This window comes from Luteirhabdus pelagi (assembly GCF_016827595.1).
In the GTDB taxonomy this organism is placed as follows: Bacteria; Bacteroidota; Bacteroidia; order Flavobacteriales; family Flavobacteriaceae; genus Luteirhabdus; species Luteirhabdus pelagi.
In genome coordinates this window covers 576,716-634,386 of the sequence record NZ_JAECMS010000001.1, presented here as the reverse complement: position 1 = coordinate 634,386, position 57,671 = coordinate 576,716, and the positions used below count along the sequence as shown (strand labels likewise).

The following is a 57,671-nucleotide window of genomic DNA, read 5'->3' as shown; positions in this document are numbered from 1 at the left end:
TTGTGCCCCTACACCGAAATTTGGGTTAGGCAAAATATTCCAGGTTGAACCATTGCCTTACTTTGGTACTGAAGCTGTCCTTCCAAAAAACTTATCATGCCAGAACATGACATTAAACCTCCAAAGTGGTACACAATGGCTATATGAATACAATGAGTTTAATTTTCCTAAAACCATTGAAGTGCGATGGGACGGTGTAGAAACAGAAGAACCGACTCTTTGGCGAATTAGTTACAGAGAGATAGAATAATAAATAAAGCTTAATTTAAATTTTATTAATGCCCTTAGTAATTAAACCCACAACGACTTCCGAGCGAATACCTTCACTGGACTTTTTAAGGGGGGTAGCAGTTTTAGGTATTCTATTCATAAATATAGAATCTTTTATATATCCCAATCCATGGAGTTCTTGGCAGTACGGATATGAAAATGCCATAGATCACCATACGCGCTTTTGGGTGTACTTTTTGACACAGGGAAAATTTTACACCATGTTCGCCTTACTTTTTGGTGTAGGCTTTGTGATTTTTATGGACCGTATCCAACAAAAAGTTCATGGCTTAACAGCTATGGATATATATTCTAGACGGTTGTTGTGGTTGTTTGTTATAGGGGTCATTCACGCTTACTTTATTTGGGATGGTGATATATTATATCATTATGCTATTTGTGGCCTTTTTTTACTTCCATTCCGTTCAATGAGAAATAGAAGTCTAGTGCTGCTTGTTTTGTTTTTAGCTTTTTTCTTATTCATAAAATCTTACGAGGGTGTTTCAAAAAGACAGGAATCATATTCAAATTATACCGAGGTATTAAATAAAGAAGTTACGAAAAGAACAGATAAAGACAATAAGTTCATCACTTCTTGGGAAAACAGATATACTAAAAAGTCACCTAATCTTACAGAGGAAGTTGAGCCCCCAAAAACTACCTATTGGCAAGGAGTGATGGACTCTTATGAACATCTTAAAGTGCACAAGGGGGAATTTTATTATCAGTCCTTACTCTTTTCTTCCTTAATTGTTATGCTTATTGGAATGTTGCTATATAGAGCAGGAATATTTTCGGACTACACCACATGGAAATTCTATTGGTTGATAGCGTTTTCTTTGTTAGGCATTGGTTTGGGTGTTAACTACCTGCGCTATTATCACTGGACTTATGACGACCACATACCACAGTTAAGTACGATGCGAGCCCTGTTGTTCACCTTTCATAAAGAAATCCTAGGCACAGCATATATCCTATTATTGAATGGCATCTATCAGAAATACTTAACGAAGGGTAAGATTCAAATCTTTTCAAAGGTTGGTAGAACTGCTTTGTCAAATTATATTTTTCAAAGTATCGTCTTGGGTATCATATTTTATGGCTATGGTCTCGGAATGCACAACAGATTTTCAAGATTTGGACTGTTGGGAGTTGTCTTGGTACTATGGGTTGTACAAATCGTATGTACTCATCTCTGGTTGCAACACTACAAACAAGGGCCATTGGAATTTCTATGGAGAAAGCTGACCTATGGTGCGTTTAACAAAAATAAATAAGCTTTGAGAAGGAAGATGCATATTGATTACTCAAAGTGTGATAGTATGTTATAAAAAGCATCTTGTAAAATACGATACTCTATTAATTCTTTGAAATGACCAACAAATCGATCAAAACAATTATGCTCATTGCGGCATTAATACCTGGCGGGTACAATTGCGTTATTGCGCAGCAATCCAGAACCAGTGCAACACCCCAAACAGGTTCGTATACGGATCCCCGAGATGGAAAGGTGTATAAAACCGTAAATATAGGCACCCAGGTATGGTTTGCCGAAAACTTTGCTTACCTGCCAGAGGTGGATACTGTAAATATTTCGGTCTATGGTTACAAGGGCAATTCAGTTAAGAAGGCAAAAGAAACAAAATCATATAAAGAATATGGTGCATTGTATTCATGGGAAAAAGCAAAAGAGTTGGCACCAAAAGGTTGGCGATTGCCAACCGATGCCGATTGGATGCAGTTGGAAACAGCTGTTGGTATGCCCAAAGAGATAGCAGCCAAAAGTGGTTGGAGAGGAAGTGGAAAAAGTATTACTGCATTAAAAGAAAATGGCAGTTCTGGTTTCAGTATAAAGTTTGCGGGTTGGAGAACAGATTATGGTGACTTTAGATTTCAAAAGGATCATGCTAATTTTTGGGTTGCAGATTCACACGATCCAGCAAGAGCCCATGAAAGGTTGATGGGCGTAAATAACCAAAGCATTGGACGTGAGGTAGGAAATAAAGGTTGCGGATTCAGTGTAAGGTATGTAAGGGATACTCCTGCTGAAGAGTACATCACATATCCTGAAAAAGAATGGGAAATGATGGAAAATGTATCCGATTTTGGTTGGAGCCAAGATAAGATCAATCAGCTTTACAGGTATGCGATAGATAGTACAAATGCCACTGGGATAATCGTGGTTCAGAGTGGTGAGATGATTTATGATTACGGAGATACACATGAACTGAGTTACATAGCCTCCGTTAGAAAGAGCTTACTGGCAATGCTGTATGGTAAATATGAGGAAAATGGAACTATAGATTTAAACAAGACACTTAAAGAATTGAACATTGATGATGTGGGAGGTCTGTTGGATATTGAAAGGGAAGCCAAAATAATAGATGTTCTGCAATCTAAATCTGGAGTGTTTCATCCTGCAAGTAACCCCGGCGGTAATGAATGGTTGTTTCCGGAACGTGGCAGCAAAAAACCGGGAACTTATTTTATATACAATAATTGGGATTTTAATGTAGCAGGTTACATTTTTGAACAGGAAACAGGTCAGGATATTTACACAGCCTTCGAAAGGGATATCGCAAAAAAAATAGGCTTTCAACAATGGGATTTAACCAAACAGCAAAAATCAGGAGATACAAGCAAATCTAAATTCAAAGCCTACCATTTTGAATTATCTACCAGAGATATGGCTAGACTTGGTTATCTCATGTTGCGAAAGGGCAACTGGAAGAAGGAACAGGTGATACCGGAATCTTGGGTTGAAAAATTGACCACCATTACTACAAGTTATGCAGATATGTATAAAGTGGATCCAAGGCTAAAGGATTGGCCATGGTGGAAATGGGGACAGGGACTTATGTGGCGAATTTGGGACAGCCCGGATTTAAAACCGGAATTTAAAGGCGCTTACACCGCTACGGGAAATCAAGGACAATATATTACCGTAATTCCTTCAATGGACATTGTTGTCGCATTAAAAACCAAAGCAGTTTATGGAAGAAGGACAGATAAGGAAATGTATGAACGTTTTTTGAATAAATTGTTTGAGGCCAAGAAATAGACTGAAGTACATGATATCACGCAAATCAACTTATCCTTGTTTTGTAATAACTTTCTTCTTGTGTTTTTCAAGTTGTATTCATACTCTCGAAAATAGCGACCTAATAAAGGAAGGCAGCCCAAATTATGGATTGTCAGAAAGCTTACGGCTTTACGAAGAATCCCATGAAAATTTATTGGTTTTTACCCATGCTACCATGGTAGACGGAACTGGTAACCCTATTAAACAGAATCAGACAATAATCATAGAGAATGGAATTTTCAAAGAGGTTGGTAAGTATACGGATGTAAGAATTCCTCAAAATGCAAAAACTATTAATCTAAAAGGAAAAACCATCATTCCAGGTATCGTAGGAATGCACAACCACTTACATATTCCTAGGTTTCCTGATGTTGGTGACGTAGCTGCTAAGTTGTATTTGGCGGCGGGCGTAACAACCATTCAAACCTGTGGTGCAGCTGCACCCTATAAGGAACTGAAACTATCCAAACGAATAGAAGAGGGTGAATTTATTGGGCCGGAAATTATTTCCAGTGCACCCTTCATTACTGGAAAAGGAGGTAATCCCAATATGATTATTCCAAGAAATACGGAACATCTCAGAGACACAATGCAGCATTGGTTAGACCTAGGGGTAAAATGGTTTAAAGTATATCGTAATACAAATCCTGATGATTTAAAAACAATCATTGAGGTAGCCCATAAAAACAAGGCTAAAGTAAGGGGGCATTTATGTTCTGTTACCTTTGAGGAAGCTACCAGACTAGGAATTGACGGGATTGAGCACGGCCTAAATAGCACAAGCGATTTTAGAACCCACAAAGCCTACGGTCAATGCAATGGTGGCCGTGAGTATATAGATGAACTGATTATTAATCACCCAAATGTAAAACGACTGCAACAGATAATGATTGACAATAAGGTTTTTTTAACCTCTACTCTATCAATTTATGAGGCCAGTATACCTAACAGAGCCTATGCAGATGATAGATCACTGGATGTGATGTCGCCATTTTTAAGAAAACAATATAAAGATAGGAGAGCAAGTAATGACAAACAAATAGATGATGTTACTAGGGAAAAGCGCTTGAAAAGAATCATGCAATTCGAATATCAATATTATAAAATGGGTGGTCTGTTGTGTGCTGGTGTCGATGCAGGCAGGCACGTGCTTCCCGGTTTTGGTGACCAAAGAAATTACGAACTGCTTATTGAAGCTGGATTTACTACTGAAGAAGCAGTTAAGATTATGACAGGAAATGGGGCCAAAGCATTGGAGCGAACTGATATCGGAACCATTCAAGTAGGCAAAAGAGCTGATTTTGTTATTCTAAACGGAGATTTGAGAACCGATGCTACGACCATAGAAAAGGTGGAAACCGTATTCAAGGACGGTAAGAGTTATAACCCTGATTTAATCTTGAAAACAGTACAAGGACAATTCGGTAAAGAATAATGGATACAGAATTGACCACATTATCAATCAAAAATGAGTTCCAATGAAACCTTGTATAAGTCTTGAAGGCTGGGACGCTCAGCCCATTCCCCTTCATTCCGCTTAGAGCTTCATTTCGGGGAAAGCACTTCCCTTAAAAATCTTGGACCCATCCGTTGTTTATTTCTAACCGAAATAAAAACGAATACGTCCGCTTGCGCCACTATTCCCATACCCGCTAGATTCTGCCGCCCGTTACTTTTTGACGCTAATAAATGGGCCACCCCCACACGACCAGCATAAAACCGGTCACAGGCTCCCTATTTATATGGTCTTAGTGTTCGGTGACCTATACCCTCGATGCATCAAAAAGGTAACGCGACGGCACTATGGGAAGTAAGTGATTGAAATTGAATGGCGGAGGACAGAGTCATTTTGCTGAGATCCTAATTGGGTTGTAAAGATTTTCGAATTCAATGGGTTTTGAAAAGGAAAACGCTCTGGATATAATAAGTAAGTGGTTTGAAAAGTGATGGGTTTGGATTGTTGGTCAATTTGTTTGTATTTCGTAAAGTTCAATATCGAAAATAGATTTGGCTTTTAGTTAATTCCTTTAAAAACGTGAAATTTCTTCGTGTCCCACCGTTCGAAATTTTCACACGTGAGTGTGGAATTTGAGTAGCAAGAGGGTAACACGCGCTGCGGTGTTACATGCACTCAAATTATCGGCTTAAGACAAGTAAGCAAAGGGATTAAATAGTTTTACCATATTTAGCGATTTTAGCCCCATCCGTTCCTTTTTAACGTAAATGCGCTGCCAGCCCAGTAAAACCGTCCCATATTTGACGTAAAAATCAATTCCTGCCAGCCAGCCTAGCCGTTTTTATCTGTTTGTGCCTTTTTGGTTTTTTCTTCCCGTGCCGTTTCCAAGAGCTCCAAAACCTCGTCAATGAACCGGTGCTCTTCGATGGGAATGATCGATAGGGCATGCAACAGCACCTCCTGAACGTTGTGGACTGGGTCGGGAATATCCCTGCCGATGGGCCCCTCGGCCCGGTCAAGGGCACAGATGCAGACCTTTATCAGGTTGGTGACAAGGAACATCAGCCGTAGATGGCTGTCCACCGCAAAGGTTACCTCATAGTGCTTTCCGTTTTTGCCCACCTTTGGTGACAGGAAGGTCAGGTTGCGATCTCGGATGGTCTCCAGTAGCCGTAAAAGCCTATCGTTTTCCATTGCCCTTTGTTTTTGTAGTGGATAGGAGGGGAGCAAGGTATTCCAACAGGGACTGGCAGTATTGGTTCAGGACACCAATATCCTCCATGCTGTATAGGTCGGTACCACGGTAGCGCAGCTCACTGTGGCTGGCGCTGAGGATGGCACCATACCTTTGGTGGTCGAAGAGCAGTTTGGGGAACACTTCATTAGGTATTGCCACAGCGAAATTGGAGAGATGGTACAGGTACCGCAGGGGGAAATGGTCGGGACGGAAATGCAGCTTCCCATAAAGGAGGCCAAGGAACAGCTGTTCGAGTGCCAGGCGCAACAGATGTGAGGCAAACAGGGTACAGCTCTTTTCGCCAACCCGCGAGAGGCAGTCCCGAGTGACGTCCAGCCTAGCGCTCGTATAGCTGTCGATACTTTCCCCATCCACATCGGGAATCTCCACTAACCGAAGTTCCTCTAGGGACGGCGGCTTGCCGTCCACCAGCCAGCCCGATTCCAGTATCCCCTTGAAGAATTGCCGGTGGCCATCGTTGGTGCTGGTGACCTGTTTTACACTCTGTAGGATGGCGGTCACCGAATGTCTTCCATCGCTTTTCTTCTCGACCAGGTCCATGATATCGGCAAGGGCATTGTTCCGGTACCTTTCGGCCAATACCAATAGGTAGAAACGGCAGTGCGACCGGTGCCGGTCCCGACCGCTCTGGGTAAGGTCAAGGAAGGAAGTTGACTCGTGCACCACACCAAAGCAATGGATGCTGATGGCCTCTATATGTTCATTGATGGTAGAGGCGATGGAGGGGAGCGCCACCTCCATGTTACGTTTTGTGTGTTCGCTTGTTTCCATGGGCCTATTCTTTTGCTGCCATGAAGTTTGGAAAAGAAGGTGATGTACCCCACCAAAAAAAGTAGTAAATTACCACAGGCGGATTGTTTTTTACCCCAGAGGGTGAGCCGGCCGCCTAAATTGAAAAAAATACGTACTTTTGGGATATGAGCACAACAGCAAAGACCAACCATATCGGAAGAAAGATCAGCCGCATCCGCGAGCTGCGTGGTATGAAACAAGAGACCCTTGCCGAGGAACTGGGCATTAGCCAACAGGGTGTTTCGCAGTTGGAGAACAGCGAGACGGTGGAGGATGAGAAACTGGAACGAGTGGCGAAGGCGTTGGGTGTGACGAAAGAAGCGATTGAAAATTTTTCTGAAGAAGCTGTATTTAATTACTTCAGTAACTTCTACGATAACAGTACTGGTCAAGTATATAATAACAACTGTACTTTCAATCCATTGGAAAAACTAATGGAAAAAGTGGAAGAGAATAAAAAACTTTATGAGAGGTTACTGGAAGCCGAACGGGAGAAAGTAGCCTATTTGGAGAAACTGGTAGACAAGAAATAATCCAGCAACTCCCTAGTTGAATTTTGTAGCCCTATTCCCCAAATTCGGTGTGGATGGGGCTTTTTTAATTTGAGGGAAGCTGAGGTGTTATGAAGTGAAGGGAAATGAAGTTGGGGGATGGGTGATAAGGGTTTATTCAGTTAAACCGGATGGAGAATAATATTTTTATAACACATATAATTAGTTGTAAGCAATTTTAAAAACACATTTTATGAAACACCCAACTAAATTTACTTTTCTAGGATTTCTTTTTAACTCACTTGTTGATAGTGGGGAAGAAATTAAGGTTGAAATTGTTCATCAAAAGCTTAGGGATAAAAAGCTTTTTGAGTGGTTAAGTGAAAAATATGGAAATAGATTAGACTTGAGCTTATATACAAAATCTGAATTGGAATTAATCGAGAATTTTTTTCAAGGTCTATCCTTGAATATGAATGAAAGAAGAAAAGTTGGTGTTCAAAATAACGGACTTTGTTTACTGACAGCTTATTGTATCGAAGGTGCACAAAGAAAGGAAGAACATATTAGATAATTATATTAAATTTATGAGATGGAGTTTGGATTAAAAGATCTATTCTATATCATTGGAATTGTAGTATCAGCTGTGATTTCCTTTTTAGGAACACGTCATAGGTTAAAAGAATATATACGGGATAAAAATGATTTACTAAAAGATGAAATTAATTCGCTCAAATTAAAACTACAAGAACAGAAATCCAGAGATGATCTACAACAGCAGGTAATTGATCAAATAGGTAAACAAATGGATGAGTTGATTCCTAAATTGGTAGAAGAGGTTAAACATAAAAAAGAGAAAAAATGATGAGTTTAGATTATGACCGCCTCTTATATTTAAAACGGTTAATTGATAATAATCAAGCAACCAATTCAGATAAAAATGAATATATGAAAATTCTACTGCAAAATGGCAGTATAACTCATGACCAATATAATTCATTCATTAAAAATCAAAATTCTGAAGAAATTGTTAGAGCTGCTTTGACTATTGGAGGAGTGATTTTGGCTGCCTGGTTGATTTCAAAATTGGTTGAGGATTAAAAAACTGCTTACAACAACGTATAACGCGCATTTAGTGCGTGATGGCTATCCTGTTGAAAATTCCGATGATCGTTCAAAAAACAGCTTAACTGAAAATTCCGTAAATTGACCAGGCGCCAAACGCCGGGCGTTATACAAGACCGTTGTTGTAAGCAATTAAGAAATGACCGAGAAACCATTTATATTTATAGGTTCTTCAGCAGAAGGACTTGAGTCAGCTAAAGGAGTTCAAGCGAATCTTGAATATTCTTGTGAATGCCAAATTTGGTCGCAAGGACTATTTGGATTATCGACTGGAACAATGGAAACGCTCGTTAAATCTTTGGATAAATTTGATTTTGCAATTCTAATGCTTACTGAAGATGATATTACAATCAGTCGAAATAAAGAACAAGGAAGTCCTAGAGATAACGTGATATTTGAATTAGGCTTATTTATTGGTGGATTAGGACTTGAAAGAACTTTTATAGTTATCGACAGAAAAGCAAAATTAAAATTACCGAGTGATTTAGCTGGAATTACTCCTTCTACATTTGAACCACCGGTAAAAGGGACAATTCAATCTGCAATGGGAACTGCTTGTCTCGAAATTGAGCGAGCAGTTAAAAAACTCGGACCAAGACAAAAACAAGGAATTACTGCTCATTGGTGGACAGGTTGTAAAGAAGATGGAATTACTCAAAGACCTGACTACTATTTGACAGTATTTAATCGAACAGAGAAAGATTTGCCTTGGTTGAATGTTCACGTTTTTCCATCAAATTCATTTAAACTGGAACCAATAACAGAGAAAAAAGACAGATTAATGTCTGGTCAATATGCTATGTATCAGTTTAGAATGTATGACGATATTGAAAACGAACAACTGACTAAATGGGCTGAACGATTTTCAAATGAGGATTGTAGTGATTTATCAATTCGGATTTTTAAGGAAAACTCTGCTGATGACCCAGTTCTGATAAGTTACGAACTCGGAGAAAAATTATACGAAAGAATAATGGAGTATAAATAACTGTTGCCAACAACGTATAACGCTCAGAGCGTTGGTTGGTCAAGCGATTGAATAGGATTACAGAAATCAATTCTCCTACTCTAACTGAAAAATCCGTAAATTGACTATGTGCTAAATACATGGCCGTTTTACAAGATCCCTCGGTTTAAAATAAAAGTTTTATATTTAATGCCGAGTTACAAATAGACTTTCACAAAAACGGATGTTCCTAAGATAGTTTTGATAGCCCTCTCCCCAGTTTAGGCTAGGAGAGGGCTATTTTATTAAGGGAAACCGAAAGGGGAGGTGTGGCAGGGCGGCTAGATTTGGAGTATGAATGCTGCTTATTTGGCAGATAGGCAATTGGAAATTGTAACTCAACGGGATGCATTTTACAAAACTTTTACCGGCAAGCTTGAAAATCAATATAGGCTGTAAAAACTGAAAATTAATGGCAAATAGAAACTATCAAAATCAAAGCCTTCACGATAATGTGATAAAGAGTGCCCAGCGATTTTTAAATAATACCGATTTTGATATATACACAAACCCTGGAGGACAAAAAAATGCTGGGATTGGAAATCTATATCCAGACATAATTTTAACTGATAAAAATAAAAAAACAGTAAAATTCTTTATCGAAGTCGAAACGGCAGAGAGTATAAATCTAAACGAAGCAACTAGCCAATGGAAAAAGTATGCAAATGGAATTCAGGCCTCCTTTTATTTACTTGTTCCAAGAAATTATCGTGAATTAGCAAATAGACTATGTAAACAAGTTGGAATTAGTGTAAGATTTGGAACTTTCGACACCGACTATCATGGAAATGTGTCCAATATTAATTGGGAATGATATGGAAACATTTTTACAGTTAATTCTTCCTTTTCTTACAGGCGGTGCTTTTGGTTCTGTTATTACAATTGTATATAATAACCACAAAACCAAAATTCAAAAAATGTATTGTCATTGCATCGATGAGGATATTATGTCCAAAATTCCGATAACGAATGATGATGGAACGACTCATCAAAATATACATACAAAGGAATTTTTGCTAAAAAACACAACCAATACGGACCAAAAGGATTTTCAAATAATATTTGAGTTTGATACAACCGCCGTAATTTTAAAACATACAAATATTAGTAAAGTTGGAACTGACCATTATAAAAGTAGACTGGTTAAAGAAAATGAATATTTAGCAAGAATAAAAAACTTCAATCGAAATGATAAAGTCAAATTCATCTTTGAAATCGCGAACATTTCTGACAATCACATAAATGTAACTGAAGCCAAATGCACAGGTTTTAAAATAGTACATAAAGACAAAAGAAAATCGAAAAAAGCCTCTAAATTGACATTTGTCACTAAAGAACAGTTGTCGAATAATAATGAATAAAAGCAAGCAAGTAACAACGTATAACAAATATTTTACATAGTTTGTCAAACGAGAGCAAAGCTGACAATACTCAAATACGACTCTTTTTTTATTAAACGTCGTTTCAAAAACGTACCAAATGGAGGATCATATAGGGCCGTTGACAACAACCTTCAAACCGAAATGGAAAAACGAGAATACTACCAAATAAGTAAGGAGAATGATTTTCCACTAAGGTGTCCAATCCTTAATTATTGTTCAAGAAGAGCTTGGACAGTTTATCTATTTTCTGAGTATTCAAAATACGACCCAAGTTTGAATATGGTTCAAGCCCTGAAAAAAGCTGGAGAAATTCCATCCGACTTTGAGGAGAATGAAATACCTGTTCAGGGTGAATTACCATCCATAATTAGAGGAACTGAACATTACTTTTTTTCAGATGTCTGCCCAGAAGTAAATCTTTTTGACGGTATAAACGCAATGATTTCAGAAAAGGCTTGTTCTAAAGGTGATTATGATAAATACTATAGCCATCAAAAAAAGAGGGTTTTAAAATCTAAACATTTTTCGGAATGTGCTGAATTCAACAAATTTTTGTTCGACAATGACAAAATTGGGAATAGAAGGAAAAAGACTAAAAAAAGAAAAGCTATTCCATATAAAACAAAAGCCCTTTTACAGAAAGAAATAAATTCCAACTGTCCATTTTGTGAGAACAAGGATGTTGGACATTTTCAAGTTCATCACATTGACGAAAATCCAGAGAATAATTCGCATGATAATTTAATAATGCTATGTCCGAATTGTCATTCAAAAATAACAAAAGGAGATCTTAGCAAAGATTTAGTGGTTAATCGTAAAAAAGAATTGAAAAAATAAGTAACGGTTGTAAAAAACATATAACACGCATGCTACAAGACCATTTTGCTTCATTTGAGGAAAAGCATTTTACAAACAATGTCCTAATATTAATTGAAGTAAATTTGTAATATGAATTTTGAAACTCAAAATGATATTAATCTTTTACGCGACTTCTCATCTATTTTTACTAGAAGTGAAGCTCAATTAATTCTTAAAGGCAATTTAGATACTGTTGATTTTAAGATTAAAAGGTATTATAATAGAATACCTCAATCAGCACTAACCTCATATTCAAAATTTCTTAAACACTGCTATAATGTTTTAGAGCAACACTATCAAAATGAGTATGTCATAAAAAATTCATTTCTTACAAATTGGTTGATTAAGGAGTTAGGAAAATCGTCATCTGTAGTCTTTAATGAATTTAGAATAGGTAAATCTGTTTCAGATTTAGCAATGTTTAACGGGGTGTCAAGGGCTTTTGAGATTAAAACAGAATATGATTCAGAGCAAAGATTAAAAGACCAAATTAAGAACTATAAGGAAGCATTCAACGAGATTTATTTGATTATTCCGAAATCTAAGTTAGAAACTTATAAAAAGTATGGAGATGGTGTTGGAATAATTTTGTTTGATAGTAGCAAAAACGAAAAGTTCGAATACTATAGAAAGGCGAGATATAGCGAAAACTTAAATCCGGCTATATTAATGCAGATATTGAATACGAATGAATACAAAATGGTTGTTCAAGAATATTTTGGGGTATTACCCTCTATGAATAGTTTCGACCAATATAAAAAATGTTTTGATCTAATTAAATCAATTCCTATCGTAGAATTAAATCAATTATTTTTAGAGCAAATTAAAAAGAGAAAATTAGACAATGTTCTCTCGACCTATAGATATAAAGAGTTAAATCAAATTTCATTAGCCCTTAAGCTAAGGAAGAAAGAAAAACGAACTCTCATAAAAAATTTAAAACAACCTATATTTAACTAACATGTATTATCCATTTCTAAGAGGTCGTCAGTTTGAATTAATAGCACTAAGAGAACTTAGTCAAGAAAACCAGCTTCAAGGCTATATCTCATCTATAATTGAGCCAGTGAAAAACAGTTTAAAAAGTTTAGAATTGGCTAATAGAGTTTTTTTAGAACATAGTCAAAACAATTTTCTAATTGTAAATCCTTCTGTTGGTGAAAGAAATGGTGATACTGATTTTTATGTAGATTTTATGAGTAATCTCCAGGAGAGTTCTTTTTATCCCGCATTTCATTATAGAGGTAACAGAGATTACATTGTAGAGAAAATCAGTGAGAATGATTTGCAAAACTGTTTAATTCTGGGAACTAATGAAATTCAATCATCTGACCAGGCCTTTAGAGATGTCCTAGAATTGGATGCTGTAAATAAAGTAGTAATAGAAGATCCAGACAGAAATAGAGACTTAAAACGATATATTCAAAGTACTGATATAGAATTCATCAGGCTAGACGATTTATTTGAGCCAGAACCTAGAAATAGTAATTTCTTACAGATAGAATCGCATAGATTTTCAGAAGAACACAAGTACTATTTAGATGACAACTACGACGGTTTCTCCGATTATACTACACTTCCCAGTAGATTTATAGAGGGGGGAAGCTCTCCACGAGCAGTAGTTATTCACTTAACTTACTTAAATAATCAAGATCAAATCTGGATTAGACATTTCACCTCAAATTCAAATGATACGATAGCAAACGTTCAAGGAAAGTTTGGAGAAGCCGCTGAAAAAGCAGTTGAATATTGTAGAAATAATGATCTTGACAATTCAGCAATAACTGAATTAAAACAATATTTTGACGAAGGCCATTATCCTGGATTAGGAATGGTAAAGAAAATTTCAATTAAAAATCATCTTATTGTTGTAGGTAATTATTTAAGGTCTCACAACTGATGAAGGTTTGTTCTAATTGTTTTTCAGACAAAGAGTTAATAGCATATATCGAATCTTTCGAAAAGTTAGGTGATTGTGAAGTATGCCAAAAAAATGAGGTATTTATTTTAGATATTGATGAACTTGAAGATTTTTTTCAAGAGTTAATTGATAACTATGAAGCTGATGATTCAGGAATATCAATTCGAGAAAAGATTCAAAGTAATTGGAGTTTATTTTCCAATCACAAGGCCGCAGCAGATATTTTAAATTATATTCTTCCGAAATTGAATACCGCTATCTTAAATTCAGAATATAGCGTCAACTATACCTCTGATATTTTAGACAATATTTCATATTGGAAAATTTTAAAAGAGGAACTAAAGTGGGGTAAAAGATTTCTAACAGATATTGTACATCTTACTGAGGATTTAGGCTGGGATGGATTTTTTAATACTCAATATCAACTTGGACAAGATACGACATTATTCCGTGCTAGAGTACATCATTATAGCGGAGGAAAAGCTTACACTACGGGTGAAATGGGAGCCCCTCCAAAAGAAAAAATTATTGGTGGAAGAGCTAACCCATTAGGAATTCCATCACTATATTTAAGTGATAATGAAGAAACCGTTTTGTATGAGGTACGAGCTTCTTATCTTGATGAACTGACGATTGGCGAATTCAAATTAAATTCCGCAACATCTATTAAGATTGTTGATTTCACAGAAGACACTTCTCTTTTTAAGCTTGATAGAATAAACGAGACAATTAAAGGGAAGCTGCTTAGAGAAAAGATTAGTCGAGATTTATCAAAACCTATGCGTCGATATGATAGCGAAATTGAATATATTCCCACTCAATTTATTTGTGAATTCATTAGAGTATTTACTGGAGCGGAAGGCATTAGGTTCCAAAGTTCGCTACATCCTTCTGGTAAGAATTTAGTAATATTTAATCAGAATTTAATGGAATGTATCTCTTCCAAATTGGTAAAAGTTAATAAGATTTCATTAAAGGGTATTGAGTTATAAATGCAATAGAACAACTTAAAATGTGTGATTTTCTAGAGATGGTTTTTTGAATTAAAGAAGACCTTCGAAAAAAGCCGTAGAAATAAAAAAACCCGCACGCCGGAAAAATAATCCTAGCCCAAAGGACGCTCAAATGAAGGAAAAAAATACAAATCCAGTTGAATCAACTTCTGACAAGAAGAAAGACATGTCCCTAAAAAAGGATTTTGAACCTTCGGACCATAGCCGATTTATGCCAAAATAAATAAAGCAGATGGTATAATATGACAATTCCGCAGTTTCGGCCTCCACTTGTTTTATGGTATATAACAATTGAAGTGGATGGCACAGTTGTTATTAGGGTTCTTTTTTCTGAAAAACTGTAAATTGACTACCATTGTATTCTAAAACAGTCTAATACTAAAGTATATGTGCAAATTTAAATTTTTGGCGATTCTGATAATAGTATCCAATAGCCTAATGGCCCAAGTGGCGGGTAATATAAACTATCAGACCCAAACAAGATACTCCGATAATAATATCACTGTGGGAATCAGCAATGACTCCGATTTAAATATTAGCGTCAAAGGCCTTGCGAATATTGAAGCTGATAACTATGTAGCCATTTTCAATATTACGCAACTAGGCGAGACTACGAAAGAGGTCAATGAACTTCTTGACAGTCGTGTAAACAGTGTCATTAATAAAATATCAAGTCGGGAAAATGTGGAGACCTATGTAGATATGGTCTCATTCGTTCCCGTGTATGAATTTGAGGTAGACAAAAAGATTTTCAGTAAAAACACTTACAATGAAATTCCGGTGGGGTTCGAACTAAAGAAGAACCTTCATGTCCGGTATAAAGATCCTAACTTCCTGAACGAGTTAATTTCAATCTGTACAGGTGCGGAAATATATGATCTTGTCCGTGTGGATTATTTCTCAGATCAATTGGAAAAGACCAAGTCGGAACTGATGAAAAAGGCAAAAACGATTCTAACGGAGAAAATAGCGAACTATCAGGGAATTTTGGGAGTTGATTTGAATACATTCGAAAAGCAGCTTTCGGATGGATATAAAGTAGTTTATCCAGTAGAGATGTATAAGTCGTATCAAGCTTACTCCTCATCGTCGTTAAATCTAAAGCGATCAGCGAATGTTAACCAGTCGCAAAAATCAACAACCCTCTACTACCAGCCCATTATAGATAAGGAATTCGATTTCGTGGTCAATCCTACCGTATTGGAACCTGTCATTCAAGTAATGTATGAGATTAGATTTCGGGTAAATCGAGAAAAAGAAGAAAAGGCCAGTAAGGAATATATCTTGGTAACTCCAAATGGTGATCTAAAAACTATAAACATTGGTAATTAAATACTAGGGGCATTAAAAATTAGCGATTCAATTGCAAAGAAGTTTTTATGCGAAAAAGTAGGTTATCAGAAAAAAGTATTATATTTAAGTACTAGTTGTTAATCCGGGAATTGCACGATTCACTTCTTCCCTGATTAGAATTAGTTTTAATGTCGTTGATCAAAAGCCCTCTCCCCAGTTTAGGCTAGGAGAGGGCTTTTTGAATGAGATTATGGAAAACCGTAAATGAAAACATGTTAACATTCTAAATTGCAATGGAGCTGGTATTTCAACTGAGAGAGTATAAAACGCTTCTGGAAATTATTTGTAGTATAAAGATACATTATGGGCATATTCGAATTAAAAAGCACTAAGAAACCGTCGTTAATTGGAAAGATTTTAAAAAGAACACCAAAGGAAAATGCTCTAATTGAAATCAATAATCTTTTTGTAGAGAATGAGAAGGATTTAACTAAAGTAACTTTAGAACAAATTCAGGAAATTACTGAAAGGCATAAATTGAAATTGAAAAGAAAATTCAAAGCATTACGTATTGAGCTTTTCAGAAATTATATTCATCATTGTCTTAAGGATCATGTTATAGATGATGAAGAAATCAATACCTTTTTACATTTAAAAAAATTACTTCATTTAACTGATGCAGAAATTAGACAGGTAATAAAATTTGAGACTAACAAGCTTTATGACCAAGAAGTGAAAAAGGCGGTCTCGGATGGAGTGTTAACGGAAGAAGAAAAGACCAATTTAGAATTATTGAAGAAGAACCTATTACTTCAAGACGAGATTGCTAGCGATATACTGAAAACGAATTCTGAAAAAATTTTAAAGAATTTCATTAATGATGCCATTTCTGACGAACGCTTAAGTGATGAGGAGTACCAAAAATTAGAGGAGATATCATTAAGCTTAGGTATCGAACCAAGCCTTAATTCCAAAACTAGAGAAAACCTTGAGCGCTACCATCTCTATTGGACAATAGAAAATGGAGAACTGCCAATATTACGTAATCCACCAATCAACATTCAGAAAAGTGAAAATCTATACTTTATGACAGATGTTATCTGGAAGGAACAACGGCGGGTTACGAAGCGAATAAATTATAGTGGTCCTACAGCTAGAATCAAAATCGCAAAAGGTGTTTATTATCGGATGGGAAGTATTTCAGCAAAGAGTGTATCTGAAGATGTCTGGCAGGTTATTGATAGCGGCAGTATTTACCTTACCAATAAGCGTCTTATTTTTATGGGGGCCCGAGGGAATAAAACGATTCGATTAAATAAGATATTAGATATAAAACCATATAAAAACGGTGTAGACATCCAAAAGGATACTGGGAAAAGTCCTTTTTTGGAATTTGGGGATAATGTGGATATTTTTTCCATGATAATAGTTAGGCTAATGAATGAGATCTAGCCAGGTATATATCCAAAATGATTGATTATATGCCTTAACTCAGTAGAACATGTATTTTAATACTTGGTACTTTTACCTTTTGAGTGGTTTCCCATTCCCAACTTATCCTGTAAGGCTTTCATATCCTCACTAACTTTCCTATCTACGATCTTTGCATAGTGCTGGGTGGTACGAAGGTTTTTATGCCCTAACATTTTACCTACGGTCTCTATCGGAACACCATTAGAGAGCGTCACGGTAGTGGCAAATGTATGACGGGCTAAATGGGTCGTTAATTTCTTTTTGATGCCGCAGAGGTCTGCAATTTCCTTTAGATAGGCATTAGACTTCTGGTTGCTAAGTACGGGCAACAAACATTCACCGTTTACCACCTTGGGATGGTCTTCATATTTTTCAATAATGGCTAGTGCTGGTGGGAGTAGGGGTATCCCAAGTTTCGTTTTTGTTTTGGTCCGCTTGGCCTGTATCCATAAACTCCCATCGATATGGGTTACTATGTTATCGTGATTCAGCTTTTGGATATCTACATAGGCCAAACCCGTATAGCAACAGAAAACAAACATATCCTTTACAATAGCCAGGCGTGGCAACGCGATATTGAAACTGGCAATTTTTTCTAGCTCTTCATTTGTAAGTATTTCCCGATCTACGGTTTTGAATTTTACCTTATAATTATAAAAAGGGTCCTTGGTTATCCATTCATTGGCAACCGCCATCCGGATAATCTTTTTGAAGTTGTTGATATACTTTAGGGACGAATTATGGTTACAGCTTTTACGCTCTTTTAGGAAGTACTCAAAACCTCTAATGAATTTAAGGTTCACATTCTTTATGGGGATGTCGCTTTTTCCATATTCGGACGTTATATAATCCTTTACATGATTTTTGGTGGTATGGTACCGCTTATAGGTTCCCAGGGCAAACTCGATACCCACCAATTTTTTCATCATTTGGTTATGTTCGTCGAACACTTCCAAGAGCATCTTTAATTTTTGACCCTTACCAGTATATTGGTTTTTTAGGTCCAAAGCCGTGAAGGGTTCGTTGTTCTCGATAAACTTTTCGTGAATCTTATTTACCTTGTTTCGAACCTTGTTCAGGTAAGCATTCAACTCCTTTGCCTCGGGTGTTGTTCCTCTCACTTTGTTCGTCCGAGCATCCCACTTGGAAGGCTCAATCTTTCGGGAAATGCTAAGTTCGCTCCGTTCCCCATTTACCGTTAATCGTAGGTAAATAGGGACTTTAACGCTACTTCCCCTCTTTCCCTTTTTTAAATAAAATAACTGTGTGAAGATTGTGTTCATTTTTGCTCACCTTTTTAACATAAATAAAGGTACAAAAAGGGCAAAAATTAATTTTCATATTTAACATATAATCAGTTAGTTACAGCGATATCGGTGAGTACATTTTGCAAAATAAATGTACTCACCGAATAGGTCACTTTTTAGATGCTATTTTTCCATATCAAATGATATCATAAAAAATAAAAAACCCTGTAAATCAATAGTTTACAGGGTTTTTGGTTTAACTTGATAGTCAAAAAGTGGAGCCGGAGGGATTCGAACCCTCGTCCAAACGCGCAATGTTATCGCTTTCTACATGCTTAGTTTTTGTTCAGGTTTTCGTCCGCTTGCCGGTCAAAAACAACCCACGTACGGCTTAGCTTCGCTTAAGTTTCACGATTGCATCAAAGCCCTGCAACCGCTATGTTTACTTTTACGGTGCCTCTTAGTGGAACGCCGTAAACCAAGGCCTTCCAGAGACATCTTGGTTCCGTGCCTTGCACGGAATTAAGGTAACCTTACTATAATTCGGGTTACGCAGCCAAGGCGTAGTTATTCTCGCCGTTTAAAAAGTCTGAAACATGATATTTACGAGCCACATTCCAATGCTCGGCATGCTTACAATACCACTGGGCACGCTGTCAAAACCAGTCGGCCCCGTAATGAGAAAGATATAAATACAACTGGTAGCCGCATTCCATCCCGAATTCATTTCGGGATCTCTTATATCTCATCTCTATACTTTCTTAGATATATTTTTCAAAGATCGATGTCACATCGAGTGCCCTGAATTCATTCAGGGTGTAGCGAGATGTGGGCGCTTACTCCTTCGCTGCGCATCGCAGCTCTAGAGTACCGGGCTTTCCGCTGTATCTCCTTGGTGGCTGAGGCTCTCGAAGCCATGACCAAGGAGGATGCCGCCTCAATCCCTAGCGCGACTCTTTCTTAGACCCGCCGGGTTCTCCTCCTTCGCTAAATAGCTCCGCCAAATTGAAAAAACCCAGCGGGCCTCGCCCTTGCAAAAGGGAAGCAAAGATACTATTAATTACGTATCTTTACGCACCTCAAAAAGAATTCAAAAAACATACCAAATGCCCATAACTTTTGCGCTCCTCAAAGAACGGAAGGATCCACCCGATAGACGCGTCGTTTTTTCACCCCAAAAGTGTCAGGAAGTCATGAAACAGTTTCCCGATGCGCGTATCATCGTAGAATCTTCCTATCTCCGTGTTTTTGAAGATCATGCCTACCACGAAGCGGGATTTCCCGTAGAAGAGGATATTACCCACGCAGATATTATGTTGGGCGTTAAGGAAGTCCCGGTAGAAGCTCTTATTCCTAATAAAAAGTATTTCTTCTTCTCTCATACCATTAAGAAACAACCCTATAACAGAAACCTACTACGCGCCATTTTAGCAAAGGGAATCGAGCTGTATGACCATGAGGTCATCGTAACCGAAAAAGGGTCACGCCTTATTGGCTTCGGACGCTATGCCGGATTGGTGGGTGCCTATAACGGATTCCGGGCACTCGGACTTCGGGATGGGTTATTCGAACTGACACGTGTGGATACCCTACCAGACCTGAAGGCGGTAAAGGCAGAATTAGACCAGATCACCATTCCGAACATAAAAATTGTACTCACGGGAACTGGAAAAGTAGCGCATGGTGCCAAGGAAATCTTAGACCACTTAAAAATTCCACAAGTATCGATTGAAGAATATCTCGCCGAAGACTTCAACCATGCCGTGTACTGTATGATCGACGTCATGGATTATAATAAACGAGTGGATGGTAGTCAAGGCGATAAATATGAGTTTTATAACGACCCTTCAGATTATAAAAGCGACTTCCTCCGTTTCGCACAGGTAAGCGATATGTTTATCGCAGGGCATTTTTATGGTGATGGCGCTCCGTATCTATTCACTCGTGAAGATGCCAAACGAGCCGATTTCAAGATTGATTTGGTAGCAGATGTTTCGTGCGATATCGACGGACCTGTAGCGAGTACGATTCGACCTTCAACCATTGCCGATCCATTCTATGGGTACGATCCCCATACCGAAACCGAAACAGACTTCGATGCCCCTGGGGTTATAACCGTTATGGCAGTGGATAACCTTCCGTGCGAACTACCAAAAGATGCCAGCGAAGGTTTTGGTGATATGTTTGCCGAACACGTCATACCAGCATTTTTCAACAATGATAAGGATGGCATTTTGCAACGGGCCCGAATGACCACGCCTGATGGCGAGCTAACCGAAAACTTTAAATACCTGCAAGATTTTGTGGATGGTTTAGAATAGCATTAATACATTCACCTCCAAAATCTGAGTTTTTGAAATTGCTTTGAACCTAGCAATAAGTTAGCTATTTGATGAAAATAGTGTGTTAGTCGCCAATTTCATTAGACGAATTTTTATTTAGGACAATAATGGCATCTTCCTGAAGCGTTATTGCTTCTTGAAAAAAGTTTCGTACGTATTCATATAGTTCTTCAGAATATTGGTATTCCTCTAGCCTAAACATTAAGCGGATTGATACTTTGTTCCCATTCTGTTGATAAAATACACCAACTTCTGCATTCTCTTCTAAACGAATAGTTCTGTTTTCAGGAAGGGTCTCGACCGTATAGGAATCTCCTAGTTCCATAGATACCAAATACATAATTCGGAATGGATGTCCGAAATCTATGGGAAATTGTCGCGTTTCATTAGAAAATGGATTCTTTCTCAAGTTACGTTGCAGTAAGAAAGGATTGAAGTAAATCTTATCGACGCTCTGCTCGCTTTCATAGAAAATATCATATTCCAATAGTAAAGGCTCTTCAATATTTGTTTCGTTCTGAAATTGTAGGTTCGATAGCTCAATTCCTGAAATTTCGCTTTCTATTCGTTCGCGATAGGAAGAACGTCCGCCCGAAAGTAATTTCGTACGCATTTCATAGGCTTCGTGTCCAGAATAGGTTTCCTTTGCTTTCCCCTCTAGATTACCCTCTGGGGTTATCGTGAAATTAGATTGAAGGAATACCATATTTTTAGAATTCGGCTTGATATCCTTCCAATAACTACCCTTATCAAAATCCATAACGCGCCCTTTAGAGTTCAAGGCTCTTTCAGGAAGCATTCCAAATGCCAGTAACTTGTCTGAAGCATCTAAAAGATATTCCGATTCGTCAATCCTTAAAAATGCAGTAACATAATTGAAATCGGTAATAACAGGATAAATATCTGTTGGTATTCTTCTATCTCTTGAAGCGGAGAGCATCATATGGGCATCCAAATCGGCAGCCTGAAGCGCGTTAACCAATGCTAAGTTTATTTCTGATACGCTTCCACGTCCCTCTGAAAAAGCCTGTTTTACACGACTATCACGAAATAAACTAGTTTTCCCGTCCCATGAAAAATAATTTTGAATGAAGGAATAGATGGCCTTTGCTTTTTCCAATGTATCTTTTATTTCAAAAATGGATTCAGGCATTTGATTCGCAACGAAAGAATTTTTTCGCAACTGACGGCCTACATCTTTGTCGGTCTTAATTTCATGTTCCATATCTTTCCAGCTTCGCGAAAATCGATCCTTTACTCCTGTGAAGTCGGTTAAATCACGAAGCTCATATCGAATAGTGCTGATATAGTTGTCTTCCGATAGCATGTATGGCTCCTCTTTATATGCAGGTAGATTCGCTATAGCATAATGTGCTGCTTCGCAATCGGCATTGGAATATCCACGTCCAACCGTAAGGCAATTTTTTTCGATTGTTGCTTCATTAATGTCGAGAGGATGATTTCCAACTAGCGATCTATTATACTTTAAATTGCCTAAAATCGAACTTTTGAACTCACTGTAGAGGGTAGGGTAGGGATTCTGGAAGCTCCATTCGAAAGCAAAATAAAAGGGACTTTCAATAGTATACGTATACTCTAAAACACTTCCATCTTGGATATCGGCTAAGGCAAAAACCGTTTCTGCATGATGGTTGTCCAACTCTTTCTCATAAACATCAGTTTCCTTCAAATACGATTTTTTAATTCCATTATGGGTAACCGCCTTAACATCCCTTACATATTCTTTTCTACCTGGAGATTCTTCATATGTAAAAACCTTAATAGTTCCCATATCAAATCTTTTGGCATCCAGTACCTTTATCTTCCGATAGATATCCTTCATGAGGCGCAACCGGTCGTTAGCCATCTCGAAATGGAAGTTAGCGCTTTCGTAGAGGATTACGGCAGCAGCGTCAGGATCTGACGGGAATTCTTTTGCGTTAAGTTCCTGTCCTGTGGGCCTACCAAATACAGAAGTAGGTGTTTGGGAAAAAATGTTCCCAGATACAGTGCAGAGAAGTGAAAAGATAATGAAGAAACGAAGGATGGGCATAGTAACGTAATAATCGACAAATATATCGTTTTTGGATAAATGTGCTAGGAAAGGTAAAAGCTTTTAGAATTGGGGTAAAACCCCCTTGTGTTAACTGCTGCTATTCAGCAACTTTGTTAGTGTGAATAAGCTTTATTAATTGAGGAGTTAGTAAGCGATTAGTAGAAAGGCTGCTTTGAGGAGGGCAGCCTTTCATTTTTTAATCATATTGAAGGCTCATTCCGCTTCATGATTGTTTCAATCAAGACGATTGAAAGTCCTCCGATACTATACGCCACTAAATCCCAATAATCGAATTGAGAACCCATCGCGATTTTTAAAACTAGCGGTAGATCCTTCAGAATATCCAACTTCAGCAATTGAAGGAATTCCAATCCAAATGCGATGCATAGGGCACATATAATCGAGTTTCGAATTGACCAGCCGAATAGGAAGCGTAGGCCGCAATACACGAACCATACCGCTAGAATATCGCCTACAAAACTGCGAATCCAATAATATGTCACATACACTGCGATACCTACTTCAACAAAAAATAGTAAAAAGGCCATGATTGCATAGACTTTTCGTTGCTGCCAATCGTTCCAAACACTACTTCCCATACCCTTGCCAATCGATATTTCGTGATACAAACATAATAGTGGCTAAAATTACGAATAGACCGATACTTCCAACCAATAGCGCATAGTTTTCTAATTGAATGATGACATATATGAAACCATATAAGGAAGCTAAGGAAGCCCCTATTAAAATTGGAAATTTAAACCCTTTCAGAATCGCTCGAGAATATGTCATAATTAATAGTAAAACCGCTACAGCAGAAATGGCATATGCTTTTAGGAATGAACTGTGTTCGGTGATGGCGATAAGCAGGGTGTAAAATAAAACCAAGGCCAAGCCAATCATCAGGTATTGAAAGGGATGAATGTTTATTTTCGACACCAATTGAATCAATAAGAATACCAATAACGTAATGCCAATGACCATAAAACCATATTTTGCGGCCCGTTCGCTTTTTTGATACTCATCCACCGGAACGACGAAATTTGTTCCAAAGGCAAACTCCGTCAGACTTGGTAACTTGTTAAAAAAGAGCTGTTCAAATTGTCTGTTAATCTGAAGCACTTTCCAGCGTGCCTTAAAACCATCTTCAGAAATTTCCCTAGAGCCGTTTTCAGGTAGGTATTTTCCATTGAAGCTAGGCGAATGCCAGTTCGATTCCATAGAAACCATTGTTTCTTTTCCGATAGGGATAAATTGTAAGCTTTCACTACCATTAATGTGAAAGGGAAAGGAAAAGGAAATAGGAGATGAGCCTTCGAAGAAATCTTCATCCAACGGATCGCTCTGAATGGTGTTAAGATAACCACCGCCATATTTTGGTGAAAGTGAAATCGATGAACCATTTACCGATACTGAAATAGTTTCCGTAATACCTTTTAGGTTGCTACTCTGAATAAGCAACGTAATCTTGTCCCACTGAATCGCTTCTTGCTTTATGTCGCGTTCGGAAAGATCTATAAGGGGGAAACTTCCCTGAACCTGCATGGCCGCATCATATACGACCGATTCATATATAGATCGGTTTAAAGGATGCGTCGTAACATTAGCATCAACATCCAATTCGTCGGGTAAGAGATAGGCATATTCGGTTTGTTCGGTGGTTTTGATCTCAAAACTTTTATTTTTTTCGATATACACCTTTTCCTCTAGCGTAACCGTGTAAGGAATTTTTAAAATCGGTCCCGAAAGAAGGACCGAGGTTCCCCATTTATCGTTTATTTCGGCTACTACGTCCTTCTGACGAAAGGAGCGCTCCCGAATCAGATCCTGTACATAGGACAGGGGAATTAGTAGAACCAAAAGTAGAAAGCCGACCACTAACATTTTAGCGGTAATCGAGTTTTAAGCCAGTGTGCAAATTTATGCTGCTTCATAATTAAATGATTTTAAAGTACTTTGAAATTCAAAGTAAAAGAATAAAAAAATTAGGTATTCAATAGTTTTTCCAATGCGTCTATATGTTTTTTGAAGGCTTCCTTGCCTTTTTTGGTAGCGCTATACTGTGTGTTTGGTTTTCTGCCGATAAATTGTTTTTCTACTGAAATGTAAGCTTCCTTTTCAAGCGTTTTTAAGTGGCTCGCCAGATTGCCGTCGGTTATCTCCAACAACTCCTTTAGTCGGTTGAAGTCGGCCGATTCATTTACCATCAAAATAGACATAATACCCAGTCGTATTCGATGGTCGAAAAGCTTATTAATGTTATCGATAATTCCCACAGGCGTTATTTCTTTTCAGCAACGTACATCAAACTTCCATAAATAATATGACATACTCCAAACCCGAGTACCCAAAACCAGAAGCCGTAGCCTGGAAAGGCAGCGCAAATAAGACCAAGCACCACTTCCACATAACCCAAGTATTTGATGTTCCCAATGGTATATTTTGAAGCGTTTATCAGTGCCAGTCCGTAAAACAAGAGCATGAGCGAACCGGTCAATCCATAATGTTGGCTGTTCAACTTAATGAGAATATAGATCCCACCCGCCACCAAGGGTATCAAGAAGTGAAGTAATAAGCGTTGGGTCGTGGCATCCCATATTTTTTCGTCATTCCGCTTGGCCTTCGAAGTGGTTAGTAGATAAGCTGTAAGAACACTTAGCAATGCTACCGCACCCAAATCGATTAATAGCCAACGGAATTGCCAACTATCCAATATCAAGTAATCGCCTGGTTCGGGAAAAAGAAAGAAATAGACGATAAGGGCGCCGACGATTGCATAGATACCTGCAAAAATCCCCGATAGTCCGCTTAAAGAAATGAATCTAGATGAGCGATTCATCAATTGCTTGATCTCGGAAATGTCCTTTAAATAATCTTCATTACTCATATTATAAAGTACTTTGAAAAGCAAAGTAAAGTAATTTTTAAATAGTACTCTTCAATTTTAGGATATTTTTTGAAAAGTTTTTATGAAGATGCTCTGTGAATGCACTGATAATCACTGTCTTTTATTTAAAGGGGGAAAAACCCCTTTTTAAAAGGGGGCATTTTCCTCTTGCTGAAACAACTGCTATCCTTAATCTTTGTATCTGCTTAATTAATTGGGGAGTTAATAATAGCGATTGTAAAAAAGGCCACCGATTCGGTGGCCTTTTTGTTTTTATAACTATGTGAATGCTTATTATCCGTTCATAGAAACCAAGAATTCTTCGTTATTTCGAGTATTCTTAATCTTATCCTGAATGAACTCCATCGCCTCTACAGGATTCATATCGGCTAAATATTTACGCATAATCCACATACGCTGGATAACGTTTTCATCCAACAATAGATCGTCTCTACGCGTGCTGGAAGAGGTAAGGTCGATAGCAGGGAAGATCCTTCTGTTTGAAATCTTACGATCCAACTGAAGCTCCATATTTCCGGTTCCTTTAAATTCTTCAAAAATCACTTCATCCATTTTCGAACCGGTTTCTGTAAGAGCGGTTGCGATTATACTGAGTGAACCGCCGTTTTCGATATTTCGAGCCGCTCCGAAGAAACGTTTTGGTTTATGAAGCGCATTGGCATCCACACCACCACTTAAGATTTTACCACTTGCAGGTTGTACCGTGTTATAGGCACGAGCCAAACGCGTAATGGAGTCCAAGAGGATCACCACATCATGTCCGCATTCTACCAGTCGCTTTGCTTTTTCGATTACGATATTGGCCACGCGCACATGTTCAGTTGCTTCCTTATCGAACGTGGAAGCTACTACTTCACCGTGTACATTACGTTGCATATCGGTAACCTCCTCTGGACGTTCATCGATAAGCAAGATGATTTGGTATACTTCGGGATGGTTGGCCGCAATAGCATTGGCCACATCCTTCAACAACATTGTTTTACCTGTTTTCGGTTGGGAAACGATCATACCACGCTGTCCCTTTCCGATAGGTGCGAATAAATCGATGACACGGGTTGAAAGCGTACTCTGTTTATCAGCAATGTTGAATTTTTCCTGTGGGAATAAAGGTGTCAAATGTTCAAATGCCACACGGTCGCGAACGACGTTAGGGTTCAATCCGTTTATCTTGTTCACCTTAATTAAAGGGAAGTATTTCTCACCTTCCTTTGGAGGACGTACCTCACCTAAAACGGTATCTCCCGTCTTCAGTCCGAACAAACGGATCTGCGATTGCGATACATAGATATCATCAGGAGATGAAAGGTAATTATAGTCGCTTGAACGCAAGAATCCATAACCGTCTTGCATAATATCCAAAACTCCTTCACTTACGATAATACCATCGAATTCGTAGTCAGGCTCCTTGTAGCGATTGCGACTATCGCGGTTGCCATTGTTTCTGGAATCCTTTCCTTTTTGGCGGTTATTATTGCTTTTCGAATCGTTTTTTTGACTTCTAGAAGAAGATGATTTACGGTTACTTTTGTTATCGTGCGACTTCGATTTATTGTCGTTTGACTTCGATTTATTGTCGCTCGATTGTTGCTTTTTAGAATCGTTGCTTTGGTTCTGATTCTTGTTTCGATTGTCGTTATTGGAACGGCTGCCACTTTTTCCGCCTTTGTTGTCGTTTTTTTGTGACTTCTGCTGCCGTTGGTTCGATTGCTTTTGGTCCTTGTCCTTCTGATTGTTGGAAGTGTTGTTTTGAGAAGCGTTATCGTCCTCTTTGGCGATTTCCTTTACCGCTTTAGGATTGGCGGCTTGATAATCTAGGATTTGATAAACAAGGTCGAGTTTTTTGTAGCTACGGAATTTGGGTACTCCGAGTTCTTTAGCGAGATCCTGAAGCTCAGGAAGCTTTTTTGCTTTTAATTCTGAAATTTCAAACATGTAAATTAACTATGTGTTTAAATTAGTATCGTTATTCCGGATTTGGAAAAGGATATTTTTTGAAAAAAATGTTGAAGACTAAATAACCCGTATTGAATGGGTTACGTTGGGTACTGCAATAATACGATAAAAATTTAAAATAGCGGGGCAATTTTTTTTAAAAGAAACCTTATTTTTGCGATGCAAGACAATATTTTTGAATGCTACAACGGATACAAACCATCTATATGATACTTTCGGCCCTCATCATGGGCGCCTTGTATCTTTGGTTTCCGGTGGTGAACGATGCAGAGGGAGCCGTTGTAATTGAAAGAAGCGAACCGTTGGTCTTCGGACTTATTTTTGGTTCGATTGCATTGGCGGTGATTGCCATTTTAAGCTATAAGAAACGACAGCTTCAATTTGTGCTAAATCGCTTAAACATACTGTTGAATTTTGTATTACTGGGAGTTTTCGTTTACAGGTCGCTAACCATATCCGGAGAAACCTTGGTTTCAGAGAAGGGTATTGGGGTCTTACTTCCCATCATTTCTATCGTTTTTTTAGTGCTGGCCAATAAGGCCATCAAAAGGGATGAAGACCTTGTAAAATCTGTGGACCGTTTACGGTAAACCTTGAATCTTAGTATATTTAGTGCGAAACCCCTGAAGAATGCCATCTTCGGGGGTTTTTTGTTGTAATTCATGAATGGGTGTCGAAATTCTTGAATTTAATAGGTGATTGAGCCTCTTTGCCATCAGGCAAGGCTTGTCGAAGGGCAGTCGAAGCATCGAAAAGTCTATTTATCGCTCGTATTCAATCACTTCTAAATTATCAATTCTTCCTTTATCCACTTCAAACCGAAGCATGGTTCGAACTTTATGGAACCCATGTTTCCCGATGGCTCCGGGATTCATATGTAGCAATCCCAGTTTTTTGTCGGGCATAACTTTTAGTATATGCGAATGTCCGCAAATAAATAATTTGGGTGGGTTCTTTCGGATTTCATCCCGAATTCGTTTGTCGTATCTACCAGGATAGCCGCCGATATGAGTAATCCATACAGCAACTCCTTCACACGTAAAACGTTGGTGTAATGGGAATTCCTTTCTGATATCAGTACCATCAATATTTCCATATACCGCTCGTAATGGTGCAACCTTCTGCAACGCATCGGTAACCGAAGTTTCCCCGATATCGCCCGCATGCCAGACTTCATCGGCTGCCTTCGCATGCTTCAAAATAGTGTCGTCTACATAACTGTGGGTGTCGCTTAGAAGTAGAATTTTTTTCATTATCAAGTTATTCGATTCAAAGATAAGAAAGATTCAAAGCAGGTAGTAGGTAGTTGGAGGTAGGATGTAGGATGTAGGATATCTTAATTGTAAATCATTTAACTTAGCTCTTGGTTCTTGGTTCTTGGCTCTTGGCTCAATTCTCAATTCTGAATTCCCATTTCTAAATTCCTATCCGTATTTTTGTAGTCTTCTAAACGAAACAGGTGCGATATTTTATCGAAATAGCCTATAACGGCAAAAATTATTTTGGATGGCAAATTCAACCAGAACAGATTTCTGTTCAGGAAACGGTTGAAAAAGCCTTATCTACACTACTTCGCGATGATATCAAAATCATGGGAGCCGGGCGTACTGATGCTGGCGTACACGCCAAGCAGCTCTTTGCACACTTCGATGCGAATCCGATTCATAATCCGAGTGACTTGGTGTTTCGGCTAAATTCGTTTTTGCCCAGCGATATCGCCATCAGAAGTATTAAGAAGGTTTCAGAAGATGCACACGCGCGCTTCGATGCTACCAAACGCGAATACGAATACTATATCGTATTGCATAAAGATCCCTTTTGGGAGGGCTTAGCCTACCAGCTGTATCGCACGCCAGATATGCGCAAGATGAATGAAGCTGCGAAATCTCTATTGGACTATGAAGATTTTCAATGCTTTTCCCGAAGTAATACCGACGTAAAGACGTATACTTGTAAGGTCACAAAAGCGGAGTGGCGTAGGGAAGGGGAGCGACTAATTTTTCATATTGAAGCCGATCGCTTTCTACGCAATATGGTCCGCGCCATTGTTGGCACCCTTCTCGATGTAGGCTATGGTAAAACGACCATGCCGCAATTTCATGAAATATTGAAAAGCAAGGATAGGGGATTGGCGGGAGCTTCAGCACCCGCACATGGCTTATATTTAACACGGGTTCACTACCCAGAAGATTTGTTTCGCTAATGGCAAAGACAGGAAATGCATTCGATTTTACATTATTCCGACGGTTGTTGAGGTTTACCAATAATTATAGGTGGACTTTCTATTTCGTTGCTTTTGCTGCTATTGTTATGGCCGGTTTGGGCGTATTACGCCCTGAACTTATTCAGACGGCTATTGACGGACCAATGAATGAAGGTGACAAGAGCGGGTTGCAATACTACATTATGTTGATGGTCGCCGTATTGGTATTGGAGGTGCTATTTCAATTTGCATTTATCTTTTATGCCAACTGGCTCGGACAGAGTGTTATTCGCGATATGCGGGTAAAGCTTTTCAACCTGATGATGAGCTTCCGGATGAAATATTTCGATAAAAGTTCGGTAGGGCGACTCACCACACGTGCCGTAAATGATATCGAAACCATTTCGAGTATTTTCAGTCAGGGACTGTTTATGATTATTAGCGACCTATTGAAGATGTTCGTGATTGCTGGGTTTATGCTATATAAAAGTTGGCAATTGGCACTCATCACCTTTGCGATACTTCCCCTGATTATTTATGCCACACGCGTGTTTCAGCGTGCTATGAAATCGGCTTTTGAAGAAGTCCGTAACCAAGTAGCCAACTTAAACGGTTTCGTTCAGGAACGTATTTCAGGAATGAAAATCGTACAAATCTTCACACGTGAGGATACCGAATACAAGCGTTTCAAGGAAATCAATGAAAAGCATAAAAAGGCGTGGATCAAAACGGTGTGGTATAATTCCATTTTCTTTCCTATTGCTGAAATGGCTTCCTCTATTGCCATCGGACTAATCGTTTGGTATGGTGGGTTGAATGCTGCTGAAGGGGGTGTAATTACCTTAGGTATCATAACCGCTTTTATTCAATTGGCGCAGATGCTATTCCGACCCTTGCGTCAGATTGCTGATAAATTCAATACGCTGCAGATGGGAATGGTGGCAGCCAATCGCGTGTTCGGTATCCTCGATACCAAATCGCATATCGATGATAGTGGTACGGTAGAGATGCCACGTGCAAAGGGCTATATCGAATTCAAAAATGTTCATTTTGGGTATAATGAAGATGAAAAAGTAATCAAGGGTATTTCGTTTACGGTTCATCCTGGTGAAACAGTAGCGATAGTAGGAGCAACCGGTGCTGGAAAATCGACTATCATCAATTTGTTGAATCGCTTTTACGAAATCCAAGAAGGTGAAATCCTAATCGATCGGGTGAATGCCAAGGAATATACCTTGGAAAGTCTACGGAAGCAAATTGCCGTGGTCTTGCAGGACGTGTTTTTGTTTGCGGATAGTATTTTGAACAATATTACCTTAAACGATCCTAATATTTCCGAAGAGGAGGTGAAGGCAGCTGCGAAAGATATCGGGGTGCACAAATTCATTGAAACCTTACCAAATGACTATCATTATAATGTGAAGGAACGCGGAAGTATGTTGTCTTCCGGACAGCGACAGTTAATCGCCTTCCTAAGAGCCTATGTCAGTAAGCCTGGTATCTTGATTTTGGATGAAGCCACCTCGTCTGTCGACACCTATTCCGAAGAACTGATTCAGACAGCAACGGAACGTATTACGAAAAACAGAACGTCTATCGTAATCGCGCACCGTTTGGCGACGGTGAAAAAGGCCGATAAAATTATCGTGATGGACCAAGGAAAAATCGTTGAAACCGGTACCCACAAAGAGTTATTGAAAAAACAGGATGGCTACTATCGCAATCTATACGAAGTGCAGTTTATGGCCGAGGAAGCCATATAGCCATTGCCTGTCCTGCCTGCTGCATTTCACGTAATTGCTCCATATCTACTTGCCCCGAAAATATCAGGAAAGCCCACATTACAATAACGGCTACGATAAATAATGGGATCAATAATGCTAAGAACAATAGGGTTCGCAGTAGAATTCCCCCGATAGATATTCCATGTAATTTCTTAAATACAAAGGCGAAATAAAGGATGTTTAAGGGTGTTATAATTAACGCCACTATCTTGAAAATATCTTGAAACCAAACAGTACTTGCGTATAAAATCGTTGAAAAAATAGATACCTGCGCTTGGCTATACATATTTATAACCAAGTGTTCCGCATAGTTATATTTTTTCAGGGTATAAAAGGTAAGTAGGGATAGAATGCTTAAGAAAGGAATAGAGAGAAAAAATATAATCGATTGGTATTTCAGCACAAACTCATTGATGCTTCTATTTAACTCTGACTGAAAGTCCTGTTGGGCGGTCATTCCCGATACGGCTTCCATACCTTGCGAATAGTTATCCTTAAAAAAGAAAAGAAAAAGACCAAATAGTGTAATGGAGATGGTCAAATACCCAAACGGATTGATATATTTCTTACGAACTCCCGAAATATAACCTCCGATTACATCTTCTGGATGGGTAAACAGACAAACGAAGGTCTTGATGGGCTTGTTGGTGTCCAAGCTAAAAAAAGCATGGGTGGTTTCAGTTGCAAATCCACGTACGCTCAGTCGCTCCTCAATAACCTTGGCGCCGCAGTCGCTACAATAGGCATGGTTCGTTGCCATTGCGGCATTACAATTCCGACAATTCATGAAATACGTTAAATGGTTAGCTTAAGTCTTCTTCAATTTGGGATTTAAGGTCGTCTAAATCTTCGAATAAAACAAATTCGCCATCCTTTACATACGAAATTTGACCATTTTCCTCCGAAACTACCAAGGAAATCGCATCTGTCTTTTCCGTAATACCAACCGCTGCCCGGTGTCGAAGTCCGAAGCGTAACGGAATGTTTCTGTCATTGCTGACAGGCAAAATAACCCGCGTTGCCGTAATCGTATTTTCTTCAATAATCAGCGCCCCGTCATGAAGCGTACTGTTTTTAAAGAAGATACTTTCGATAATCGGACGGTTGATGGTAATGTTCATTTCATCTCCCGTATTCTTCACAAAATCTAAACTATTGTTTCGCTGAATAACAATCAACGCACCATTTTGCTTCTTTCCCATCCGTTCACAAGCATCAACAATGGCTTTCACGTTAGTCGTGATTCCCGCTTCTTTTGAAAGCAGCCTGAATTGCCTGAAAAAACGCTTTCGTGCATTTAGGTTGGTACTTCCCAACATTAATAGAAATTTTCTGATTTCCTGTTGAAATACCACGATCAAAGCAAACATACCTACGCCTAAAAATCCTCCAAGAATTTTACTCAACAGCTCCATTTGAAGCAGTTTCGTAAGTTCGGAAATCACGACAATGATCACGATCCCGATAAAGATGTTAATTGCGACCGTTCCTTTGATAAGGCGATAGAGGTAGTATAGCAATACAGCTACCAATACGATGTCGATGATATCAATAATACGTAGGTCGAGAAATTCCAATCGGTGGCGGTTTTGTTGCGTAGGTTAAAAGTACTAAAATTCCTGATTGTGCCGAACGGCTTGCGTTAATTGTATGCATTCCATCGCTTCCCGAACATCGTGAACCCTTAAGATATTCGCTCCTTTTTGTAATGCAACAGTGTGGAGCACAGTACTTCCGTTCAAGGCTTCCTTAGCAGAAACATCCAAGGTTTTATAGATGGTCGATTTTCGTGAAATTCCGACCAAAAGCGGTAGGTCGAAAAGGTCAAATAGTTCCAGTTGGTTCAGCAACTGAAAGTTTTGCACAATGTTTTTTGCAAACCCAAAGCCAGGATCCAAAATAATGTCGTTTATACCCTGTTCTCGAGCTGCAGCAATTCGTTCTGAAAAGTAATACGTCACTTCCTTCAGCAAATCGGAATAATCAACGTGCTGTTTCATGGTCTGTGGCGTGCCTTTCATATGCATAGCGATATACGGAACCTGAAGCGAACCTACCGTTTTTAGCATGTTTTCATCCAACTTCCCAGCAGAAATGTCGTTTACAATAGAGACGCCGGCTTCAACCGCCTGACGCGCTATTTCACTCCTAAAAGTGTCAACGGAAAGGAAAGCGTCGGGAAACTGTTTCAAAATTGCTTCAATAGCGGGAAGCACTCTTTCTAATTCTTCACTTATAGAAATGTCATTTGCCCCTGGGCGCGAGCTATAACCACCAATATCCAGAAAAGTAGCGCCTTCCTTCAACATGGTTTCAGCTTGTTCTAGGATAGTAGCGATATTTTGGGTGCTACCACCATCGTAAAAGGAGTCTGGCGTAACATTGATAATGCCCATTACCTTTGGGGTGGAAAGATCGAGTAGCGTACCGCGACAGTTAAGGGATTTCAAATTTTCTAGTTTGATATATTTAAGCGAAATTTACGCAAAATCTTACAGTTGGCATGGCCGATACTTCCCAACAATACGACGAAATTATAGCACAGTGTAGAGAACTGTTCATCAATAAAATGAAGGATTATGGCAGTGCGTGGCGCATTCTTCGCCTTCCTTCGCTAACCGATCAAATTTTTATAAAAGCCCAACGCATACGCGGACTTCAACAGAATGTCGAACGCAAAGTGGACGAGGATGAAAGCAGTGAATTTATCGGAATCATCAACTATTCCGCTATGGCACTCATTCAATTGGAAAAAGGGGTGGTAGAACAGCCCGATCTTTCGCTGGATGATGCGGTAGAGTTGTATGATGAAAAGATTGCACTGACCAAAAAACTGATGTTGGACAAGAATCATGATTATGGTGAAGCATGGCGCGATATGCGCGTGAGTTCGCTAACGGATTTGATTCTACAGAAACTGCTTCGAGTGAAGCAAATCGAAAACAATAAGGGTAAAACACTAGTCAGTGAAGGTATTGATGCGAACTATCAGGATATGATCAATTACGCTGTGTTTGCGCTTATTCTGCTTACCGCAAAATAAGCAAGCACCAATATCAAAGCACCAAGCACCAATATAAAAGTATCAAGCACCAATATCAAAGTACCAAGCACCAATATTAAAATTCCAAATACCCATGGAAAGCGATGAGTTCTTTAAGAGGAAAAGGATTTTTGACTTGGAAGAGCGAACGTTTCAATTTGCGCTTGCATGTAGAAACTGTGTGGATTCACTGGATAAGAACACTTCAAATTTTGAAGATGGAAAGCAACTCATTAGAGCATCAGGTTCCGTTGGAAGTAATTATATTGAGGCAAATGAAAGGGTAGGTGATAAGGATTTTGTTTTCAGATTAAGAATTGCTCGTAAAGAAGCCAAGGAGGCGCAATTTTGGTTACGTTTGCTGGAAGCAAGAAATGAAGGGGTTAAAGAGTTAACACAATTAAAAAAGGAAGCAATGGAACTGAGAAAAATACTTTCGATCATCATAACGAAAGTCACATAATTGTTTTCTTTGGAATTTGAGATTTGGAATTTTGGACTTGGAATTTGGGACTTGGAATTTGGAATTTGACTTTTTGTAATTTAATTTGAACACATGAGAATACTCGTTGGTTTTCTAAGAATATTTGTCGGTATCTTTTTTATCATCAGTGGCATGATAAAGCTGAACGATCCGGTCGGTTTTTCATTTAAGTTGAAGGATTACTTCGCCCCTGAAGTATTGAACTTAGAGTTTCTCGTGCCGTTTGCGTTGGGAATCGCAATGTTCGTGGTCATTTTTGAAGTGATGCTAGGGCTCATGCTCATCATCGGCTACGCCAAGAAGTTTACGCTGTGGAGCTTGCTGTTGATGATTGTCTTCTTCACTTTTTTGACGTTTTATTCGGCCTACTTCAACAAAGTGACCGACTGTGGCTGTTTTGGCGATGCGTTGAAGTTGACGCCATGGCAATCCTTCTACAAGGATGTGGTGCTGTTGGTCATGATTCTCATTCTTTTCTATGGAAGAAGCTATATCGAACCTTTCTTTACCAAAGCTGTAAGAACCCTTGTCACCTTCCTCGGATTTATCGGCTGTATGGGCTTTGGCTATTATGTGTTGCAGCACCTGCCGGTAGTCGATTTTAGACCCTATCATGTGGGTGCCAATATTCAGGAAGGAATGAGTATTCCCGAAAGTGCACCAGAGCCTATTTATGAGTATAACTGGCGTTTTAAGGTGAATGGTGAAGAAAAAATTATTACCACCAATGGCGAATATCCACAATCGGATGGCGAATTCATCGATGTGGAGACGGAGGAAATTCAGGCCGGTTATGAACCACCGATCCATGATTTCAGTATCGAGCGCGATGGCGAGAACTATACGGAAGAAATGCTAAATGAGGAAAAACTGATCGTCGTCGTTGCCTACAGCCTTTCAAATTCCGAAATGAAAGGGTTTCCTAAATTGAAGTCTGCCCTAACTCGAGCACGGGAGGCAGGATATAAAATTATTGGGATGTCGGCTTCCAGTCGTGAAAAAACCGAAGCTTTGACAAAGGAATATGGTTTCGACTTCGATTTTTATTTCTGCGATGAAACAACCTTAAAGACAATCGTACGAAGCAATCCTGGTTTGTTGAAAGTTAGCAAAGGAACCATTCTTCAAAAACTGCATTACAACGATGCCGATGAACTAACAGTAGAGTAGGTGTGGGGCAGTATCTTCTTCAGAAAATAGGGTATGCACTGTTAACACTGTTCGGGGTGGTGACGGTCATCTTTTTGTTGTTTACCATCCTTCCGGGCGATCCTGCTAAAATGATGCTGGGCCAAAATCAGACGGAGGAACAAGTACAGCTAGTAAAGAAGAAGTACGGTTTCGACAAACCCGTTTGGCAGCAGTACTTGTATTATTTAAATGATTTATCACCGCTTTCGTTTCACAGTGAAGATGAAGACAACTACACCTATTTGGACGAAGATAAATATCAAGGAGTATCCTTATTCTCGATCTCTAATACTGAAGTGGCCCTGAAATGGCCGTATTTACGTGAATCGTTTCAGAAAAGCGGGAAGGATGTAACGGCGGTCATTGCCGAAACGCTTCCCAATACGATGGTGTTAGCGGTTTCAGCAATCCTTATCGCAATGGCGTTGGGATTGATATTGGGAATTATTTCGGTGCTGACTAAAGACAGCTGGATCGATAAACTCATTCAGTTAGTCAGTACATTAGGCATGAGTGTTCCTTCCTTTTTTAGTGCGATTCTATTTGCCTGGATTTTCGGCTTTGTCTTGCACGAATACACCAATCTGAATATGACCGGAAGTCTGTATGCGGTCGATGATTTTGGTGAAGGCATCTATATTCAATGGAAAAATCTGATTCTTCCTGCAGTAGTACTGGGAATTCGTCCTTTGGCGGTAGTAACACAATTGGTTCGAAATTCTATGTTGGAAGTGTTGGGGCAGGATTACATCCGAACGGCGAAGGCAAAAGGCTTAAGCTTTGCCAGAATCATTCGGAAGCATGCATTGAAGAATTCGTTAAATCCTGTAGTGACTGCAATTTCAGGGTGGTTTGCCTCGATGTTGGCCGGAGCTGTGTTTGTGGAATATATTTTCGGTTGGAACGGTCTTGGAAAGGAGATTGTCGATGCTTTGAACACCTTAGACTTACCCGTCATTATGGGCGCCGTGATTGTAATTGCAACCCTCTTCATTATCATTAATATCTTGGTAGATGTTGTGTATGGTTGGCTGGATCCGAAGATTAGTCGGTAGGTTTTAGTCTGTAGTCTGTAGTCTGTAGTTGAGAGTAGGGAGTAGGAAGTAGGAAGTAGGGAGTAGTGAGCCTGCCTGTCGGCAGACAGGTAGTGAGTAGGGAGAGTATCTTTTAAACGCCCAACACCCCTAGCCCGCCGAAGGAGGGAAGACCCAACACCTAGCATCCATCATCCATCATCCATCATCCATCATCCAGCACCAAGCACTAAATTCCAAATCTCAAATTCCAAATCTCAAAATAGTTAGTAGTCATTGGACAGTAGGATCCAGATATTTCCAAGATGATTGTTAGCTGCTAAAAAATCTGCATTCTTAATTCTGCATTCGTAATTCTGCATTTATAATTCTGAATTCTCCTCCTCTTTGCTCCTTTGTATCTCTGTCCCTTTGTCTCTTTGATCCTACGCCATAAATATTCCGTATTTTTGCAGTTCACTTTGAATTGATAAAATAGTCACTATATGAGAAAGAAAATAGTTGCGGGAAACTGGAAAATGAACCACGACCTTGCGGAAACAGAAACGTTTTTTAACGAACTGAAGAAACAGATGTTTCCAGAGGACGTTGAAGTCATGATTGCACCGGCCTTTACCAATTTAAACCATGCGTTCACTTCTACACGCGAGCATCCTATTGAAATTGTAGCCCAAAACATGCACCAATCGGATAAGGGTGCTTTTACAGGTGAAATCTCAGCAGCAATGCTGAAAAGCGTAGGGGTGAAAACCGTAATTCTTGGTCATAGTGAACGTCGTGCTGAATTTGGTGAAACTGATGACCTACTATCAGAAAAAGTGAATACGGCTATCGAAAACGAAATGACCATTATTTTCTGTGTGGGCGAGTCGCTTGAAGAGCGAAAAGCTGGAACCCACGAACAAGTGGTCTCAAAGCAATTGGAAGAAGGATTGTTTCATTTATCGGATGTTGGTTTCAAGAATATTGTCGTAGCCTACGAACCGGTTTGGGCCATTGGTACAGGCGAAACTGCATCGCCAGAACAAGCGCAGGAAATGCATGCCAGTATTCGTTCCAGCATTGCCAAGCATTATTCCGATGGCATCGCAAAGGAAACGGCTATTCTCTATGGCGGAAGTGTTAAGCCCGACAATGCAGCCGAGATCTTCGGACAGGAAGATGTGGACGGCGGATTAATAGGCGGTGCTTCGTTGAAAGTTGATTCCTTCATGAAAATTGTCAACGCATTTCAGAAATAGTTCAGCACAATTCTATGGCAAATAGTTATATCGAATACGACTTTACCGTTACACCGCTTCAACCCGCGGTTGAAATATTAATCGCACAGCTTGCCGAGGTAGGTTTTGAAAGCTTTGTGGAAACGGAAACTGGGCTTCAGGCGTATATCCAAAAGGAAGAATGGACAGATAGCGTGCTAAAGGATGTTTCAATATTGAATTCTGAAGAATTCACCTTTCAACATTCGCATTCAGAAATAAAACAAATTAACTGGAACGAGGCTTGGGAGCAGAATTTTAGTCCAATTACGGTTGACGATACTTGCGCCGTTCGTGCCCCATTTCATAAATCGTTCGATGTTCCTTACGAGATTATTATTTCACCCAAAATGTCGTTCGGAACGGGTCACCATGAAACCACTTTTATGATGTTGCAGTATATTTTGGAAGACGATTTCACCAAAAAGAAAGTACTCGATATGGGCTGTGGGACCACGGTGTTGGGCATTATGGCAGAACGGAAAGGCGCCGCTGAGGTAATGGCCGTCGATATTGACGATTGGTGCGTAGAGAATTCAGAAGAAAACATTCAACTAAATAATTGTAAAAACATTACGGTCAAGCAGGGTGATGCTGGAGTATTACCAACGAATCCGAAATATGACATCATCCTCGCAAACATCAATAAAAATATATTGCTGCAGGATATTCCAGTTTACGCGAGATGTTTAAACGATACCGGTGTCATCTATTTTAGTGGTTTTTACAAAGATGACCTAGAAGATATCAAAGAGGTTTGCAATAAGGTCGGACTTCAATACGTTGGAAATAAGCAACGAAACGATTGGATTGCAGCAAAATTTGTAACTTTAGCAGTATGAGTACGAAAGAGAGAATACAGGAAGAATCATCGGTCGCCGAACTAGAGCAGAAGGAGAATCAGATTGTATTGTTTAATGATGAAGTGAATACCTTCGATCATGTTATCAATACATTGATTCACGTATGCGACCACACTCCCGAACAGGCCGAGCAATGTTCAATAATTGTCCATTATAAGGGAAAATGCACCGTAAAAACGGGTTCCTATGACGATTTAAAACCGAGATGTAGTTTATTGCTCGATGCTGGCTTAAGCGCTGAGTTAGTTTAAGTTACATTTTTAACATTTCACTATTATTTAAAGCATTTGTTGTTATATTGGCAATTAATGCTTTATTTTTTTGAATAGTTCATATTTTTTTCGTTATTTTTATCTCAGGTTAACCTAACAAACTATTTACTAATACAAACCTAATAACTATGAGAACCATTAAGTATGGGCTCATGGGCATGCTTGCCTGTAGCCTAACCTTCTTGTCCTGTTCCAAGGACGAAGAATCCCCAGAATCTGAAGAGCAAAACCTTACCCAAGAAATCCCCGAAGCGGTAATGGATGCTGTCAGAACTCTCGAACTCAACGATAACTTTGTGCGCTATGGTACATTTCATTTTCCAGATGGAACTACCGAGCAGCGTGTTTTTATTGAAGAGGACATCGTAATGACCGAAGAACAACTTCTTCAGATGGCCGAAGCGGCACAAAATGCCGATGGCGACCGTCAATACAGTACGAATTATTTAGTAAGCCAAGGTAGAAATATTTCTATCATCGGATATACCGGTGGAAGCCAGGCGTTGTCCAGTAAAGGGCAAACTGCCTTACAATGGGCGGTTAACAATTATAATCGATTAAGCGGAGTATCCATCAGCTTTACCTTAACCTTTGGTACAAACTACCAAAGTAAGGATATGGTGGTATACGATAATACGGTTAATAACCCTAGTGGTGCCGGTGGAAGTGCTGGATTTCCAACCTACAACGGACTACCGCACAAATTTGTTCAGATCTACGGTCTGAATGGATATGATACGAATGTGAACGAACATGTTATCACACATGAAATTGGTCACTCCGTAGGATTCCGTCATACCGACTGGTTCAGCCGTCAGAGCTGTGGCCAGAATGTAAATGAAGGAGCTGGAAGTGTTGGCGCCAATCATGTAAGTGGAACGCCCACGGGATACGATCCAACTTCTATCATGCTAGCTTGTTTTAGTGCAAGTGAAGATGGTGAGTTCAACAACAACGATATCACTGCTTTACAGAATATGTACTAGTCAAGATATAGTTTATTGGAACGCAAAAACCCGGTCGAAGCCGGGTTTTTGTATGTATAAAATGGTTGAATTAGTTAGTTATACGAGTGCTGTTTCTTTTTCTTCTGAAAGTTTTGTTGAAGGGGAATATTGAAATAAGGCTGAATAATCCAAAGCATCAGATATGCCTTCAAGTCTGCTCAAATATGTAACACAGGAGCAAAGTCCTTCGAATAGCATATCCTGCGAAATTTTTATGTTTTGAGATTGATTCTTATGGTGATACGGGAGTTTATAACCACACCCTTTAAGAAACTCAGCTTCCAGTTGAAGTAATTCGCTTGGAAGATACCCATTAAATCGCCTTCCCAAACGTTCGTGAACGGTACCAACATAGCTCAATTGAAGTCCGCCATGCTGTTGCGTAAGGTGTTTCCAGCTATCCGTATTGTCCATAATATTTCCGACAGCACATTGCTTACAGCATTCCGGTTGTAAAGTACCACAATGGAAAGCAGTGTAGAGTTTATTTATGGCATTGTCAAAACGTTCTGGCATTTTCATAAAATCCTTTTTATTAAAAATAAGAAAATTAGACAAGTTTATCAAGGTACCATTAAGGTATGTTTTGCCTTAAATTAAATAATGTTAGCAACATAATCCAAAAACTCAGTAACTTTGAAAAGAGGCGGCTACAGAATTAGTTTTCAAATGGAAAATCTTTTGAAACCGAGAAGAAGCATATGTATACTTTTGCAAGTTGATAGTAGGAGAAATAAAATATCACCTACGTTGGAGGCGATCATCGCAAAAATTCTTTAGATAAATAGGAATAGATCAGAAAACTAACAAAACTCAGAATACGATGAAAAATCAAACCTTTCAAATTGAAATTGAAGCGAAAAGGGAAAGTGTCTGGGCTGTTCTTTGGAATGACAAGACCTACCGGGAATGGACGTCAGCATTTACAGAGGGCTCGCATGCCAAAAGCGATTGGCAGGAAGGGAGTAAAATTCACTTTTTGGACCCAAAGGGTTCTGGGATGGTTGCGATTATTGAAAAGAAAGAAATTCCAGCCAAAATGTTTTTTAAACATATTGGTATTGTTGAGGATGGGGTAGAAGATACCACCAGTGAAAAGGTGAAGGAATGGGCACCTTCCGAAGAAAAGTACTACCTATCGGAAGAAGATGGCACCACACTTCTTCAAGTTCAGATGGAAATGGACGATAAGCATGTTGAAACCTTTAAAGACCTTTGGAGCAAAGCCCTACAAAAGGTTAAGGAGCTTTCAGAGAATTAATGGTTTGAAAAGCATATTTATGCCTTTCAAACCAAATTCAATATGTATTTTTTCAGCTTTATGAACTCAACCGAAGCTTAAGATAGTCCAAGCAATCATATATGGTTGCAAAAATATCTTCTTCAGGAACCAAATCGGGAACGACATCAACCGCTTCCAGCATATCCCTAGGCTGGTCTTGAAGACCGACAAACATCACTTCAATATCCCTAGAACGTAGATCAAAGATGATGTCTTCTAGCGTATAAATTCCTGATTGATCGATATAAGGTACCCTATCCATTCTAAAAATAACAGCATCGACATCGATGGCATGTTTCTTCACCTGATCCTTAAAATAAGAGGTAAAGCCAAAAAACAGCGGGCCATATAGGCGTTTGATAAGTACCTTGTCCTTGTATGTTTTGTAGAATTCACCTTCGTCTTCCCAGGGTGTTTCATCCAAATCGGAAACATTCCCAACTTCAAGTCCGCGTTCACTCATATCGCCCGACTTTTTCATAAACAACAGACATGCTAAGGCGACACCAATTCCTACTGCTTGGATTAAACTACCAAAGGTGGTCATCAAGAGTACGATAACCATAACCACGGCATCCGATTTCGGTACTTTCAATAAATGCTTTAAACCTTTCACATCGATAATCTTAAATCCGATAGGAATCAGTAATCCTGCCAATACACAGAGTGGAATATGCGAAGCCAATGACCCTAGTCCCAATAGCACAGCTAATAAGAAGGTACCGTGAAGCATACCAGAACGACGGGTTCTTCCTCCGGCATTAATATTTACAACCGTACCTTTTGTTGCTCCAGCGCCGGGAATACCTCCGATTAAGGCTCCAATCGTATTACCGATTCCCTGGCCGATTAATTCCCGATTTGAATTATGCTTTGTCTTGGTCATATTATCGGCAATAACAGCTGTAAGCAAGGAATCGATACTACCTAGAATTGCTAGAACGAAAGCATACTCTATGATCAATGTATAGGAAGAGCTTTCGATGCTCATAATCGTGCCAATCTGAAGCGCTGGCAATCCGCTAGGTATATCTCCGATAACCGGAATGTCCATGTTGAAGAAATACCCGATAAGTGTGGCAACGATAAGTGCGACCAAAGCACTTGGAATAGCCTTTGTTACTTTTGGCCAAATGAAATACACAACAACAGTTATAGCACCGAGCAGCATGGCTTGAAGGTTATATTCTTCCAACAACCTGGGCATATCTTTTATAACTTTTACGGTTGATTTTGGTGAATCCAATCCAGCGAAAGGAAAAATTTGTAGAATTATGATAATCAAACCGACCCCGCTCATAAACCCTGATATTACGGGGTACGGAAAGTATTTAACGTAGCCAGCAATATTTAAAAAACCAAACACAATTTGCAAGAGACCTGCTAGAAGAAAGGAGGCTAATATTATACCCATTCCCGCTTCCAGGCTACCGGTAACTTCAATGGCTCCGGCCACTAGTGCTGCAGAAACAACGGTCATCGGACCAGTGGGTCCACTTGCTTGTGTTTCGGTACCTCCGAAAGCTGCAGCGAATATTCCGATTGCAATAGCGCCATAGAGTCCGGCCGTAGCGCCCATTCCGGATTGTACACCGAAAGCTAAGGCTAACGGAAGTGCTACCACACCGGCAACAAGCCCGCCCATGATATCGCCTTTCAGATTGTTTAATTGGAGAAATTTAGGTGTCTTCATCTATATTCTAAGTTTAAGGCTATAAGATATTAAAGCAAATCTGATTTTTTTAGCGTTTTTGACAGATTATTTTGAAGGTATGCAAAGAAACTAAGGTTTTATGCGAATTGGAAGGTTTTTAAAACGAAAACCGTATGTGTTGGGTATGGTTTATTGGTATTGTAAGTTCGAAAGGGTGGGCGTTACACTGACATCCATCCAGAACGTTGTCTTGAAAGTAATTCAAACAAAAAAACGCTCAAGCAAACTTGGCGTTTTTTCTTATGGAACTATTTATTGTGACCTCGCCAACGACCGAACGGTTGCAAAATATCCTGTGGATGTTTTGTAGTGAGGGGCGAGGCGGTGCGCGGGCATCCTGCCGGGGCAGGATTACTCGCTATACTCTTGATACCAGCAGGATTACCTCTGGTGATCCTTTGAACCCTCTCCTGAAAATGCAAATATGCATCACTAAAGTGCTGCGGTTTTGTAATTCTTGTTCGTATACGAAAGGATATCTTTCGACACTCCAAAATACAAAACCCTGCATTTTCATGCAGGGTCTGCGAGTTAAGTGACCTCGCCAGGATTCAAACCTGGAACCTTCTGAGCCGTAATCAGATGCGCTATTCAGTTGCGCCACGAGGCCATATGTTTTTCTTTCTCCATCTTCTTCCAGCTGCAGATTTGAGATATTTTTCTCGATTCCTTGCTTCCAGTCGAGTTTCAAAAGTTTCTTGATGAACGATTTTCCAAGGCAGGTATGGCTTTGTTGAAGCAACCTTTTCACTGTTGTGTTCATCAAGTCGTCTTACTAAATTGTTGGTGATACCAACATAATATCTTTCTGACATTGAACTGTAAAGAACATATACATAAAACATCCTTAGTATTTTATGCGCCCCACCCGAACGCCCGCCTGACAACTTTCGGGCAGGTGCCGTTCGGTACGGGCGGGCACGAGGCCCGATATTTTAATGTAAGCCCTTAGAAAAATATGACTTTCTAGGGGCTTGCCCGCCAAAAAGGAAAAGAAAAACTGTTTCCTTGAAAGGCGGGTGCAAATATATTTCTTTTTACCTTTATAGACAAAGCACTTTTCAAAAAAATAGCATGGATTTAGAAAAATACATACGCGCCATACCCGATTTTCCGAAACCTGGTGTCGATTTTAAAGATATTACGCCTCTTTTGGCAGATGCCGAGGCATTACAATACTGTCTCGAGCAACTTACGTTATTGGCGAATGCCAAAATTGATAAGGTAGTAGGAATTGAATCACGTGGCTTTTTCTTCGCAAGTCTATTGGCAAAAGAATTGAATGCAGGCTTTGTACCCATTCGGAAAGGAGGGAAGCTGCCGTTTCAAACCCTGAAACAGCCCTATACCCTAGAATATGGGATGGATGCCTTGGAAATTCACGAAGATGCCATAAAAGAAGGAGAAAAAGTGCTTTTGCACGATGATGTGCTGGCTACAGGCGGTACCGCGAGAGCTGCCTGTAAATTAATTGAGCAACTTGGCGGGACAATTATTCAATGTAATTTTCTAATAGAACTGGAGTTTCTTAAAGGAAGTGAAAAGTTAAAGAAGTACGAAGTTCGGTCGTTGATGAGTTACTGATTCACTGCATTTTTTGTTACCCACATCTTATAGGCAAACAAAGCCAACTGAAGCTTTGACGCTTTTGACAGATCGACATCTTTTTTGGTGAAGCTTGGTAGCACTTTCTTGTTTAGCTGAGCGAGTCCTTTAAAGAATGTTCGTTTTAATCCCATAACCCTCTAAAAATAACAAACCTCCCGAAAAGCAACGAGAGGTTTAAGAATAATATAAGAATTGAGGATGCCTAATTCTTGGTTTTAATTTCAATAACGCCATCCATAGCCTTCGGACCATATTTATCGACCGCCTTTTTACCCTTTATAACATTTACGGATTCAATTTGTTCTGGTAAGATCTCCTGTAAGGCATCTCGCTCGCGTACTTTTCCATCTACGACGATAAGCGGTTGACCATTATCCGATATATGTCCTGCTCCAAATTGGACGTTTCGATGTTTATTCCTTATTATACGAACGGAATCATCCATGGCACCACGTCGAACCCGAATGCGTTCTTCACGTAGCGAATCGCGTTGCATCCCCATTTCATCGCGCATTGCTTCACGTCTTGCTCGCATTTCCTCCCGCATATCTCGACGACGTTCTTCTCTTTCCACCTCCATTTCGACACGGCGCTCTTCCATTTCTTTCCGACGTATTTCCATTTCTTCCCTGCGTTCCGCCATTTTTTGCTCCACTTCTTCCATAGAAGCGTTTGCTTCGGCTTTCGACTTAAGGTTTCCGATGGAAAGGCCTCCATTCGCTTTGCGAATGATGTGAATGTCATTAATCGGTGAGTCGCTGCTGGTATGGTATTGCGATTTATTTCCGGAGAATTCGTCTTCAACCACAATACGGATGCCGATTATTTCACCTGCAGCATTGCGCTTCACTTTTTTATAGTCGAATTCAACTTTATGTTCATCCAATAGCATCCGTTTCATTTGATCAAGGTCGGCATCCGAAGAATTTTTGGTAATAGTTACATGAACGATTTCCTGAGTTTCTTGCACCGCAGTAGAAACGGGTTCTTCATTTTTACTAATGGAAGAAACCTTTTCATTCGTGGCAGCCTCCTTTTCAATTTTCGAAGAGGTTGTCGTATTTGGTTCCGTAGATGCGGTTTCACCACCAATTTCTGAAACAGTAGTAGGGGTATTATCGGAAGTATTCGTCTCGATACTATTCCATTCGACTCTTTCCTTCACATTAAAACTCCAAAAGAATACCGCCAATAAAGGAAGGATAGCGATAATCTTGAATTTGTGAAACCTATTAGAACTGTTTTTGTTTAGCATAATAATTCGTTTTTTGATGTTTGATTGATAAAAGGTACTGGCAAGCGCTGGCGTAGATAGCGGTAGGGCGTTCTTCACCATTGCCAATTGATATGTTTTCGGGGAAGGAGCCACTGAAATACTTTCACGGTCCGCCAAATATTCCAGGTTGGTCATAATAGACTTTCGATAAATCCATGCAAACGGATTGAACCATTGTAAACAAACAAGAAGATTGGCTATCAGTATGTCTATCGAGTGAAATTGTCGCGCATGAGCAGTTTCGTGCGCTAGAATCATCTGTACTTCAGCCTTACTATGTTGTTCAGGATTGTAAACAATATGGTTGAAAAAGGAGAAAGGGGCGAGCGAGCGATTCGTAATATGGTAAACAATCGTGCCTTTTCGGATGCTACGGATATCTTTTAGAAGATGCAAAAGACCTCCTATTTGAATGAGCATTCGAATGAAAAACGCTGCTACTATAATAAGGTAGGAATAAAGTCCAATTGTTATCCAAGAAACCATAGCCGTTTCTTCGGCATCGGGGGAAAAATTTTCAGCCCCTTGTGATATAAGAAGTTCTGCAGGAAGTTCTTTCTGCACCACCGTTTCAAAAATGAGGAACGGCAAAATGAAGGAGACCGCTATCCCCGATAGAAGGAACCAACGGTGAAGACTAAAGTGCGTATCCTGCTTCAGGAAAAGCTGATAAACGCCTAAAAAGAGCGATAGCACTAGCGCCGATTTCAACATGGGAAAAAATAGTTCCATTACGACTTGTTTTCTATGATGGCTAAAATTTCACGTAGTTCGTCGGCAGAAATCTTTTCCTCTTCAGCAAAAAAGGAAACAACATTCTTATAATTATTGTTGAAGTATTTCTTCATGGCATGCTGCATAAATGTTCTTGTATACGCTTCCTTGCTTATAATGGGATAATATTGATGCGTTTTTCCATAAGCGTTATAGGAAACATAACCTTTTTCCTCCAAATTTCGAACAATGGTCGAAATAGTATTATAATGATTATCAGAAGGAAGTGTCACCACTAGCTCTTTAACAAATGCCTTGCCAAGTTTCCAAAGCGCTTGCATCACTTCTTCTTCCTTATTGGTCAATTTTTCCATGTGTTTTATTAAAATTGGACTTCAAACATAAAACTATTTTTATAGTTATACAACTAATGTTGTAGTTATATAACGAAAAATTTAGTTTTTATTGTGCTATTGTAGGTACTTATGGTATCATTTTTTAGTTTTAAAGCCAATTCCGTTGTGTTCGGAAAAGGTATTTCAAATTAGTATCTTCGCTACCTTATTAGTTGAAATGAGCATACTGTTTATATTTATCGGACTGGTTTTACTGGTTGTTGGGGGAGAGTTTTTGGTTCGCGCTTCCGTGGGATTGTCTTTCAAGCTGCGGTTGTCGAAAATGGTCATTGGACTTACGGTCGTATCGTTTGCAACTTCTGCTCCCGAACTATTGGTTAGTGTTCAGGCCGCACTTGATGGTTTTTCGGATATCTCTTTGGGAAATGTAATAGGTTCCAATGTCGCGAATATCGGTTTGGTACTCGGCGTAACAGCCTTAATTGCACCCTTGGCTATAGATCGTGATTTCTATAAGTTCAATTGGCCGGCCATGATGTTGCTGTCACTCCTATTCTATATGTTGTTGAAGAATGGCGGCGATATCACTAGGATGGAAGGAGGACTGCTACTGCTATCCTTATTCGCTTATCTATTTTTCTTGCTTCAACGTGCAAAAAAACAGCGTAAGGCGGAAGGTGCTTCCGAAGAAGTAGATGATAGTCTTTCCGACACTTCTAATTTCAAAATAATCATATGGCTCATTATAGGTGGCGTTGCACTTTGGGGCGGATCGGAACTGTTAGTGATGGGTGCCGTAGATCTAGCATTGGCCTTGGGCGTTACCGAAAGGGTCATTGCCGTAACTATGATAGCTGTAGGAACGAGTGTTCCCGAATTGGCCGCTTCCGTCATTGCAGCCGCCAAAAAGGAAAAAGCAATTTCACTAGGAAATCTAATCGGTTCCAATATCTTCAATATTGCTTCAGTAATAGGTATCACATCCCTTATACAACCCATCTTTGCGAAAAGCCCTGAGGTAGTGTCCAGCGATATCTTTTGGATGCTGGGATTTGCAGCCGTATTGCTACCCTTGGCATTTCTTCCAAAGCGTTTTGAAATAGGAAGATTCAAAGGGCTTCTTATCGTTGTAGCGTATGGTATTTTTATCAGTTTGGCTTTCATTTCCTAAAGCACCCCATTTTCCAAGGGGGTGATCTTGGATTAGAATTGAAATTTTACGATTTAAGGGGTGTTATCGAGTGGGTTATTAACAGTTAAATTCAATTTATCAATAACTTAACAGTAAATTTTAGGGGGTGGTGGTTAAAAAAGTTTATTTTTGCCTCGTTCAACCTTAAAATATAACAAATGGCAACGCTTAGATTTAAAGCAATTGCAGAAACCTTTAACAGAAAACCCCAACCCGTAACGGAAGCGGAGAGACGCTCAGCCGTCTTTGGAAGTAATACGTTCAACCAAAGTGCGATGCGTCAGTACCTTACCAAATCTTCTTATAATGCAGTCATGGCTGCTATTGAAAAAGGAGAAAAGATAGACCGTGATGTAGCCGACCACATTTCAACAGGAATGAAGGAATGGGCTATTAGCAAAGGAGCTACTCACTACACACACTGGTTTCAGCCGCTTACAGGAGCAACTGCTGAAAAGCATGATGCTTTCTTCGAAACAACAAGCGACGGACAGGCGATTGAAAAATTTGGTGGTGGACAATTAGTTCAACAAGAGCCTGATGCCTCTAGTTTTCCAAATGGTGGAATTCGAAATACTTTTGAAGCTCGTGGTTACACCGCTTGGGATCCAACGTCTCCAGCATTCGTATATGGAACGACCTTATGTATTCCAACGATTTTTGTAGCCTATACCGGTGAAGCATTAGATTATAAAACACCCTTGCTTCGAGCGCTTCAGGAAGTAGATAAAGCAGCAACTGCTGTTGCAAAATATTTTGATAAGAACGTTACAAAAGTAAATGCAACCCTTGGATGGGAACAGGAATATTTCTTGATAGATAAAGCCTTAGCGTCGTCTCGCCCCGATATTACCTTGTCTGGTCGAACGCTTTTAGGACATTCCTCTGCAAAAGGACAGCAATTGGATGACCATTATTTTGGATCTATCCCGTCACGTGTCCTTAATTATATGCGCGATTTGGAAAATGAGTGTATGTTGCTCGGTATTCCAGTGAAAACGCGTCACAATGAGGTGGCACCAAATCAATTCGAGCTGGCCCCAATTTTTGAGGAAGCGAACCTTGCGGTAGACCATAATTCACTTCTTATGGATGTGATGGATAAAATTGCGGATCGTCATAATTTCAAAGTATTATTTCACGAGAAACCATTTGCTGGAGTAAATGGTAGTGGAAAACACAATAACTGGTCATTGGCAACCGACACAGGCGTAAACTTATTGGGTCCTGGCAGTACGCCGATGAAAAATTTACAGTTCCTTACCTTCTTTATCAATACCCTTAAAGCGGTAAATGAATATGAAGAGTTGCTAAGAGCGTCTATCGGTAGTGCAAGTAACGACCACCGACTAGGAGCTAATGAAGCACCGCCGGCGATTATCTCTGCCTTTATCGGATCGCAGCTTACTTCAGTATTGGACCAGTTGGAAAAAGTGAAGAGCGGAAAGCTTTCACCCGAAGATAAAACCGACCTTAAATTAAATGTAGTCGGTAAGATTCCAGAGATATTATTGGACAACACCGACCGTAACCGTACGTCGCCATTCGCCTTTACAGGAAATAAATTTGAGTTCCGTGCCGTAGGATCGTATGCCAACTGTGCAAACCCGATGACTGTTATGAATGCGATTATGGCGAAACAGTTGAAGGACTTTAAAGAGGAAGTAGACAGCCTTATTAAAGGGAAGAAGATGAAGAAGGACGATGCGATCTTCAACGTGTTGCGTGAATATATTAAAGATAGTAAGCGCATTCGCTTTGAAGGAGATGGATATGGTGAAGCTTGGGAAAAAGAAGCGAAGAAGCGTGGCCTAAGCAATAACAAAACGACTCCGGAAGCCTTGAAAGCGAAAATCGATAAGAAGTCGATTTCACTTTTCGAAGACCTTAATATTATGAGTAAGGTTGAAATGGAGGCGCGATATGAAATCGAAATGGAGGAATATGCGATGCGTATCCAAATTGAAGGTCGAACGCTTGGCGATATTGCACGTAATCATGTGATACCAACGGCTATTCGATACCAAAACATTTTGATTAAGAATGTTCGTGGGTTGAAAGAGATTTATGGAAAAGACTTCAAGTCGTATGCGACAGAGCAAATGAATTTGGTAGAACAGATTTCAGAGCATATCGCAAATATCAATAAAGGGATTACCGATATGATTGAAGCGCGTAAGAAAGCTAACAAAATTGAAGATGCTGAAAAACGTGCCAAGGAATATTGCAACGAGGTGAAACCATTCTTCGAAGTAATTCGATACCATTGTGATAAACTTGAATTATTGGTAGACGATGAAATTTGGCCACTTACTAAATACCGTGAGTTGCTGTTTACCAGATAATTATAAAATAATTTGTAGGAAAATGCCGCCTAAAATCTTGGATTTTGGCGGCATTTTTTGTAGGAATCAATTTTCTTTTCTAGGTTCTTAACATTTTTTTAATATAAATTCCACTGTTAAAATTTAATGCATTTTATCGAATGATTAAAACTAGTCAGCGATTAAAGCAATGAATTTGTAGGAAATATATTACAATACTTTATTGATTTTCAGGGGTATACGTGTATGTACGTATTTCAGATGCCAATCTTTATTCACATTTTTGAAAGGAAATTCGCACGGAGCTTGAGCTCCTAAGAATCGAAAAATAACTCCTCATTACATAAAGACCATTCGTGTCTTAAAGCCTTTAAAATAGTTTACAAAACTGAACTGTGAGCAACGGCGATTGTTTCTCAGGGTGAAGGTCCTGTGTGAATTTCAAACATTTAAATCGAATTAGTAATTTAAAATCTATCAATGAAAAAGGTTATTCTAAGTGCTGCAGCGTTATGCTGTGGAGCGACACTCTTCGCACAATCAAATGTAAGTGTAGTAGACCAAGAGGGCAACAATGATGAATCTGTGGTGGTACAACAAGGATTGGAAAACGATTCTGATGTATGGCAACGAAACGATGATCATGACTCAAATGTGTATCAAGAAGGCGATCGTAACAGATCTCGCGTAAACCAAGCTGCTGGTACTGGAGATGCAGCCGATGTTTACCAATTAGGAGACGACAACGATAGCTATGTACTACAACGTGGTTCCGACCATGATGCTGATGTAGACCAAGAAGGCGACCGTAATAACAGCCAATTGCGTCAGCGCTATGGTGACAATAATGACGGAACTGTCTTTCAGGATGGTGATGACAACATCAGTAACCACAATCAGAGTGGAAACGACAACCTTCTTTTCGTAGAACAAGTTGGAAACGATAACCGCAGTGTTGGTATTCAAGATGGTGACTTAAACGAAGAAGAAACCAAGCAATTTGGAGACAACAACAACACTGAAGTTTTTCAAACGGGAGACCTAAACTTGTCTAAAGCACGTCATAGTGGTGACAATAACGACTCTGAAGTTGAACAAACAGGTAATGACAACCGTGGAATTCTTCGTGTAGGAGGTAGTGATAACACTACAGTGCTTATGCAAATCGGAGATCGTAACAACTCTGTTACCGAAATCTCTGGAAGTGGTGGAAGCGACTTCAACACAGTTGATATTGATCAAGTAGGTGATGACAACGGAATGCTAATCGACGTAAATGGCGATAGCAACGACGTTGATGTTCGTCAATATGGGGATCGTAACAACGCCAACGATGATTTTCTTCCAGGAGAAGGTATTAACATCATCGGAAATGACAACACTGCAGAAATCGTTCAGTCCGGAGACGATAACAACAGCTACATCCGTACAACTGGTGATGACAACAGTGCTAAAACGGCACAAGTTGGAAACATGAACGAATCTGATATTGTTCAGGAAGGCGATAGCAACCACGCATATGCACGTTCTGAAGGAAACAGCAATACTAGCTCTATCGAGCAGTATGGAAACAACAACAACGGTCTTTTGATCGGTGGTGGACAAGTAGGTGACTTAAACCAAAGCACAATGCTTCAAACAGGTGACCATAACACGTCTCGTGTTTCTCAATTTGGAGATGAAAATATCTCTGAAGTAACACAAACTGGTGACTGGAACGTAAGTGATGTTCTTCAAGAAGGAGAAAGCCACATGAGTACAGTAGACCAAATGGGGAATAATAACATGAGTGACGTTCACCAAAGCAACTAAAATTAAATTTTAACCAAGTAAATATTTTATTATGAAAAAAGTAATGTTAAGTGCAGCAGCCTTGTTCTGCGGAACAATCATGTTTGCACAAATGAATGATAGCGATGTTGATCAAAACGGAAACGACCACGATGCTATCGTATCACAAACTGGAGCTACTAACGATTCTGATGTAGACCAAGATGGAAACTCCAACTTGGCTGAGGTTACTCAGGATGGAACGTCTAATTACTCTTTCGTTGATCAGAATGATGGCGATAATGGTGAAAACCGTAACAGTGAAGCCTATGTAGACCAAGAGGGTAACGATAACGAATCGTATGTTGTTCAGGAATTGGACGACGAGATTGCGTTTGTAAACCAATTAGGAGACAACAACGTATCTGATGTATTCCAAACAGGTTCTTCGAACCTTACCAATATCGATCAAGACGGTAATGGTAACCTTGCAATCGCAAACCAGGATGGTGACGCGGGAAGCACTGAGCCTAACAACGTAATCGATATCGATCAGATAGGAGATAGCAATGTCGCTGCTTCTTACCAAGTAGGCGAAATCAACTACTCGAAAATTGAGCAAACAGGTAACGGTAACGTTGCAGGTGCCTACCAAAGCGGTATGGACAACAGTTCTGAAATGTACCAAACAGGAAATGGGAATATTTCTGGAGTAGCTCAGTTCGGTGAAGAAAACGAAAGTACTGTAACGCAAAATGGCGACGGTAACCTTTCTGGTGTTCTTCAAGTAGGTGAAGGAAACATGAGCACTGTTCTTCAAGACGGTAACGGAAACGCAAGTGGCGTTCTTCAATTAGGAGAAGACCATATGAGCACCGTAGACCAAATTGGAAACGGAAACGGTTCAGCTGTATTCCAGAGTAACTAATCAAAATAAATCCTTTAGGGTGTAACTACCTTTCTCCGTTAGTAGGAGGAATTATAAAGGATAGCTTTTTTGAAACCAATCGAATGCTTGTCATTCGGTTGGTTTTTTATTTAAATGAATTTCAAAGTCAAACTTCTTGAAACTTTAACTTTTTATTTCTGTTAATCTTTCCTGTCCTTCATCGATGCTACTCGTAATTGAACGCAATAATGAATGATATGTAAGTATTCTACTACATTGGTTCTGTCCCTACGTGTAAGTACGTATTTCAGAACCTTTTTATTCTCTGCATCTTTAAGTTATAGCGGAGGTTATCCTTTGCTATCTAACAAAAAACTTCAAGAAAAAATTGCGTTTAAGGCTGCTTTTCAAACAAGGGGCACCTCTAAATTATTGCCTGGTTTTAAAACTGGGTATGCTAATCGAATTATTAATTAATACTCATTTAAAGTATGAAAAAGAAAATGCTAAGTGTGGCAGCTTTCATGTTCGCAACATGTCTGTTTGCCCAAAACAATTCCAGTGCTGTAAACCAGCAGGGAAGCGACAATGCTTCCACGATGAATCAGTCGGGAATGACAAACAATTCTGATGTCGACCAAGATGGCGACGAAAACAATTCAACCGTAGATCAGAGCGGTACCAGCAATCAATCAGTTGTGCTTCAAAACAATGATGGCCATTCTTCCGATGTAGACCAAACGGGTACCACAAATATGAGTGACGTGAACCAAAATGGTTTCGATCATATTTCAACTGTAACGCAAGATGGTACATCGAATGACGCCGATGTAAACCAATCTGACTTTCGTCAGGATTCTGATGTAACCCAAACGGGAGATGAAAACATTTCAGTAGGAAACCAAAGCGGTTTCGATCACACTACGATAGTTGTTCAAGATGGAAATATGAATGATTCACAAGTCGATCAAACCGGAATTAACAATACTTCCGATATTTCCCAAACAGGCGACTCGAATATCGTAACGAGTTTGCAGGGGGGGCAGAACAATGTTTCAACGGCTGTTCAGAATGGAACTTCTAACGATGCTGACATCGAACAAGGCGGTATTGGAAACATGGCGAATGTCGACCAAAATGGCGATTCTAATATTTCAACAAGTTTTCAAGATGGCATTGGAAACGATTCTGATGTAGACCAAGTTGGAACTTCAAATAACTCGAATGTAGAACAAGGTTCAAGCGCAAACGAATCGATGGTGGTTCAAAATGGAACATCCAACGATTCTGATGTATTTCAGGATGGAACTCAAAATGTTTCTTCTGTAAACCAAGAGGGCGACCTAAATACTTCTTCCGTTACGCAAACGGGTGTTCAGGACGATTCTTCTGTAAACCAGGAAGGCGATTCCAATACATCGACAGTAATGCAGGACGGAGTCATTCAAACATCAACAGTAGATCAGTTGGGGAATGAAAATACCGCAACGGTGACGCAAGCAGGAGCAGCCAACGTTATGAATGATTCTGATGTGAATCAATTCGGAGATGAAAACGACGCTTCCGTTTCACAACAAGGAAACTTCAATAGCGCAGTTGTAAATCAAGGTGATGATCGCACTTCTTCTGCTCGCTCGGATGGAAACAGCGCGACTACTTCACAGACAGGGGGCTTCAATGAAGCAACTACCACGACTATCGGTGACGATAATACAGTGACGCAAACACAAGTTGGAGACCGTAATGAAGCAAATGCAAATCAAGGTCGTGTTTTGGAATTGTTTCCAGGGTTCTTCCAAACAACTAATAGTACCGATAATGAAATAGATCAGTACCAAGAAGGAGATGACAACCTTGCCAATGCTACCCAAGGTGGCGGTGGCTTCTTAGGACTTGGTGATGGAAATTATATCGATCAGGACCAAATTGGAGATGATAACGTGGCAAATGCTGAACAACAGACATCTGCCGCTCGTAATACCATCACTCAATTGCAAACTGGTGACGATAACGATGCATTGGCGGTACAAGGATCTGGTGGAGGTCTTGGAACGACCGATAATACCATTACCCAAACTCAAACAGGGGATGACAATATGGCCACGGCGCGTCAGCTCATCACGACGACTAATTCTGAAGCGACACAAACGCAGACAGGAAATGAGAATGTTGCTACATCTAGACAGCAAGGCGATAACAATCAAGCTACCCAAACCCAGATGGGCGATAATAACTTTGCCGATAGTAATCAGGATGGGACGTTTGCAGGAACTAGCTTCGATAACGTAGTGTTCCAAACACAAACTGGAAACGGGAATAATGCTGTAGTTGACCAACAAGGTGCTATGAACGTTTCTGAAGAATTACAGGAAGGCGACGATAACGAGTCGATGGTAACCCAAACTGGCGACAGCAATAGTTCTGATGTATGGCAACGAAACAACGACCATAGTTCTGTTGTATATCAAGAAGGAAATGGAAATGATTCTCGTGTAAACCAAGCTGCGGGAACCAACGATGCTAGCGATGTGAACCAAGTTGGCGATGATAACGAAAGTTTTGTATTCCAGCGTGGATCTGATCATAATGCGGATGTTGATCAAACTGGTGACAGAAATAACAGTCAGTTGCGTCAACGACAAGGCGATGATAACATGGGAACAATTTCCCAAACAGGTGATGATAACATCAGTAACCATAACCAGAATGGAAGCATGAACGATGTAACCATTACCCAAAATGGAAATGATAACCGAAGTGTTGGAATCCAGACAGGTGACTTAAATGAAGAGGAAACCATCCAAAATGGTGATGATAATACAGCTGAAGTTTACCAGACTGGAAACGCAAACCTTTCATCTGTACGCCAAAACGGAAATAACAACGATTCTGATGTAGATCAGGACGGTGATGATAACCGCGGAATTCTTCGTATCGGAGGAAGTGATAATACTACTTCGCTTATTCAGCTTGGAGATCGCAACAATTCAGTTACAGAAATTTCAGGAAGTGGTGGAAGCGACTTTAATATGGTCGATATCGAGCAAGTTGGTGATGACAATGGAATGCTAATCGACGTAAATGGCGATAGCAACGATGTTGATGTTCGTCAATTTGGTGATCGTAATAACGCCAACGATGATTTCCTTCCAGGAGAAGGAATCAACATTATAGGAAATGATAATACTGCTGAAATTGTTCAGGTAGGTGACGATAACAACAGTTATATCCGTACTACTGGAGACGACAACAGTGCTAAAACAGCTCAGGTTGGAAATATGAATACGTCTGATATTGTTCAGGAAGGCGATAATAACAATGCATATGCGCGTTCTGAAGGAAACAATAATGAGAGTTCTATTGAACAATATGGTAACGGTAATACGGGTGCGTTGATCGATGGTGGTCAAGTAGGAAACCTGAATGAGAGCACGATGCTTCAAACTGGTGACCATAACGTATCTCGTGTATCACAATTTG

General features: G+C 39.6%; 54 protein-coding genes, 1 tRNA gene and 1 other RNA gene (2 of these 56 running past the window's edge). 36 read left to right on the top strand and 20 right to left on the bottom strand.

Annotated features, from left to right (window positions below; genetic code table 11):
* From I4Q58_RS02925 to I4Q58_RS02910, 4 genes are all read left to right on the top strand, one after another.
* Positions 1-250 carry the 3' portion of a toxin-antitoxin system YwqK family antitoxin gene (locus tag I4Q58_RS02925; protein WP_203293527.1) on the top strand. 449 nt of this gene lie to the left of the window's left edge, so 250 of the gene's 699 nt are visible here — the last part of the coding sequence; its start codon lies off the left edge, out of view; it ends in the stop codon at positions 248-250.
* A 28-nt stretch (positions 251-278) separates the two neighbouring features.
* Positions 279-1,547, top strand: coding sequence for a DUF418 domain-containing protein (locus I4Q58_RS02920; protein ID WP_203293525.1), 1,269 nt, complete (start codon positions 279-281; stop codon positions 1,545-1,547).
* A gap of 95 nt (positions 1,548-1,642) precedes the next feature.
* Positions 1,643-3,331 (top strand): FISUMP domain-containing protein, encoded by a 1,689-nt coding sequence (locus I4Q58_RS02915; protein WP_236002805.1) that lies wholly within the window; start codon positions 1,643-1,645, stop codon positions 3,329-3,331.
* A gap of 10 nt (positions 3,332-3,341) precedes the next feature.
* On the top strand, positions 3,342-4,787 hold the full coding sequence (locus I4Q58_RS02910; protein WP_203293523.1) for an amidohydrolase family protein: 1,446 nt from the start codon (positions 3,342-3,344) through the stop codon (positions 4,785-4,787).
* Between the two features lie 852 nt (positions 4,788-5,639).
* On the opposite strand, the gene I4Q58_RS02905 is transcribed toward I4Q58_RS02910, so the two are convergent.
* Both I4Q58_RS02905 and I4Q58_RS02900 read right to left on the bottom strand, forming a co-directional pair.
* Positions 5,640-6,002 carry a hypothetical protein gene (locus tag I4Q58_RS02905; protein WP_203293521.1) on the bottom strand — a complete coding sequence of 121 codons (363 nt, stop codon included), beginning with the start codon at positions 6,000-6,002 and terminating at the stop codon, positions 5,640-5,642.
* On the bottom strand, positions 5,989-6,837 hold the full coding sequence (locus tag I4Q58_RS02900) for a hypothetical protein (protein WP_203293519.1): 849 nt from the start codon (positions 6,835-6,837) through the stop codon (positions 5,989-5,991). The genes I4Q58_RS02905 and I4Q58_RS02900 overlap by 14 nt, the downstream gene beginning before the upstream one ends.
* A gap of 146 nt (positions 6,838-6,983) precedes the next feature.
* Here I4Q58_RS02900 and I4Q58_RS02895 point away from each other — a divergent pair, with 146 nt between their 5' ends.
* The 13 genes from I4Q58_RS02895 to I4Q58_RS02835 all read left to right on the top strand — a co-directional run bounded on the left by I4Q58_RS02895 (position 6,984) and on the right by I4Q58_RS02835 (position 17,399).
* The gene (locus I4Q58_RS02895) at positions 6,984-7,391 is read left to right on the top strand and encodes a helix-turn-helix domain-containing protein (protein WP_203293517.1); all 408 of its coding nucleotides are present in this window, start codon (positions 6,984-6,986) and stop codon (positions 7,389-7,391) included.
* A 211-nt stretch (positions 7,392-7,602) separates the two neighbouring features.
* Positions 7,603-7,923: a hypothetical protein gene (locus tag I4Q58_RS02890; RefSeq protein WP_203293515.1), complete on the top strand. Its 321-nt coding sequence runs from the start codon at positions 7,603-7,605 to the stop codon at positions 7,921-7,923.
* Positions 7,924-7,941: 18 nt separating this feature from the next.
* Positions 7,942-8,214 (top strand): hypothetical protein, encoded by a 273-nt coding sequence (locus I4Q58_RS02885; RefSeq protein ID WP_203293513.1) that lies wholly within the window; start codon positions 7,942-7,944, stop codon positions 8,212-8,214.
* Entirely contained in the window at positions 8,211-8,450 is a 240-nt protein-coding gene (locus tag I4Q58_RS02880) for a hypothetical protein (RefSeq protein ID WP_203293511.1), read from the top strand. Before I4Q58_RS02885 ends, I4Q58_RS02880 begins: the two co-directional genes overlap by 4 nt.
* Before the next feature lie 163 nt (positions 8,451-8,613).
* Positions 8,614-9,462, top strand: coding sequence for a TIR domain-containing protein (locus I4Q58_RS02875; RefSeq protein WP_203293509.1), 849 nt, complete (start codon positions 8,614-8,616; stop codon positions 9,460-9,462).
* Positions 9,463-9,892: 430 nt separating this feature from the next.
* Positions 9,893-10,294 (top strand): hypothetical protein, encoded by a 402-nt coding sequence (locus tag I4Q58_RS02870; RefSeq protein WP_203293507.1) that lies wholly within the window; start codon positions 9,893-9,895, stop codon positions 10,292-10,294.
* Between the two features lies 1 nt (position 10,295).
* Positions 10,296-10,841, top strand: coding sequence for a hypothetical protein (locus I4Q58_RS02865; RefSeq protein ID WP_203293506.1), 546 nt, complete (start codon positions 10,296-10,298; stop codon positions 10,839-10,841).
* 162 nt (positions 10,842-11,003) lie between these two features.
* A complete protein-coding gene (locus tag I4Q58_RS02860) occupies positions 11,004-11,699 on the top strand; it encodes an HNH endonuclease signature motif containing protein (RefSeq protein WP_203293504.1) in 696 nt (231 codons plus the stop codon).
* A 111-nt stretch (positions 11,700-11,810) separates the two neighbouring features.
* A complete protein-coding gene (locus I4Q58_RS02855) occupies positions 11,811-12,680 on the top strand; it encodes a sce7726 family protein (protein WP_203293502.1) in 870 nt (289 codons plus the stop codon).
* Position 12,681: 1 nt separating this feature from the next.
* A complete protein-coding gene (locus tag I4Q58_RS02850) occupies positions 12,682-13,620 on the top strand; it encodes a sce7725 family protein (RefSeq protein WP_203293500.1) in 939 nt (312 codons plus the stop codon).
* Positions 13,620-14,633: an RES family NAD+ phosphorylase gene (locus I4Q58_RS02845; protein WP_203293498.1), complete on the top strand. Its 1,014-nt coding sequence runs from the start codon at positions 13,620-13,622 to the stop codon at positions 14,631-14,633. The genes I4Q58_RS02850 and I4Q58_RS02845 overlap by 1 nt, the downstream gene beginning before the upstream one ends.
* A gap of 408 nt (positions 14,634-15,041) precedes the next feature.
* On the top strand, positions 15,042-15,986 hold the full coding sequence (locus I4Q58_RS02840; RefSeq protein WP_203293496.1) for an SIMPL domain-containing protein: 945 nt from the start codon (positions 15,042-15,044) through the stop codon (positions 15,984-15,986).
* Between the two features lie 324 nt (positions 15,987-16,310).
* Positions 16,311-17,399 carry a hypothetical protein gene (locus I4Q58_RS02835; RefSeq protein WP_203293494.1) on the top strand — a complete coding sequence of 363 codons (1,089 nt, stop codon included), beginning with the start codon at positions 16,311-16,313 and terminating at the stop codon, positions 17,397-17,399.
* Positions 17,400-17,455: 56 nt separating this feature from the next.
* Here I4Q58_RS02835 and I4Q58_RS02830 read toward each other — a convergent pair whose 3' ends face one another.
* Both I4Q58_RS02830 and ssrA read right to left on the bottom strand, forming a co-directional pair.
* Positions 17,456-18,703, bottom strand: a complete 1,248-nt coding sequence (locus tag I4Q58_RS02830; protein WP_203293492.1) for a site-specific integrase — start codon at positions 18,701-18,703, stop codon at positions 17,456-17,458.
* A gap of 237 nt (positions 18,704-18,940) precedes the next feature.
* Positions 18,941-19,341: a transfer-messenger RNA gene (ssrA, locus tag I4Q58_RS02825) on the bottom strand.
* Between the two features lie 438 nt (positions 19,342-19,779).
* Here ssrA and I4Q58_RS02820 point away from each other — a divergent pair.
* Positions 19,780-20,988 (top strand): NAD(P)-dependent oxidoreductase, encoded by a 1,209-nt coding sequence (locus tag I4Q58_RS02820; protein ID WP_203294352.1) that lies wholly within the window; start codon positions 19,780-19,782, stop codon positions 20,986-20,988.
* Between the two features lie 85 nt (positions 20,989-21,073).
* Here I4Q58_RS02820 and I4Q58_RS02815 read toward each other — a convergent pair whose 3' ends face one another.
* The 6 genes from I4Q58_RS02815 to rho all read right to left on the bottom strand — a co-directional run bounded on the left by I4Q58_RS02815 (position 21,074) and on the right by rho (position 27,905).
* Positions 21,074-23,062: a hypothetical protein gene (locus I4Q58_RS02815; RefSeq protein WP_203293490.1), complete on the bottom strand. Its 1,989-nt coding sequence runs from the start codon at positions 23,060-23,062 to the stop codon at positions 21,074-21,076.
* Between the two features lie 203 nt (positions 23,063-23,265).
* The gene (locus tag I4Q58_RS02810) at positions 23,266-23,664 is read right to left on the bottom strand and encodes a ribosomal maturation YjgA family protein (protein ID WP_203293488.1); all 399 of its coding nucleotides are present in this window, start codon (positions 23,662-23,664) and stop codon (positions 23,266-23,268) included.
* Entirely contained in the window at positions 23,654-24,949 is a 1,296-nt protein-coding gene (gene creD, locus I4Q58_RS02805; RefSeq protein ID WP_203293486.1) for a cell envelope integrity protein CreD, read from the bottom strand. The genes I4Q58_RS02810 and creD overlap by 11 nt, the downstream gene beginning before the upstream one ends.
* Positions 24,950-25,050: 101 nt before the next feature.
* Positions 25,051-25,341, bottom strand: coding sequence for a winged helix-turn-helix domain-containing protein (locus I4Q58_RS02800; RefSeq protein ID WP_203293484.1), 291 nt, complete (start codon positions 25,339-25,341; stop codon positions 25,051-25,053).
* A gap of 5 nt (positions 25,342-25,346) precedes the next feature.
* The gene (locus I4Q58_RS02795; RefSeq protein ID WP_203293482.1) at positions 25,347-25,952 is read right to left on the bottom strand and encodes a hypothetical protein; all 606 of its coding nucleotides are present in this window, start codon (positions 25,950-25,952) and stop codon (positions 25,347-25,349) included.
* A 294-nt stretch (positions 25,953-26,246) separates the two neighbouring features.
* Positions 26,247-27,905: a transcription termination factor Rho gene (gene rho, locus I4Q58_RS02790; RefSeq protein WP_203293480.1), complete on the bottom strand. Its 1,659-nt coding sequence runs from the start codon at positions 27,903-27,905 to the stop codon at positions 26,247-26,249.
* Between the two features lie 200 nt (positions 27,906-28,105).
* Here rho and I4Q58_RS02785 point away from each other — a divergent pair, with 200 nt between their 5' ends.
* Positions 28,106-28,516: a DUF4293 domain-containing protein gene (locus I4Q58_RS02785; RefSeq protein ID WP_203293478.1), complete on the top strand. Its 411-nt coding sequence runs from the start codon at positions 28,106-28,108 to the stop codon at positions 28,514-28,516.
* Positions 28,517-28,687: 171 nt separating this feature from the next.
* Here I4Q58_RS02785 and I4Q58_RS02780 read toward each other — a convergent pair whose 3' ends face one another.
* On the bottom strand, positions 28,688-29,179 hold the full coding sequence (locus tag I4Q58_RS02780; protein ID WP_203293476.1) for a metallophosphoesterase family protein: 492 nt from the start codon (positions 29,177-29,179) through the stop codon (positions 28,688-28,690).
* 206 nt (positions 29,180-29,385) lie between these two features.
* Between I4Q58_RS02780 and truA the strand changes: the two genes are divergently transcribed.
* Complete coding sequence (gene truA, locus I4Q58_RS02775; protein ID WP_203293474.1) at positions 29,386-30,129, top strand: tRNA pseudouridine(38-40) synthase TruA; 744 nt, start codon at positions 29,386-29,388, stop codon at positions 30,127-30,129.
* Positions 30,129-31,892 (top strand): ABC transporter ATP-binding protein, encoded by a 1,764-nt coding sequence (locus I4Q58_RS02770; protein ID WP_203293472.1) that lies wholly within the window; start codon positions 30,129-30,131, stop codon positions 31,890-31,892. Before truA ends, I4Q58_RS02770 begins: the two co-directional genes overlap by 1 nt.
* Here I4Q58_RS02770 and I4Q58_RS02765 read toward each other — a convergent pair.
* Genes I4Q58_RS02765 through folP form a run of 3 tightly spaced genes read right to left on the bottom strand, consistent with a single transcriptional unit; the run spans position 31,870 to position 34,309 of the window.
* Positions 31,870-32,700 carry a DUF3667 domain-containing protein gene (locus I4Q58_RS02765; protein ID WP_203293469.1) on the bottom strand — a complete coding sequence of 277 codons (831 nt, stop codon included), beginning with the start codon at positions 32,698-32,700 and terminating at the stop codon, positions 31,870-31,872. The two genes, I4Q58_RS02770 and I4Q58_RS02765, sit on opposite strands and share 23 nt — an antisense overlap.
* 16 nt (positions 32,701-32,716) lie before the next feature.
* Positions 32,717-33,490 (bottom strand): diadenylate cyclase, encoded by a 774-nt coding sequence (locus I4Q58_RS02760; RefSeq protein ID WP_203293467.1) that lies wholly within the window; start codon positions 33,488-33,490, stop codon positions 32,717-32,719.
* A 33-nt stretch (positions 33,491-33,523) separates the two neighbouring features.
* A complete protein-coding gene (gene folP, locus I4Q58_RS02755) occupies positions 33,524-34,309 on the bottom strand; it encodes a dihydropteroate synthase (RefSeq protein ID WP_203294350.1) in 786 nt (261 codons plus the stop codon).
* A 107-nt stretch (positions 34,310-34,416) separates the two neighbouring features.
* Between folP and I4Q58_RS02750 the strand changes: the two genes are divergently transcribed.
* The 8 genes from I4Q58_RS02750 to I4Q58_RS02715 all read left to right on the top strand — a co-directional run bounded on the left by I4Q58_RS02750 (position 34,417) and on the right by I4Q58_RS02715 (position 41,045).
* Positions 34,417-34,956 (top strand): DUF1599 domain-containing protein, encoded by a 540-nt coding sequence (locus tag I4Q58_RS02750; protein ID WP_203293465.1) that lies wholly within the window; start codon positions 34,417-34,419, stop codon positions 34,954-34,956.
* 94 nt (positions 34,957-35,050) lie between these two features.
* Positions 35,051-35,419, top strand: a complete 369-nt coding sequence (locus I4Q58_RS02745) for a four helix bundle protein (protein ID WP_203293463.1) — start codon at positions 35,051-35,053, stop codon at positions 35,417-35,419.
* A 93-nt stretch (positions 35,420-35,512) separates the two neighbouring features.
* On the top strand, positions 35,513-36,610 hold the full coding sequence (locus I4Q58_RS02740; RefSeq protein ID WP_203293461.1) for a BT_3928 family protein: 1,098 nt from the start codon (positions 35,513-35,515) through the stop codon (positions 36,608-36,610).
* 2 nt (positions 36,611-36,612) lie between these two features.
* Positions 36,613-37,686: an ABC transporter permease gene (locus I4Q58_RS02735; protein ID WP_203293460.1), complete on the top strand. Its 1,074-nt coding sequence runs from the start codon at positions 36,613-36,615 to the stop codon at positions 37,684-37,686.
* 464 nt (positions 37,687-38,150) lie between these two features.
* Positions 38,151-38,906 (top strand): triose-phosphate isomerase, encoded by a 756-nt coding sequence (gene tpiA / locus I4Q58_RS02730; protein WP_203293458.1) that lies wholly within the window; start codon positions 38,151-38,153, stop codon positions 38,904-38,906.
* Positions 38,907-38,920: 14 nt separating this feature from the next.
* Complete coding sequence (prmA, locus tag I4Q58_RS02725; protein WP_203293456.1) at positions 38,921-39,766, top strand: 50S ribosomal protein L11 methyltransferase; 846 nt, start codon at positions 38,921-38,923, stop codon at positions 39,764-39,766.
* Positions 39,763-40,038, top strand: a complete 276-nt coding sequence (locus I4Q58_RS02720; protein WP_203293454.1) for an ATP-dependent Clp protease adaptor ClpS — start codon at positions 39,763-39,765, stop codon at positions 40,036-40,038. Before prmA ends, I4Q58_RS02720 begins: the two co-directional genes overlap by 4 nt.
* Before the next feature lie 149 nt (positions 40,039-40,187).
* Positions 40,188-41,045, top strand: a complete 858-nt coding sequence (locus tag I4Q58_RS02715) for a M57 family metalloprotease (protein WP_203293452.1) — start codon at positions 40,188-40,190, stop codon at positions 41,043-41,045.
* A gap of 78 nt (positions 41,046-41,123) precedes the next feature.
* Here I4Q58_RS02715 and I4Q58_RS02710 read toward each other — a convergent pair whose 3' ends face one another.
* On the bottom strand, positions 41,124-41,588 hold the full coding sequence (locus tag I4Q58_RS02710; RefSeq protein WP_203293450.1) for a Na(+)-translocating NADH-quinone reductase subunit F: 465 nt from the start codon (positions 41,586-41,588) through the stop codon (positions 41,124-41,126).
* A gap of 301 nt (positions 41,589-41,889) precedes the next feature.
* On the opposite strand from I4Q58_RS02710, the gene I4Q58_RS02705 reads away from it, so the two are divergent.
* A complete protein-coding gene (locus I4Q58_RS02705) occupies positions 41,890-42,327 on the top strand; it encodes an SRPBCC family protein (RefSeq protein ID WP_203293448.1) in 438 nt (145 codons plus the stop codon).
* A 58-nt stretch (positions 42,328-42,385) separates the two neighbouring features.
* On the opposite strand, the gene I4Q58_RS02700 is transcribed toward I4Q58_RS02705, so the two are convergent.
* The 3 genes from I4Q58_RS02700 to I4Q58_RS02690 form a co-directional block, all read right to left on the bottom strand.
* Complete coding sequence (locus I4Q58_RS02700) at positions 42,386-44,041, bottom strand: SulP family inorganic anion transporter (RefSeq protein WP_203293446.1); 1,656 nt, start codon at positions 44,039-44,041, stop codon at positions 42,386-42,388.
* Between the two features lie 557 nt (positions 44,042-44,598).
* A tRNA-Arg gene (locus I4Q58_RS02695) sits at positions 44,599-44,672 on the bottom strand.
* The gene (locus tag I4Q58_RS02690; protein ID WP_203293444.1) at positions 44,650-44,907 is read right to left on the bottom strand and encodes a GIY-YIG nuclease family protein; all 258 of its coding nucleotides are present in this window, start codon (positions 44,905-44,907) and stop codon (positions 44,650-44,652) included. The genes I4Q58_RS02695 and I4Q58_RS02690 overlap by 23 nt, the downstream gene beginning before the upstream one ends.
* Before the next feature lie 229 nt (positions 44,908-45,136).
* Between I4Q58_RS02690 and I4Q58_RS02685 the strand changes: the two genes are divergently transcribed.
* Complete coding sequence (locus I4Q58_RS02685; RefSeq protein WP_203293442.1) at positions 45,137-45,646, top strand: adenine phosphoribosyltransferase; 510 nt, start codon at positions 45,137-45,139, stop codon at positions 45,644-45,646.
* Between the two features lie 226 nt (positions 45,647-45,872).
* On the opposite strand, the gene I4Q58_RS02680 is transcribed toward I4Q58_RS02685, so the two are convergent.
* Together I4Q58_RS02680 and I4Q58_RS02675 are read right to left on the bottom strand one after the other, a co-directional pair.
* Positions 45,873-47,678: a M56 family metallopeptidase gene (locus I4Q58_RS02680; protein ID WP_203293440.1), complete on the bottom strand. Its 1,806-nt coding sequence runs from the start codon at positions 47,676-47,678 to the stop codon at positions 45,873-45,875.
* On the bottom strand, positions 47,678-48,034 hold the full coding sequence (locus I4Q58_RS02675) for a BlaI/MecI/CopY family transcriptional regulator (protein ID WP_203293438.1): 357 nt from the start codon (positions 48,032-48,034) through the stop codon (positions 47,678-47,680). Before I4Q58_RS02675 ends, I4Q58_RS02680 begins: the two co-directional genes overlap by 1 nt.
* Positions 48,035-48,233: 199 nt before the next feature.
* On the opposite strand from I4Q58_RS02675, the gene I4Q58_RS02670 reads away from it, so the two are divergent.
* From I4Q58_RS02670 to I4Q58_RS02650, 5 genes are all read left to right on the top strand, one after another.
* Positions 48,234-49,187, top strand: a complete 954-nt coding sequence (locus I4Q58_RS02670) for a calcium/sodium antiporter (RefSeq protein WP_203293436.1) — start codon at positions 48,234-48,236, stop codon at positions 49,185-49,187.
* A gap of 179 nt (positions 49,188-49,366) precedes the next feature.
* Complete coding sequence (locus I4Q58_RS02665; protein ID WP_203293434.1) at positions 49,367-51,553, top strand: glutamine synthetase III family protein; 2,187 nt, start codon at positions 49,367-49,369, stop codon at positions 51,551-51,553.
* A gap of 459 nt (positions 51,554-52,012) precedes the next feature.
* The gene (locus tag I4Q58_RS02660; RefSeq protein ID WP_203293432.1) at positions 52,013-53,344 is read left to right on the top strand and encodes a hypothetical protein; all 1,332 of its coding nucleotides are present in this window, start codon (positions 52,013-52,015) and stop codon (positions 53,342-53,344) included.
* Between the two features lie 31 nt (positions 53,345-53,375).
* Positions 53,376-54,230 (top strand): hypothetical protein, encoded by an 855-nt coding sequence (locus I4Q58_RS02655; RefSeq protein WP_203293430.1) that lies wholly within the window; start codon positions 53,376-53,378, stop codon positions 54,228-54,230.
* Between the two features lie 452 nt (positions 54,231-54,682).
* A protein-coding gene (locus tag I4Q58_RS02650) for a hypothetical protein (RefSeq protein WP_203293428.1) crosses the window boundary here: on the top strand, positions 54,683-57,671 show its 5' portion. Its footprint extends 137 nt past the window's final position; 2,989 of the gene's 3,126 nt are visible here — the first part of the coding sequence; the start codon lies at positions 54,683-54,685; its stop codon lies beyond the right edge, outside the window.

Excerpts from the sequence above, each read along its gene's own strand:
- I4Q58_RS02920 (WP_203293525.1), top strand. The coding sequence starts at position 279 with ATGCCCTTAGTAATTAAACCCACAACGACTTCCGAGCGAATACCTTCA.
- I4Q58_RS02915 (WP_236002805.1), top strand. The coding sequence starts at position 1,643 with ATGACCAACAAATCGATCAAAACAATTATGCTCATTGCGGCATTAATA.
- I4Q58_RS02910 (WP_203293523.1), top strand. The coding sequence starts at position 3,342 with ATGATATCACGCAAATCAACTTATCCTTGTTTTGTAATAACTTTCTTC.
- I4Q58_RS02905 (WP_203293521.1), bottom strand. The coding sequence starts at position 6,002 with ATGGAAAACGATAGGCTTTTACGGCTACTGGAGACCATCCGAGATCGC.
- I4Q58_RS02900 (WP_203293519.1), bottom strand. The coding sequence starts at position 6,837 with ATGGAAACAAGCGAACACACAAAACGTAACATGGAGGTGGCGCTCCCC.
- I4Q58_RS02895 (WP_203293517.1), top strand. The coding sequence starts at position 6,984 with ATGAGCACAACAGCAAAGACCAACCATATCGGAAGAAAGATCAGCCGC.
- I4Q58_RS02890 (WP_203293515.1), top strand. The coding sequence starts at position 7,603 with ATGAAACACCCAACTAAATTTACTTTTCTAGGATTTCTTTTTAACTCA.
- I4Q58_RS02885 (WP_203293513.1), top strand. The coding sequence starts at position 7,942 with ATGGAGTTTGGATTAAAAGATCTATTCTATATCATTGGAATTGTAGTA.
- I4Q58_RS02880 (WP_203293511.1), top strand. The coding sequence starts at position 8,211 with ATGATGAGTTTAGATTATGACCGCCTCTTATATTTAAAACGGTTAATT.
- I4Q58_RS02875 (WP_203293509.1), top strand. The coding sequence starts at position 8,614 with ATGACCGAGAAACCATTTATATTTATAGGTTCTTCAGCAGAAGGACTT.
- I4Q58_RS02870 (WP_203293507.1), top strand. The coding sequence starts at position 9,893 with ATGGCAAATAGAAACTATCAAAATCAAAGCCTTCACGATAATGTGATA.
- I4Q58_RS02865 (WP_203293506.1), top strand. The coding sequence starts at position 10,296 with ATGGAAACATTTTTACAGTTAATTCTTCCTTTTCTTACAGGCGGTGCT.
- I4Q58_RS02860 (WP_203293504.1), top strand. The coding sequence starts at position 11,004 with ATGGAAAAACGAGAATACTACCAAATAAGTAAGGAGAATGATTTTCCA.
- I4Q58_RS02855 (WP_203293502.1), top strand. The coding sequence starts at position 11,811 with ATGAATTTTGAAACTCAAAATGATATTAATCTTTTACGCGACTTCTCA.
- I4Q58_RS02850 (WP_203293500.1), top strand. The coding sequence starts at position 12,682 with ATGTATTATCCATTTCTAAGAGGTCGTCAGTTTGAATTAATAGCACTA.
- I4Q58_RS02845 (WP_203293498.1), top strand. The coding sequence starts at position 13,620 with ATGAAGGTTTGTTCTAATTGTTTTTCAGACAAAGAGTTAATAGCATAT.
- I4Q58_RS02840 (WP_203293496.1), top strand. The coding sequence starts at position 15,042 with ATGTGCAAATTTAAATTTTTGGCGATTCTGATAATAGTATCCAATAGC.
- I4Q58_RS02835 (WP_203293494.1), top strand. The coding sequence starts at position 16,311 with ATGGGCATATTCGAATTAAAAAGCACTAAGAAACCGTCGTTAATTGGA.
- I4Q58_RS02830 (WP_203293492.1), bottom strand. The coding sequence starts at position 18,703 with ATGAACACAATCTTCACACAGTTATTTTATTTAAAAAAGGGAAAGAGG.
- I4Q58_RS02815 (WP_203293490.1), bottom strand. The coding sequence starts at position 23,062 with ATGCCCATCCTTCGTTTCTTCATTATCTTTTCACTTCTCTGCACTGTA.
- I4Q58_RS02810 (WP_203293488.1), bottom strand. The coding sequence starts at position 23,664 with ATGGGAAGTAGTGTTTGGAACGATTGGCAGCAACGAAAAGTCTATGCA.
- creD (WP_203293486.1), bottom strand. The coding sequence starts at position 24,949 with ATGTTAGTGGTCGGCTTTCTACTTTTGGTTCTACTAATTCCCCTGTCC.
- I4Q58_RS02795 (WP_203293482.1), bottom strand. The coding sequence starts at position 25,952 with ATGAGTAATGAAGATTATTTAAAGGACATTTCCGAGATCAAGCAATTG.
- rho (WP_203293480.1), bottom strand. The coding sequence starts at position 27,905 with ATGTTTGAAATTTCAGAATTAAAAGCAAAAAAGCTTCCTGAGCTTCAG.
- I4Q58_RS02785 (WP_203293478.1), top strand. The coding sequence starts at position 28,106 with ATGCTACAACGGATACAAACCATCTATATGATACTTTCGGCCCTCATC.
- I4Q58_RS02780 (WP_203293476.1), bottom strand. The coding sequence starts at position 29,179 with ATGAAAAAAATTCTACTTCTAAGCGACACCCACAGTTATGTAGACGAC.
- I4Q58_RS02770 (WP_203293472.1), top strand. The coding sequence starts at position 30,129 with ATGGCAAAGACAGGAAATGCATTCGATTTTACATTATTCCGACGGTTG.
- I4Q58_RS02765 (WP_203293469.1), bottom strand. The coding sequence starts at position 32,700 with ATGAATTGTCGGAATTGTAATGCCGCAATGGCAACGAACCATGCCTAT.
- folP (WP_203294350.1), bottom strand. The coding sequence starts at position 34,309 with ATGGGCATTATCAATGTTACGCCAGACTCCTTTTACGATGGTGGTAGC.
- I4Q58_RS02750 (WP_203293465.1), top strand. The coding sequence starts at position 34,417 with ATGGCCGATACTTCCCAACAATACGACGAAATTATAGCACAGTGTAGA.
- I4Q58_RS02745 (WP_203293463.1), top strand. The coding sequence starts at position 35,051 with ATGGAAAGCGATGAGTTCTTTAAGAGGAAAAGGATTTTTGACTTGGAA.
- I4Q58_RS02740 (WP_203293461.1), top strand. The coding sequence starts at position 35,513 with ATGAGAATACTCGTTGGTTTTCTAAGAATATTTGTCGGTATCTTTTTT.
- tpiA (WP_203293458.1), top strand. The coding sequence starts at position 38,151 with ATGAGAAAGAAAATAGTTGCGGGAAACTGGAAAATGAACCACGACCTT.
- prmA (WP_203293456.1), top strand. The coding sequence starts at position 38,921 with ATGGCAAATAGTTATATCGAATACGACTTTACCGTTACACCGCTTCAA.
- I4Q58_RS02720 (WP_203293454.1), top strand. The coding sequence starts at position 39,763 with ATGAGTACGAAAGAGAGAATACAGGAAGAATCATCGGTCGCCGAACTA.
- I4Q58_RS02715 (WP_203293452.1), top strand. The coding sequence starts at position 40,188 with ATGAGAACCATTAAGTATGGGCTCATGGGCATGCTTGCCTGTAGCCTA.
- I4Q58_RS02710 (WP_203293450.1), bottom strand. The coding sequence starts at position 41,588 with ATGAAAATGCCAGAACGTTTTGACAATGCCATAAATAAACTCTACACT.
- I4Q58_RS02705 (WP_203293448.1), top strand. The coding sequence starts at position 41,890 with ATGAAAAATCAAACCTTTCAAATTGAAATTGAAGCGAAAAGGGAAAGT.
- I4Q58_RS02700 (WP_203293446.1), bottom strand. The coding sequence starts at position 44,041 with ATGAAGACACCTAAATTTCTCCAATTAAACAATCTGAAAGGCGATATC.
- I4Q58_RS02690 (WP_203293444.1), bottom strand. The coding sequence starts at position 44,907 with ATGTTTTATGTATATGTTCTTTACAGTTCAATGTCAGAAAGATATTAT.
- I4Q58_RS02685 (WP_203293442.1), top strand. The coding sequence starts at position 45,137 with ATGGATTTAGAAAAATACATACGCGCCATACCCGATTTTCCGAAACCT.
- I4Q58_RS02680 (WP_203293440.1), bottom strand. The coding sequence starts at position 47,678 with ATGGAACTATTTTTTCCCATGTTGAAATCGGCGCTAGTGCTATCGCTC.
- I4Q58_RS02675 (WP_203293438.1), bottom strand. The coding sequence starts at position 48,034 with ATGGAAAAATTGACCAATAAGGAAGAAGAAGTGATGCAAGCGCTTTGG.
- I4Q58_RS02670 (WP_203293436.1), top strand. The coding sequence starts at position 48,234 with ATGAGCATACTGTTTATATTTATCGGACTGGTTTTACTGGTTGTTGGG.
- I4Q58_RS02665 (WP_203293434.1), top strand. The coding sequence starts at position 49,367 with ATGGCAACGCTTAGATTTAAAGCAATTGCAGAAACCTTTAACAGAAAA.
- I4Q58_RS02660 (WP_203293432.1), top strand. The coding sequence starts at position 52,013 with ATGAAAAAGGTTATTCTAAGTGCTGCAGCGTTATGCTGTGGAGCGACA.
- I4Q58_RS02655 (WP_203293430.1), top strand. The coding sequence starts at position 53,376 with ATGAAAAAAGTAATGTTAAGTGCAGCAGCCTTGTTCTGCGGAACAATC.